This window comes from Candidatus Tisiphia endosymbiont of Melanophora roralis, from assembly GCF_964026575.1.
In the GTDB taxonomy this organism is placed as follows: domain Bacteria; phylum Pseudomonadota; class Alphaproteobacteria; order Rickettsiales; family Rickettsiaceae; genus Tisiphia.
In genome coordinates, this window is sequence record NZ_OZ032161.1 from 1,325,223 (window position 1) to 1,382,893 (window position 57,671).

Here is a 57,671-nt window from a genome sequence, read left to right on the forward strand (position 1 = left end):
ACGTACGTTCGCTCGCTAATAGACGGTTTAAACCTTACAACAATGCTTCGCTAATAGACGGTTTTTTAACTTTCAATAATTGTGGTATAACCACAAAGCTGAACTTAATGATGATGATATACAACACCTAAAAGGTCTTGGTTATTCTCATCAGATTCTGCTGATCTTGAAACATCAGGCACTACTGCAGCATATGGAGGAGGTGCTGAAAGTAGTAGTGAAGGTGGTATTGGAGGGGGTGGGGCAGCAGGTTTACGAATTTTCGGAGGATAGTTCATTGTATTGGATGTAGTTGTAATATTATTTTGAGGTAGTTGCAGGTATGAATGTTGATCAAGTGGTAGTATACTAGGTTGTGTAGAATCTGCTGCTGGATGGTTGTTATTAGTAACATACATATTATTATAGTTACTTGATCCTTCAAGAACAGTTGATAGGGGTAGTGCTGGAGCACTCGGTTCACGCTCACATTCAGCTTGATGTGCATCTAGTATTACTTTATATTCTTCCCGTTTAACTTCTAAATATTTATCCAAATTTTCAAAAAAAGTATTTTCTGTTATCCATATTCTACTTATCCATGGTGCCCCCTTCTTAATTATATAGCTCAACCCAGCAATCTTCAGTGCTTCCTTAAAATCATGTTGGTCAATACATTTAAGTAACTTTCTAGCTTGAATTATTTCGTATATTTGGTCACTGCGTTCTTTAAACTTTTTACAATCAACTGTATTATACTTTGATAAGACAGATTGTTGACTATGCAGACCTTTTAAACTAGTTTTTAATCCCTGACTAGCTACTGATCTATCTTCCGTATTTTCTACAAAATTACAACATTCCTCCAAATTAGCAGCCTGCAATATCTCATGAACAGTACTATCAGTAGCAAACAACTTTATAGCTCGTTCTGTCTTATCAATTTTATTCTCAAGTAATTGTTTTGCGGTAGAAAGCCTTGCTAATAGCGTACGATCTTTTGACATAATAAACACATATTAAGATTATATTAATATGACATAATATAATCTTAATATATATTAATATGCAAGATTTAGTAACAATATAGTTAAAATTAGTTATATAAATTGTCATATTTATATCATGATAACTCACCTTACGCGTAACCCCCATGGCAATTTAAAAGTCATAGAAAGAACAGCCTAGCGCTATTAGCGAGAAGCCACTTTGTGGCGACGAAGCAATCCACAAAAAATATAATAAGTAATTTGGATTGCCGCGTCGCCACAAAGTGGCTCCTCGCAATGACGTTTAACTAAAAGCTGTATACAGCTTACTAATTTTGTGTGCATCACCTAGCACTACGTAGTCTTGCTAATAGACTCTTGTACTTTTCTGCAATTTTTAAATGCTATACGTAAGGTGAATGATAACATACAATATAAATCACATACTCTTTTGTTTCATTTTATTTTTCTTAATGGCATAGCTAATCAGCTCATCAATAACATTGTTTCTTATGGCTACTGCAATATCTACTTCATTTTTTTTCTGAATTTCTTGCCTTTTCGTCTTATCAATTCTTTTTGATTTTACATAAGCAAAATACGCCTTATCTTTTGACTGAAAAACTGGAGTATTGGAATCAATGTTAGCATTAAAAATTGCTGATAGTAATTCTGCTGGTAATTGCTGATTATTGTGAACTTCATACCTAGAAAAAGTTGCAGCTTGGTTGGTAGTAATGTCTAGAGGTTTTTTACTTTTACCAGGTTTATATTCTTTAGCAAGACTCTCTATGTTTCCTAAATTTATCTTTCTAATATATTGCTTATACCATAGTTCATATACTTGATCCTTGACTGCCGAGAATTCTTGTAGCTTACTTGGCTGAATAGATTTAATCTCAACCAATATAAAAGCTCCTTGATCAGTTATCTCCATTGGATATGATAATTCTCCTTCTGCAAGATCAAAAATACTGTCAGCATTTTGACCAAGATCAACATACCATTCGCCTTTCAAATGTTGGCGTTGTGGCACGATGGTACTTCGCGTAGGAACAACGGTTTGACTACGCCCAGTCCGCTCACCACTCGCAGGCTTAGCCAAATCTTGAAATTCATCTTGTATATTATTAGTTAAATCCTTATAGCTTACAGAATCCAAATTTTGTATTGGTAATTCATATTTTCCAGCAATTTCTGTTAAACTTGAACCAGCTGCTACATCATCCTCTAAATTTTTTGCTAACAGTAGCTTCAGCTCTTCTATTTTTTGTTGTTGCAATAATTCATTAACCTGTTTTCGTACCTCGCTAAATTTTTTATTAGCAAATTCTTCTTGGTTATCCTGATAAAACTTCAATAATTCTTCATCGCTATTATGAATTTGCTTACCTAACACTTCACTTGATATTTTTACATAAGACAAGCTACGTTTTTCCGGTATTTCAAATAACTCTTGATTTTGCTTGTATAGTTCTTCTAACTCGACCGAAGTTGCATAAGTCATAAACGCACCTTTAGGCTGAGCTTTTAGGTCAATTTGTACAAGGTCGACCTCTCTTGTTTCAGCCATATAGTCTACGATATTTTTGACCATTATTTTTGGTGTTTGAAATGATTCTATAAAAATACTAATTAGAGTATTCTTTAAGGTATGTTCTTTTACGTCAGATACATAGTCCTCCTCATTAATATAAGAATTTTTTAAAAAACCTTTAAAGAGTGCTATGTCAAATAGACCTTGCTCATTCTTAAAATTAGCAGATTCTTTAATAAACTGAATCACAGTATCATCAGTTATATCTAGATTATAATAGTGTACTAAATAGTTCATAATGCGATTATTGATAAGTTTTTTAATAATAAAATTATCAATATTCAACTGCTTTATATCTTCTTCACTAAGATGTGTTCCAGTTTGTTTTTGAATAACACGAATTTGTTCGGCTTTTGCTTTTAGAAAATCTTCTTCGCTAATAGTTTTTGCATCAGAAAATGTAATCAAATCAAAATTATTGGTAGTCTGTAATACATCTTTAATTCCCCATCCAACAAATGCAAAGGCAATCATTCCAAGTAAAACACGCATTACAAAACTATCAGCAGCGTTTCTAATATTATTTAACATAAATATAAATTTTTCTCTTCAAGTTTTTGTAGTATACTAAAATAGTTCTGTACACTAATATCTGCAAGCGATTTTTATGAAAAAACTTATTATTGCTAACTGGAAAATGCATATAAGTTTAGATGATGCATTTAAATTTTGTGCTAGGCTGACAGAGCAGCAACATAACAACAAATTTATTATAGCTCCTCCTGCTCCCTATCTTGCTTATTTATCTGATAAATTCAAATCTATAGAGTTTTGTGGACAAAATGTCAGTCAATTTGAAGGACAAGGAAGTTATACGGGAGAATATTCAAGCCTGCTACTGAAACTAAGTGGTATTAATTACGCTATTGTTGGTCATAGTGAACGTAGAAGTCTCTTTCAAGAATCCAATGAATTAATCAGACAAAAAGCAGAGAATTGCTTAAACGCCAAGATTAGCCCTATTATTTGTATCGGAGAAGACCTAGCTACACGAAAAAATAATAATTATAAAAATTTTTTATTAAAACAATTAGTGGAATCCCTGCCAAATGATACAATAGGGGAGGGGATAGATGTGATAATAGCGTATGAGCCGATTTGGACTATAGGAACAGGCATTATTCCTAACCAAGAAGAATTAATAGAGATATTTGATGTCCTCAATTATTTTCTTCAGCAAAGCCAAGTTGCAAATAATGTTAGCTTAGTGTATGGTGGATCTGTAAATTTAGGTAATATAGAAAAAATATTAAGTGTACAGAATATTGATGGGGTTATGATTGGCAAATCTTCACTTGATTATCAAATTTTAGTTCAAATATTAAATTATAGGTTTTTTAGAAAATGATGAATATATTACTTTTTGTTCATATTGTAATAGCAATACTGCTAATTATCGTAATTCTGATGCAAAAGACTGGCAATGATGGGTTAAGTGGTATGAGCGGTGGTAGTGGTAATATGGGTGTTGTAACAGGCAGAACTGTAGCTAATTTCTTGACTAAAACCACGGTAGTGCTTGCCACCTTGTTTATAATTAATGCTATTATTCTTGCCAATCTGTCTTCTAAGAAAAACCTTGGGATAATTAAGAAAATTGAGCAAGTTTACGATAAGCAAGAAGAATCTAGCTTGCCAATTGCCAAGTAAAATTTAAGGGCTAAGTTATGCAAAAAATAATTGATTTACATAATATCAAAATTGGTAATACCCTACCATTTGTGTTTATTGCTGGACCTTGTCAAATAGAAAATCTAGATCATGCATTATTTATGGCTGACAAGCTTGTGACCCTTACTGCTAAACTTAACATACCCTTTATCTATAAATCTTCATTCGATAAAGCCAATAGAACTTCAATAAATGGTATCCGGGGTAGCGGTCTTGAGAAAGGGCTGGAAATTTTATCTAAAGTAAAAACAGCCTTTAACTGCCCTATTCTTACTGACGTTCATACAGAGAATCAGTGTGCTAAAGTTGCTGAAATTGTTGATATAATCCAAATCCCTGCCTTCTTATGTAGACAAACAGATTTGCTGCATGCTGCAGCTATGACTAATAAGGTTGTTAATGTTAAAAAAGGTCAGTTTCTTGCCCCTTGGGATATGAAGAATGTGTATGCTAAACTTGAAGCGTTTGGTGCAAAGAATATCATGCTTACCGAACGGGGTGCATGTTTTGGTTACAACACACTAGTATCGGATATGCGTAGTTTGCCAATTATGGCAGAAACTAAGACTCCTGTAATTTTTGATGCCACCCATTCAGTTCAGCAACCAGGTGGCATAGGCAACAGTAGTGGTGGCGAAAGAAAATATGTTGAAATATTAGCAAGGGCAGCTGTTAGCGTTGGAGTAGCAGGCATTTTTATGGAAGTTCACCAAGACCCAGATAATGCCCCAAGTGACGGACCTTGTATGATCAAGCTGGATGATTTAGAACCTATATTGGTTAGGTTAAAGAGCTATGATGAGCTAACTAAAGCAATATTTAAGATATAACATAACCTCAAGTATTTATGTAAGACATCGGTTTAATAGCCTAGGGTGTCCCTGCACCCATAGTATACTCAAATGATTTGAAGAATTGGATTCGAAAATGAATGGTGAGCAAGCGGAGCGTACATATAGTACGTGAGCATGCGAATCCATGATATTTTCAAAAAACAATTTTTCAAAGCAGAAGAGTATACCTACATTTTTCTATAATCGTCATAGCAAGGCTCTTTAGATGCTCTAGGTAAACAGCGAAGCTGTTTTTTTAGAGTAACGCTTCGCGTATCCTGGCACAACTGTTGAAAGTTAAAAAACCGTCATCGCGATGAGCTTTGTAAGCCCTAAACCGTCTATTAGCGAGGAGTCGCTGTAAGCGACGACGTGGCAATCTTGTGAAGAAGAGCTTACTTCATGAGATCGCCACGGCGTCTATCGACGCCTCGCGATGACGATTTTTTAACTTTCAACAGTTGTGCGTATCCTAGATTGCCGCGTCGCCGCTTTTTCGCGACTCCTCGCTAATAGACGCTCGGAAGACCTCTTAACAGCAGCAGCATAAAAAATGGTACTATGCTGTAATTTATACAACAAGATTAGAAGATATTGCATCTTTTTAAAAATAAAAAATAGTAAATGCTTTAAACAGTCGAAATTTTAGTTTAAAATGACTTTAGAATTAAAATATTGTGGTTCTTATGGAAGATATTAACTATTGGGATAATTCAAAATACCAGTATTGTGCATATGCTGAGAGGTTGCTTAGGGAGTTAATTTTGCTAAATAAAAAAGTAAAGCAACCAATAGACATGTATGAAGTCAAAAAAGGCATCTACTATGCTAAAAAATATCATGGTAGTCAAATGAGGCAGTCCGGCGAGCCATATTACTCGCATCCAATAGAGGTGGCTTATATGGTTGCCCAGTACACAGCCCTAGAAATTCCACGATTGTTTAGAACCGACATTATTGTGACTGCGTTACTACACGACACCATTGAAGATACACCACTTACCGAAAAGATGATTGCCTATATTTTTGGCAGTCAAGTGGCTAGTCAAGTGCAAGACTTAACTAGGGTTAAACCTCATGGCAAGATTAGCTCGGCAGAAACACTAGATTTATTAATTCAGCAAAAAAAACATGATGTAGCACTGATTAAACTTTTTGATCGGATTCATAATTTAGAAACTGTTGGTGTAAAATCTCCTGAAAAAATTAAGAAGATTATAGAAGAGACTTTTAAAAGTTTTATAACTGTCAGCATGTATTGTGGAACAACACAACTAGAAAACATATTAACTGCTTTATGTTACAAACATTTATCAATTACTGAATCCCCATTAGATCCTATAAAAATTAGCCGACATAAATACCAGCTTCCTTCTCTAACTTCTGAAAATGACGCAAAGCAAAAGTAGAACCTATAATTATTGGAATCATAATAATTAACAATCCCCAATGACCAAAATATTTTGTTAAAAATAAAATGCCAAAAGAAGTAATAATATACATCAAAGCACGTGATGTAGCATATATCATACTGTTATAAGTATAACGTTTAAAAACTGGAAAATATTTAAAAAATATCGAAACAGCTGGTCCAATATCAGGAGCAACTAGTACAAGTAAAGTTTGAAATAAAAATAAGTAAAATGGCTCAGTTATATTGTTTAAAATACAAGAGGAAAATAGCGTAAAAATAGAAAATATCACTAATTGCACTTTTAGAATCTTCAATGGATATATCCTATAACTTAAATAACTTACAAATAATTTAGCAGCTAATTGTATCATTGAGATAAGAAAATTTTGATGTATTACTTGTTCTGCACTATAGCCGAAAGAATTTTTTAGGAGAGTGCCACAATGCACATAAGTAAAATAAAAACATACTGGCCAAACACAATTTAGTATAAATGAATATAGCACTGATTTTTGATTAACTGTTTCATTAACAATTGGGTCATTAGCAAGTTCTTTTATATCAAAATTAGCTTTTTCATATTTCCTTTTTAGTCTAAGTTTTGCATTAACAAAATCAGCTGTTTCTTTAAGAGTTGTTCTAGCCACCCCGCCAACCAAAGCAATTATTGCCCCAATCCAAAAAGCAATACGCCAATTAAAACCATAAGATGTAACAAGCGAAGCAATACCTAAAGCAGCTGTTGTACCAATAACAGAAGCAACGGCAACGAAAGCTACTACTGGATATTGTACTGGTGGTTTTGTACTTTCTGTTAAGTAAAGTTCTGCTCCTACTAGTTCACCTACTGACGACATGCCCTGTACTACACGGCATACGGTAATTAATATAGAAGCGGTAATGCCAATTTGAGCATAAGTTGGAACATTGGCCATTATGATACATGAAATTGCCATCATAAAAGTGGTAATAATAACCGTTGCTTTACGTCCCGCTCTATCCCCGATATAACCAAAAATCAATGCACCAATTGGCCGAAAAACAAAAGTAGAACAAAAGGCAAAAGCTGTCAGTAAAGATGCAGCAAAAGCTTCATATTTAGGAAAAAACAACTCATTTAGTAATACAGCTAAATGTACATAAAGCATCAAATCAAAATATTCAAGGAATGTTCCTACTGACAGCAATCCTACCGCTTCTTTCTGTTCTCTTGTTAAACTTCTTTGTTCTTGCTGATACTCTAACATTATTTGTATTTGCCTCGCATTTGCGTTCATTGAAATATATTTATGAGGGAGTAAATTATACTACTCATTGGAGTTTTCTCCCCCAAGATTGAAACACCCCACCTGCACTTTGTATAACCGTCTTATCTTGAATAATCTGATCCATTTCTTTTAGCATCTTTTCTATTTCTAAATTATTGATCAACTTATGCTTAATAAAATGTTCTTTTTCTTCTAACAGAGATAATTTTAATAATAATTTTTCTTCAGCCCCATTAAAAACTGGTTGATGAAAATCAAATTTTACATCTGTTAATTGAAGACTACACAAAGTATTAAATAGCTTTATACCATAAGAATAATCTACACTAAGTCTTTTTTCAATTTTATGTAATAATTCTTTATATTGTTCTATTGAACGAGCATATGGATAATTAAATATGGCTTTATAATCATGCTCTTCACATGCAATAGTTCCGCCTAGCTTTAATAAACTTAACATATTATTTAAGGCTTTTTGAGGATGTGTTAGATGTATGAGTACAAACCTACAATATACGAGATCATATTGCTCATTACCCTGATAATCTTGTATATCTGCAACTTGGTATTCAACAATATCGATGTTTTTACTACTTAACTTACTTTTAGTAAGCTCTATCTGTTTCTGGCTTATATCTAGGCATAATAGTTTGCCATCTTGTCCAATTTTCTGATATATTACATCAATAGACTCCCCCGATCCACAACCAATAATCGCTACTTTCATACTAGGACGAAGTTCTAACCTGTCTAATAGAATATTAGTATATTTACCATATATTTTATTCAGAATACTAAGCCTATAATCCGTTTCATTGCCAGTTGCCAAAATATAGCTATTCTTTTTTCCCATTATATTTTATATATCTATTTTTTAGTAAATATATTGCTGATTTGGTTTATTGATAGCAAGAGAAAATAATATAGAAAATTGAAATAATAAATTCTTGGTTGTAACAATATCACTAGTTCTCAATAGAATCTGAAAATTTTATTTCACAAATTAATTACTATTTTTTTTGCTAATATGCTTAGTGATTATTAGTAAATATGCTACAATGCGGTGAATTCAAGTAATTTATTACATTTTATGTTTCAAACATTAACTCAAAATCTAACGAAAATTTTTGATCGTATCAAAAGAAGTGGTACTTTATCGGAGTCCCAAATAAACGATACTATGCGTGATATTAGGATTGCCCTTCTTGAAGCAGATGTTGCACTACCGGTAGTTAAGGATTTTATTGCTGAAGTAACATTAAAAGCTACAGGGCAGGAAGTCATAAAATCAGTAGCCCCAGGGCAGATGATAGTAAAGATTGTCCATAATGAGTTAATCAATATATTATCCTCATCTCTAGATGAAAGTAGTTTACAGCTTAAATCTGAACCGCCGGTAAATATTTTAATGGTTGGTCTACAAGGCAGTGGAAAAACTACAGCAAGTGCCAAATTAGCACTTAGGCTAAAAAATCAAAATAAAAAGGTACTTTTAGTCTCTCTTGATATTTATAGACCAGGTGCTCAAGAACAGTTAACTATCCTTGGTAAATCTATAGGGGTAGATTGTTTAACTATTGTCCCCAACCATACTCCTATAGATATTACGAAAAGAGCTTTACACGAGTCAAAATTATCTGCCTATGATGTCGTTATTTATGATACAGCAGGTAGGTCGCAAATCGATGATGAGATGATGAAAGAAGCATCAAATATAAAAAATTTAATAGATCCAAAAGAGATAATTTTGGTGGTTGATGCAATGACTGGGCAAGATTCGGTACTTATAGCCAGCAATTTTGATCAAAAATTAGGGATTACCGGCGTAATTTTATCCTGCATTGATGGCGATGCCAAAGGTGGGGCGGCTCTAAGCATTAAACATGTTACCAAGAAACCTATTAAGTTCTTAAGCGCTGGCGAGAAATTGACAACTCTAGAATTATTTGACCCAGAACGCATAGCTTCAAGAATATTAGATATGGGAGATATCATCTCCTTCGTTGAAAAAGCAGCAAGCATAATAGACAATCAAGAGGCAGAAAGAGCGGCTGCTAGACTTAAAAAGGGTAAATTTGATTTGGAAGATTATCTAACGCAAATGAGGAGTATAAAGAAACTAGGTGGATTCAGCAGTATGATGAGTATGTTGCCTGGTATTAATAAAATTATCGATAAAGTCGATCAATCGAAATTAAGTGGCAAATTAATAGACCACCAAGAAGCAATAATTTTATCTATGACCCCAAAAGAACGAAAAAACCCAGATTTGCTAAATGCCTCACGTCGAAAACGTATCGCTGAAGGCTCTGGAACATCAGTCCAAAAAGTGAATAGTCTATTGAAGCAATTTAAACAAATAAGTGGTTTCATGAAAAAGGCAAGCAATATGAATCCCAAAAGCCTAATGCGTAGTGGTATAGGCAACTTATTTAAATTATGATAACCTGAATTAGCATAACTGGAGATTAAATGCTTAGCAAGGTATATAACGATCTTATTTTACAGATTAAAGCTAATAAATATGATTTTCTAAGGTTTGATCTGATTAAGCAAGATGCCATAAAGGATCTCGCAGCTCAGCTTGCTTTAAAATATGATATTGTGGTAGTTATAGGTTTTGGTGCGTCTTCTCTAAATGTTAGAGCATTATTAAGTATAAAGGCAGTAGCTACTAAAAGGCTAATATATCTTGATAGTTTAGATCAGTTGGAAATTGATGAGAAACTGGCATTAGTTGATTTAAGTAAAGCCGTCTTTTTCTCATTGAGTAAATCTGGGAACACAAATGAAACCTATTTATTAACTAAGTATGTTTTAGAAGTTTTACACGTTCCCCCTCAAAATATTTATGTAATAGTACCGTTTAGTAATAATTTATTACGTAATTTAGCAGAGTCTTTTGGTACAAATTGTCTAGAACATGATAACATTCGTAGTGGAAGATTTGGCGTAATTTCTAATGCATCTTTGCTCCCAACCGCAGTTGCAGGAGTTGATGTACATAAAGTCGTACTAGCTGCTTCAAAAAAAATATCAGATATTATTCTTGATGGATTTAATATTTGTGAGATAGCGGAGTATTACCTTAATCAATATTCTTTAAATAGACATATGTTAGTTATGTTTAATTATTGTTATCAATTAGATGGTCTATGTAGATGGCAACAACAGATTATAGCTGAATCACTTGGTAAGAATGGTTTTGGTATAACTCCTATAATAGCAAAAGGAACATTTGATCAACACAGTCAATTGCAGCTTTATTTAGAAGGTCCGGATGATAAATTTTATCAAGTTATTACTAACAAAGCAAGCTCAGATATTGAAATAGCTCTAGCTGCTCATGCTAATAATATATATAATGCATTAGGTCAAGTCAAACGACCAGTAATGCTAGAGAATTTTGTACATATCGATGAACAGGTAATTGTAGATCAAATTATTCACGTAATGTTGAGTACTATCCTAATTGCAAATCACCTAAAAATCGATCCATTCAACCAGCCATCTGTGGATGAATATAAGAAGGTATAACAAACCTATTTCGCATCAGGAAGATCTGCAAGTGCTGAATTAAACAATATAGAAAGATTTTTCTTATCCACTTTGTCATTATCAGAAAAACTAGCAATAGTGGTGTCAATCATATCACTAGACAGTCCTACCGAGTGTGTCCATAGTACCCTACCAGTTGGTACATCAAGAATAGCTAATCTAACTCGCGAAAATTCTGATGGGTCTAAATTGACTCTACCAGTTATACATCCCTTCAAAATCTCTGTACAAAAATCCTTAGTTACTGCACCAGATGTTTTACTCTCCGCATAGAAATTCATTACAACTAATAAATCAGCTCCAGCTTTCTCACCAAGATCAACTGCAGAAGAAATTTTTTCATCAATAGAATATGCCGCATCCTCTTTCCAAGCTCCACTAGCATAGAGTATATTTAGAGTTTCATCAAAATTATCCTTAATGTCAACGACGTATTTTGACAGTTTGTTAGTACCAATTTCTGTTCTAGAGAAAAGTTTAATATTATACCCTTTGTCCTGCATTTTGGTTATGAATGTATCTACAATATTTTCTTCAAGGCGATCCTCATAACTATAAACTCTCGTTTTTTTGTTAAAAGCATCAATTTGATTTACTTCAACTATTGGTGGTAAAAGCAAAACAATTTTGGACTTAGTTAGTGATTGCGAATAATCAGGTGCAGATCTAACAAAAGTCGTCTTAGTACAAGCCGATGTAGAAAAAAACAGTAAAATTATAAAGAAAATTCTGACCATTAACTATGTATTTTTATTAATTTTTATATGTAGCTGGAATGAGTCTAGATCTCTTCTCAGAAAGAATAACTAGAACATCTTGCCCCTCATTTATCACAGGATTAGTTTTATCTTCTCTAGCCTGCACAATGGTGATAATACCTGTTGCACGTACAGCTGCTATAGCATTTCTTAGAAGTCTGCTACCTTCGTAATAATCGTCTTTCAAATTCGATCTATTAACCTGTACGATATATTCTGTACCTTTTGATGCCCCCAAAGCAGATTGCATTATTGCACCAGTAACACCTCCAACAATAGCACCACCAACAATTATAGCCGCGTTATTAGTTCCGCTAGCAGCAACCGCCCCACCAGCGACAGCACCAGTTAGACCACCAACTGCATTATCACCAAGTCTTTCATCCTCTGTGATTTTGATATCTCTTTTGGCAAGAAGCTTTCCTTCCAATACAATATTTAATGTTGAATCACTAGTATATGTATTTGCCGCAAGATTCCGACCACAACTAGAAATAGTAGAAGCAATTATAAGAATCAAAAAAGTATATAAAAGTTTTTTAATCATAAAATTATTATTTTTATATTGCTAATAAAATTTAAGAATAGACTTCTTTCGAAACTCGCTTATGCTGAGAGATTTGAAGGAGACGCGGAACGCAGAACCGCAGCGTACTCTAATGTACGTGAGGATTCGAGTACCGCATCGACGTACAAATCACCAGCAGAAGTAGAGTTTCGAAAGAAGTCTAATGAATTAATAAGTAAGATTATACTAAATGTACAAAGATACATGCAATAAATTACTATCTCCAGTTGCCAATTAAACTGAATAATTTTTGAGGAATTTTTAGGAAAAATGTAGCTGAATACCGCAAGCAGTACGCAGATGTATGTGAGAAACGGAAGCAAATTTTGACGACAAAATTACCACAAAGAATCCGTTCACAACACTATCATTACTTTGATGACAAAACTACTTCTAAGTTGTATTTCTAAATTGCACGCAACAATTGCACGCAACAATAGACCTCTTACAAAATTCTCTTCTGCGGAATTTGCAGGAGAGCCTAAACCTCACAACTGTTGAAAGTTAGTAAATACAGCTTCTCTATACGTCTATTAGCGAGGAGACCGTAAGGCCGACGAAGCAATCCAGTAACATCATTTATCTATAGATTGTTTCCTAGATTGCTTCGCTTACGCTCGCTAATAGACGCTGTGGTATAGGTATTTGTAAACTTTCAACAGTTATGGCCGAAACCTTAACCCGCAAGCAGTATAACAAATATACGTGAGGATTTGAGTCTAATCCCAACGCCCAAATTACCAGCAAAAGTAGAATGATCCAAGAGGTTTAATACCATTTCCCAAAATTAAATTGCTACTCGGAGTACGAGTGTCGGCTACCTTCGCGTACAACTAGGTATGTGAGGAGCGGAGATCATGAAGTACGACGACGTGATGATTAATTTTCGGAAATGGTATAATAAGTCTATTGCAGATGAGTCTTTACCTGCACCACTATATCTGCAAAACCTTGTGGGTTGTTAACTGCCAATTCAGCTAGCACCTTGCGATCGATATCTATGGCAGCTTTTTTCAGCCCACCCATAAACTGTGAATATACTAAATCATGCTCGCGTACTGCTGCATTGATTCTTTGTATCCAAAGCCCTCTAAAATCACGCTTACGATTTCTACGATCTCTATAAGCATATTGTAGAGCTTTTTCAACTTTTTCAATTGCTACCCTAAAGCAATTATTCGATCTTCCCCTATAACCTTTAGCAAGTTTGAGAATTTTTTTATGACGATTTTTTGAAACTTTTCCTGATTTTACTCGTGACATATCTCACCTATTTCCTTATTTAAATTATTAAATTCCATATGGAAGAAAGAATTTTTTCAAGTTCTTTGCATCTTGATCGCAGAGAATTGTTGTTCCTCTAAGGTTACGAAGCTGAGATTTTGTACGACGTCGCATAAAGTGCTTTTTTCCAGCTTGAGTGGCACAGACTTTGCCAGTAGCAGTAAGCTTAAAGCGCTTTTTTACCGCTGATTTTGTTTTTAATTTAGGCATTATAATTCCTTTATTTGGTATTTTAAGATCAGTCTAGCAAAAACTAGGCATACCAAAGCCACGTTGCTAATAGACGTAAGTATAATATTTTTAAGCATTATTGCAAGTCAATTTTGCAAATATTTTGGCAGGGCAGTTTAAAAGTCCTAACTAATGATAGAAAAGTTTGTTTTTTAAAAAGATAATTGCTGTTTATTTGGATCGCCACGCCACTTTGTGGCTCGCGATGACAACTAATTATTTCTATAATTTAGTATTTTCTATCATTAGTTGGGATTTTTAAACTGCCCTGCATGAGGTTAGCATATTAACTATATGAAATTATTAAAAAAGCTGTATTACTAAATAAATATACGTAATACGCGAATTCGGGATAAGAATTAACTAATTCTTATCCCGAATTGGGGTGTAATGTCTAGATAATTGTTTGAAAAGATGGATATCACTCCTGAATATGCTAACTAATCATACACGTTCTTATTTTATTTGTTTATTCTTGCTAGGAATAGTTGCAGGGGTAAATTTTTCTTTAGTATCATTTACTATTCATTACCAATTATCACAGGCGGGATATTCAACTGATATTATTGGTGCAATGTTTCTAACATCTATTCCATATTGCTTAAAACCAATATGGGCACCGTTTATTGATAAATATTCTATACCTGTTATATGTCAAAAATTTGGTCAACGTCGTGGATGGACACTAGTTACCCAAGCATGTTTATTAGTCACTATTAGTGGATTTTTAATTATAGATCCCCCTGTTAACATAATTATTACCGCAATTTTAATTTTTATTATTTCCTGTTGTGCAGCAACTCAAGATGTTGTTTTAGATGCATACCGTATAGAACGGACTGTAAAAAAAGAAGAACTCTCAATTGCTACAACTTTTAATTCAACTGGTTTTCGTATAGGAATACTTATTAATAGTACAGGGGCATTATATTTATCTTGCCTCTTTAATTGGTACTTTGTATATCTATGTATCTTTCTTATAACAATGGCTGCACCTATAATAACCTTATATATGCAAGAACCTATTACAAAAAAAACTCAACACATCTCTACTGATTTAATTTCACCTGCACAATATTTTCAAGTCATTGGTGATAGCTTACTATTGTTAAAACGAAATCATCCAAATTGGATGTTCATTGTACTGTTTGTCTTTCTATATAAAGCAAGCGACTCAATTCCTATGGCAATGAGTTCGCCAGTGTTTATTGACTTGTCTTTTACCTCTCAAGAAATTGCTTCTATTTCAAAAGCATATGGATTCATGCTAATGATCTCTGGAGGAGTCATTAGCGGTATTTTAACTGCAAAAATAGGAATATCTCGAAGCATCCTAATATGTGGTAGTCTACAATTACTGTCACCCTTAATGTTTGTGTTCTTATCTATGGTAGGTCATGATATGCTTATATTTACTATAACAATTACTGTACAGAATTTTTGTTGCGGGCTTGGTAATACAGCGATTCTTATTTATTTTTCTAGTTTATGTAGTAGCGAATTGATAGCCACACAATACTCAATTATATCTTCTTTTGGCTCCTTCGTCCGGATTATTTTATCCTTTTTATCTGGTATTTGTGCAAATTATATGGACTGGCCTCAACTTTTTTTATTGACTACGTTATTTAGCATGTTATTTGTACCAGCCTTTTTAAGGATACGTAAGATTTAATAGATTTGATACTTTACTATGCTATACTGTCTATGATTTCAAGAGTTGACAAATTCTTATCCCAAATTCGCGTTACTAGAAGTGATTATGAGCAGTTATTTTGAGTTATTAGATGTAGAACGAAAATATAATATTGACTTAAATATATTGGATCGCCAATATTTTGCTGCACAGTCAAAATATCATCCAGATAGAGCTAAAACTAACAATGCGAGGCAAGAAAATTTGGCTATCTCTATTGATATAAATAAAGCTTATTCAATTCTTAAAGATGATTTAGCACGAGCTGAGTATCTTCTACTTTTAAACAATATAGTCTTGGATGAAATAACGTTTAGGCAAGGTATCTCAAAGGAACAATTAAATGTTGTGTGGAGTGAATTAGAACTTGTTGAAACTACTCAAGAATTAACTAAGTTAGAGCATATGCTAAATAACAAAATCCTTGAAAAAGAAAAACTTATTGAATCTCTAACTATTGCATTTCAAGATCAAAATATGCAAGACGCTCTTGATATTACCATAAAATTTAAATATCTTAAAAATTTAATTAATAATATTCAACTAAAAATCAAGTCATGCAAATAATAGAAATTAGCGAAGCTGGCTCTTCTAACCCACATGATAAGGATATAGCAGTTGGTATTGATTTTGGTACAACCAACTCATTGATTGCTTTATCAAATAAACAAATAATACAAATTATCATAGATGATCATGGCCGAGGACTTATACCATCAGTTATAGCATTTCATGGTAAAGACTTTATTGTTGGCAATGATAATATAATTGACAATTTTCGTTCTATTAAAAGACTTTTTGGTAAAAAACTATCTGATATACGCAACAACCCTGTTCTTTTTACTCTAGTGAAAGACTATATTGATTTAGATAGTGAAATTTTACGAATAAGGTTTGCTGGAAAATTACTGACGATTCCAGAAATTGCCGGACAAATCTTTTTGTACTTAAAGAAACAGGCTACTCAAAAATTGAATTCGGAAGTCAAAAAAGCTGTAATAACCGTGCCAGCACATTTTAACGATGCTGCTAGAGGAGAAGTAATGCTAGCTGCAAAAATTGCAGGGTTTAGGGTATTACGGTTAATTGCAGAACCAACAGCAGCAGCTTATGCATATGGTTTAAATAAAGATAGTAGAGGGTGTTATTTAGTGTATGACCTAGGAGGTGGTACTTTTGATGTATCAATTCTAAATATGCAAACGGGCGTATTTCAGGTCATTGCCACTGGTGGAGATAATATTTTAGGTGGTGATGATATTGACCACTTAGTGATGAGATATTTTTGTGATAAATATAAATTACTAGAATCTAGCGAGTTAATAAAATTAGCAAAAAAAGCTAAAGAAACACTTAGTGGTCAAAATAAATGTGCTATGATATACGAGGAGGCGACGCTATTGGAGTTAGATCTAGAAAATTTTGAGCAGTTAATGTTACCATTGGTAGAACGTACAATATCTATTACTAAAGATACGCTAGAACATGCAGGAAATCCTAATATTTCAGGTATCATCCTTGTTGGTGGTTCAACTCGCATACCCTTAATTAGTAAAAGTTTAGCACAAACGTTTAATACTATTATTTTCTCGGATATTAACCCAGATAAAGCGGTAGTATGGGGAGCAGCCCTGCAGGCAGAGAACCTAACTTCGGCAAATGTTAATTCCTTATTAATCGATGTAGTTCCTTTGTCACTCGGTATCGAATTAAATGGTGGTATTACTGAGAAAATCATTCTTCGTAATAGCCCCATACCGATATCGGTTACTAAGGAGTTCACCACTTATGTAGATAACCAAACTTCTATGAAGCTACATGTGGTACAAGGAGAGAGAGAAATGGTAGAAGATTGTAGGTCACTGGCAAAATTTGAACTAAAATTACCAATGATGAAAGCAGGAGGAGTGAGAGCAGAAGTAACATTTTCTATTGATGCAGATGGCATCTTGTCAGTGTCAGCTCTAGAAAGAAATAGTGATATATCACATGATGTTTCGTTAAAACCAAGTTATGGTTTAAACGAAAGTGAAATTACCGAAATTCTAGAAAATGCTTATCAAAATGCTGCTAGTGATCATAATAAGAAATTATTGCAAGAAACAATTATTCATACAAAATCTTTGATTTATAATATAGAAAATGCTATTAGAGAAACACCAAATATTCTTGCAAAGAATGAAATGAAAAAAATTGATACTGCAATTAACACTCTGAAAGAAGCAATAGATTCAAATGATCGTGATTACATTATAGAATGTAGCAAAACTTTTGAGACTATAACGGAGCATTTCTTTTATGAAAGATTAAATAGTGCTACTTTAGACTTACTGAAAGGTAAGCATATTGATAAAATAAGATGATTGTTTTAAAAAAGAGGAATGATAATTAATGCCTAAAGTAATTTTTATTATAGACAAAGATGGTACGGAAAAAATAGTGGATGCCCCTCTCGGATTGTCTATTTTGGAAATTGCTCATCAAAACAACATCGATCTTGAAGGTGCATGCGAAGGATCACTAGCATGTGCCACTTGCCATGTTATTGTAGATGAGGAATTTTACCACAAATTAAAAAATCCTTCTGAAGCAGAAGAAGATATGCTTGACTTAGCGTTTGGTCTTACCCATACTTCAAGACTTGGTTGTCAGATTATTGTTAGTGAAGAACTTGACGGTATAAGGGTTCGCTTGCCATCTGCTACCCGTAATATTAACTTATAATTGAGTATATAGAGTGATACGTAAAATTTTGTTTTTTATTTGTTTAATTTACACCATAATATGGTTTGGCATTGCTTATACTATCAAAAGCAATATAGTAAATACTATAAAAAATTCAGAGACAGATAATACTAAAATATCTTATAGCCAAATCAAAGTTTCTGGCTTCCCTATTCGCTTTCAAATTCGTTTAGTCGAGCCAAAAATAAAATTTATCGATCATGTTAATTCCAAAGAAATATCTACTGAGGAAATGACATTTTTGTTTGATTTTAGTTTTAAAAAGGCTAGATTGATTTTAGGAGAACAAGGGATAAAACAACAAGAGAATTTTGATGGTAAATTAATAGAGTATAGTGTTCAGTCCAAGGAATATATTACAGCACTAGTTAAATTTAATAAACCTATATATAAATTATCCCATGGAGATAGTTTAAAATCTATCGTAAAGTTTCTGCAAGTTAACAATAAATTATTATCCTTCATTCAGGAAGATAAGGAAATTTTTAATATTGCTGATTTAGTTTTCCTAATCAATAAGGCAAAATCTCAGGACGGTGAAAATATAGCTCTACAATTACGTTTGTTGTACTCTGCGGGGGAAGATTTTTTTAATTTCAAAACAGCACAGCTTGATTTAGCCACACTGATCAATATTGCTACTAACCAAGGTAAAGATACAAATTCTATCAGAAATTTAAATATCGATCGTTTAGTTTTTTCTTGTGATGATAATGCCCAAGTAGATTTGGTAGGGTTCTTACAATTTTCTGATAGTAAGTTACCAAAAGGTAAATTATCTTTTGAATTAACTAATTACCATGATATCATCGATAAATTGATTCCTAACAATTTGTTATTACCTAAAAAAATGGTCAAAACTATCATTGAGAAAGCTGTTGATTCTTCTTTATTTGGAGTAGTTAAGACAGATGATAATGAATTAGCAACTTATGAAAAGGTGAAATTTGATATTGAGTTTTCTGATAATGGTATACATATAGGTTCAATTAATTTGCTTGAGTTTAAACTAGAGGATAGTAAAGTAGATGAAGCTATAGAAGAGAACAACACTGAAAGTTAACAAGAGTTCGATATAACTCGATAATCAAGTTTTTATTGAGTTATATAATTCATGGCAGTTTAAAAATCATGAAAAGAAGTCGAGAAGATGTCATCCCCGCGTAAGCTTTGCCTACGTGAATCACTAGTATGTCATTCTTAGCAATGGTGCATAGGCGTCAACTTAAGAGCGTAATGATTGAACATGTATAAACAAATTAAACACAGTCGTCATAGCAAGGCATCGTTAGATGCCGTGGCGATCCAAATAAACAGCGAAGCTGTTTTTTAGAGTAACGCTTCGCGTATCTTAGATTGCCGCGTCGCCGCTTGCAGCGGCTTCTCGCTAATAGACGTTTAGGTTTGATTTACTTATACATGCTCAATCATTACGCTCTTAAGTTGACACCTATGAGCAATGGCGGGAATCTAAAGAAACAGACAGAAAAGGTGCTTTAGACATTCTAGATTTCGCTACCTGTGCGGGAATGACATAAACTACCATGAATTGTAGCCTTCAGAAAAAAACTTGATTATCGAGTATAACTTGTTATATCGAATTAATGGTAAATTTAAGGGGGTATTACTATGAAAAATGTTAAGGAAGTATTTTCAGATAGAACCTGTTACAAATTTTTGGATAAGCCAGTTGATAGAGCGTTACTTGAAGAAATTTATAATATAGCAAAACTTGGTCCTACTTCAGCTAATTGCTGCCCTTTGAGAATTGTTTTTGTTCAGAGTTCAGCTGAAAAAGATAAATTGTACAGATGCTTAGTTCCAAGTAACGTTGAAAAAGTTAAGTCAGCACCTGTTACAGCCATTTTTGCTTTTGATACTAAGTTTTATGAATTAATGCCCAAGTTATTTCCTCATGATGCAAGTATAAAAGATTATTTTGCTTCTTTTGAGCAGATTGCCCTAGATACCGCAATTCGCAACTCATCATTACAAGCAGCTTACTTGATGATTGTTGCGAGAAGTAAGGGATTAGCTTGTGGTCCTATGTCGGGGTTTAATAAAAACGCTATAAATAGTACTTTCTTTAGCAATTCAACTTATCAAGTAAATTTCATATGTAATATTGGTTACAAAGATGGTGATGCCCCTTTCCCACGGCTACCAAGACTCGATTTCAATGAATGCTGTAAGATTACCTGAGCATCCGTAATGGAAGTCAATAAAAAAATAGTAACTTAACATAAATTTTCATTCCAAGAAGAATTATTTTTGACAATAGAGTACATAAAAGCTAGTAATTTGCGCATAACAGCAACAAGAGCAACTTTTGCTGGTTTATGTTTAGCAATTAAGTGGTCATAAAAATTGCGTAGGTGCTTATTACATCGTAAGGCAGCTACTGCAGCCATATAAAGAACTCTTCGAAGATTACCTCTACCTGCAAAAATACTTCTTCTACCTTTATAACTACCGCTTTCTCTAGCAAAAGGAGCAAGACCTACTAAAGATGTTAACTGCCTAAAAGTAATATTGCCAAGCTCCGGTGCTTCACATATTACAGTGCTAGCAAGAGTAATGCCAACTGCTGGAATAGAAGTAAGCCAATCAATTTTATCCTTTATTTCTTGAGCTTGAGAAATTAATTCTTTAATACTGTCATCAATCTCTTGTAATTGTTCTGTTAAACTAGCAATATGCTGGTTCAAAGATAAAATGACGACCGCATTAAACTCAGTATCCTGCCTAGCAATTTCTTCCTGACTTCCGCAGATTTTTTGATATTAGTTGTTATAAGTGGCATTAGTAAGGAGGTGAAGTGGTACTCTCGTTCTATTGTGCCTAGTAGATATTTTATTATTGACTTTAACTGCGATGTTGTTTATTATTTAATTAATTGAATATAGCCCCATATTTTATAGCCCTAATATGTACATACGTCGTAAAAAAAGTCCTAATAGTCCAAGGCAATCTATCCAAATAGTAGAAGGTTATCGTGATAGTAAAGGTAACGTCAAACAGCGTATAGTACGTCATTTAGGAGTCTTCGTAGATGAAGTAGAAGAAGCTAAATTAGTCGCTTTAGCACAGGATTTGATTGCCAAGATTAAAGCTGAGAGAGAAGCTGCAACTGGGCAGGGGAATTTGTTTACTGATGATACTAACGAGGTTAAAAGAGGTCGTCCAACTAACAAACAGTTAAAAGATATTTTACCTGTTAATGAAGTAAAACTAAATGAGGTTGTAGAAGTCAAGCGAGTTGTGGAAGGGGTGCATCAAATAGGTGGGCATGTTTATGATCAGCTGCATTTTAACCAGTTACTAGCAAGGAAACGTGATGCTGGGATGCTGAAGGATTTAGTATTAGCCCGCATGGTAAGACCAGATAGTAAAAAAGGGATAGTTGAGTATTTAAGCGATCAATTTGACAAGCATCATGATCTAGATGCTACTTATCGGATGATGGACAAATTACATGAGCAAATACCTAAAATTAAAGAATTATGCTTTAAAAACACCCTAACCCTGATTCCTAATAAAGAGATTAGCCTAGTATTTTTTGATGTCACTACACTATACTTTGAATCAGTAGAAATAGATGAGCTAAGAGCCTTTGGCTATAGTAAAGATCATCGCTTTAATACTACGCAATTAGTTCTTGCCCTAGCAACTAATGAGGATGGACTGCCACTGGGGTACGAATTATTTAGTGGCAACACTGCAGAAGTTAGCACCTTAATTAAATCAATTAACAGTTGGCAAGCTTATCTTAAGGTTAAAGATGTCTGTTTTATTGCTGACCGGGCAATGTTTAGTAAAGCTAACTTGCAAGCTCTCGATGAAGGTGGTTATCGTTATATTGTGGCAGCAAAGCTTAAAACACTCACGAAAGAAAAGAAGCAACAAATATTATCAGGGGAAAACTATAAGCCAACTGTTATAGGCAATGATCTTACCTGGATTGCCGATTTAGAACATGAAGGTAAGCGTTTAATTACCAGTTATAAATCTAAAAGGGCTATTAATGATGCACAGGAGCGACAAAAAATTTTAGATAAAATTAACAAAACTATCGGTGAGTTTGGTAATACCAAAAAACTTATATCTAATAGTGGAGTAAAAAAATATACTTCTAGTGAAAATGGCAAGAGCTATATTGACCCAAAGAAAATAACAGAAGATGGATTATGGGATGGCATACATGGGGTAATCACCAATGACCAAACTATAACTCCACATGAAGCAATAGCAAAATATGCTAGATTATGGGTAATTGAAGAGCAATTTAGAATCAATAAACATAATTTACAAATGCGTCCAATTTTTCACTGGACTAAACAAAGGATAGAAGCACACATAGCTGTGTGTTATATGAGTTTTGCAGTGCTTAAAACTATAGAATACAAGGTTGCTCTGACCCAAAAGATCAGTGTAACTAACATCGTTGAATTATTAATATCAGTACAGGCTTCAATCTTAAGACATACAAAGACTGGTGATCTTTATAGACTACCAAGTGCAATAAAAAACGAAGCTAGAAAAATCTATAAAACCTTTAACATCAAACGTTCAGACCATGCTGCAATATATTTAAAATAACAAAATAATGTTGTGCCTAAATTTTAAAAATCCCAGCACTATGAGCCTTCTAAGCTTATGCCTTATTAAAAAATGCGGAAGTCGGGAGATAAAATGACGACCGCATTAAACTCAGTATCCTGCCTAGCAATTTCTTGATTCTTAAATACTAATAATTGTTCTCTTCTTTTTAATAAAGCATGTAACTGTTGTTGGCTATTACTATCATAAGTAACATTCACTGGTAAAGCAAAGCACGTTGCATAATCATGCAACAATTTACTATCGATATTATCAGTTTTAGCAAGCCATCCTTTAGCTTTAGCATAACTACGCACTTTATTAGGGTGTACTGTAGCAAAAGGCAATTTATTTATTTTTAAAAATTCTCTTAAATTATGTTCATATCCACCAGTAGGTTCAAAGACAACAATTAACTCAGATAAGGCAGTATAGTGTTTATTAATGGTGCTAAGCATAGTAGTAAAGCCTTGTTGGTAGCTGGTATATAGATACTTAAAGTTTTTTTACTAACGTCCACACCAATATAAGTTGTTGCCATATAGAGCCTCATGATTTATATTAATAATAGGATACGCTACATACTCATACGCAAGGTTTAAACCTTATGACATCCGTTTGTAGTCTTTATCCAAACAGGATGGGTCTTTGCTCAGGTACGAAGTCTTTAAAATTCAAAGCTTCAATTCGAGATACAGTTTACCCATCCTACCACTATATATAACTGATCACGTTATATTTATCATGGCTTTTCTATTGTATGAATTCGATATAAGAATTAATAATTCTTATATCGAATTCAGGTTAAATAGATAATTTTTTACTTTAATTCTAAGAATTTGGCAAATCAAGGCAATATCCTATAGCACGGATCGTTTTTATAAATACCTCAGATTCTTTATTTTTTAGAGATGTTCTTATTCTATTTATATGTACATCAATAGTACGTAGGTCAATAGCTGTATCTCTGCCCCACACTTTGTCTACAATATCTTGACGGGAAAATATTACTTTAGGTGCTTTGATAAAAAGTTGTAAAATCTTAAATTCTGTTGGTCCTAAACGAATTATCCTGCCTTTATTAGTTACTTTATAGGTAGTAAGATCCATACTTACTTCCTTATATTTTATAACTTTATCTTGTAGAATTAAATTAGATCGTCGGAGTAATGATCTTATTGAAATCATTAGCTGATCTGAAGTGAATGGTTTAGTAAGAGAAACAACAAAGTTATTATCTTCCAAAGTATAATTAGACGGAGATTCTCCGGAATGTAGCAAAAAAATTATTGGTACTTTCTCTAAACCATTAATTTCTCTTAGTTTAGTTGCTATTTCTGTAGCAACTTTATCTTGTACCATTGAATCAACAATAATTATATCAGGGTGATTTGCAATAGAGTAGGCTATAGCTTTTTCTATTGTGTTAGCCTTAACAAGATTAAACCATGCTCTCTCTATGACATTAGATAAAGAAACGTTAATGCTTTTAGTTGATTCTATAATAAGAATTCTAGGTGGTAATTTATCGAACATTTTAAATACTAATTAAATGAAGACTTTAGGCATGACTAAATTCTTCTTTGTATACCCAAATGATTGAGGGATTGGAGCATAAAACAAGGTATAAGCATGCTAAACGTACATGTAAGTAATGTGAAGTACGCGAATCCTCAAAGTTTTTGCTGAGTCAATTTTTAAAGTAAAAAGAGTATAATTCAGTTATGCAAGAGTCTAATGTTACATTATTATGAATTTATTGTAATGATATTAATTTGACTTTTTAAAGTGCAATATTATCGAATTAATTAATAAATTTCTACTAAATTTATTAATATAAGTCTACTAATTTAATTATTTATTTACAATCCGTGTAAAACGGTTATATTTTTGCAATCAAAAGGTATTAGTGATTTATTAATTATGCTCTATAATAAAGATAACACTTGAATTAAATGTTTTTTATTGTTATAAATGGCTTTATTTTGTAGCTGGAGATTCTTATATATGGCTTTTTACGAATCAGTTTTTATCATACGCCAAGATATTTCGTCTGCTGATGTAGATAAAATTACCGATGACTTTACTAAAATTGTTAAAGATAGTAACGGTGAAGTTATTAAAACTGAATATTGGGGTTTAAGAAGTTTAGCCTATAAAATTGGTAATAATAAAAAAGGACATTATGTTTTTATGGGGCTTAAAACTGATTTTTCGGTAATAAATGAACTGGAAAGGAAAATGAAGCTAAGTGAAAATATTATTAGGTTTGTTAATATCAATGTTGATTCAATAAGTGCTGAACCTTCGCCGATTCTAAGAAGTAAAGGTTCAGATCATGAAGAAATAGTTGATGTAACAATTAATAAAGACTAAATAGTAATAAAATTGGAAAAGATTAAAATGTTTGAGAATGATGCTGTTGACTCTCAGTCAATGACTAGAATGGCTGATAGAAATAATAAAAGAGTGTTTTTTAGAAAACGTAAGGGATGTCCTCTTTCTATTCCAAATGCTCCAGTAATTGATTACAAGAACCCTGATTTGTTAATAAAATTTGTATCAGAAGGTGGGAGAATGTTGCCTAGTAGGATTACCAATGTATGTGCCAAAAAGCAAAGAAAACTGAAGAATGCTATAAAAATTGCTAGAATCCTAGCGTTGTTGCCTTTTGTATTTCAAATTTGAGCAGAGGAATAAGATGGAAGTTATTTTGATTAAACCTGTAAGAAAACTTGGAAAGATTGCAGAGATTCTTAAGGTAAAAAAGGGGTTTGCTCGTAATTATCTTATCCCCAAAAAATTAGCAATTAGGGCAACAGAACCTAATAAACAGTTCATAGAAGCCCAAAAACATGATCTTGAAACGAAGGAGCTAAAAATAAAATCTGAGGCAGAAGCTATTAATAATGTTATAAGTGGTAAGGAATTAATATTTATTAAGCAGTCTGCTGATGATGGTCGGTTGTTTGGTTCAGTGAATAATAAAGAAATTGCTGAAAGTTTGTCTAAGGCTTCTTTGCACTTAATATCACATTTAAGTATAATTCTTGAGAAACCGATAAAGTCAACAGGTGTATTCATGGTAGAGGTTAGGTTGCACGCTGAGCTTAGTACAAATATAACGGTAATTGTTGCAAGGTCAGAATCTGAAGCACAAGATTACTCAAGGAACAATAAGCAAGATACTATTGACCCCCTTGAAAAAAGTTCTGATCAACAAGAAACCTCTACTCCTAACGATGTGGAGCAGATATAAGGTTTTGTCGCATTTGTAAATCGTGTTCTAACGAAAATTGTAAAACCTTAGATTTTGGACATTATGATGCCATGAGCATAACAAAATTCTCAAAAGTAGAAAAATTATTATTAGCTCCAGTAATTTGTCTTTTTTGAATCATATGAATATTTTCTATACCAGTAATGGTAATAGCATGGTACACTACATTTTTCTATAATCGTCATAGCAAGGCTCTTTAGAAGTTGTGGCGATCTAGGTAAACAGCGAAGCTGTTTTTTTAGAGAACGCTTCGCGTATCTTGGATTGCCGCGTCGCCACTTTTTCGCGACTCCTCGCTAATAGACAATCAGCAGCCATTTTAATAGTGGTTATATAAAAAATGTAGGGTAATATGTGGTAATAGCAGCAGAGCGAAAACTCTTAAAACCAAGCATTGGCTTAGTTCGTTTCTTGATAAAGCGGTGGTCTTGTTCAGCTATATTACTTACCTTACGTATAACCCCCGTGGCGATTTAAAAATTGCAGAAAAGTACAAGACACGCGAATTTGGGATAAGAATTGACCAATTCTTATTCCAAATTCGGTGAAATTATCGAAACAATCAGATTTGAGACAGCTCTGCATCTGATTGTTAAATTAATATTTTGCTAAAAACATGATTTTAATCTTTTAAAATCATGTTTTTAGCTTTAGAATAGGTTTAAAATGCATTCGTGTTAGCCGCTTTAAAAATGCATTTTTCCTTATATTAAAGCCAATTAGGGGTAAGAATTAACTAATTATTATCCCTAATTGGGGTAACTTCCTACTCCAACTTTTGAAAATGATACAAACCAAAAGTAAATCCTATACTTTCTTAATAATTAAGCTTGCATTAGTTCCTCCAAATCCGAATGAATTAGAAAGCACGTAATTAATTTTTGTATTTCTAGCTTCTAAAGCAACTAAATCTATTTTTGCTTCTGCTATCGGTTTATGCAAATTGAGAGTTGGTGGAGCAACTTGGTCTCGCATAGCAAGAATTGAATATATTAATTCCACGCTGCCAGCTGCTCCAAGCAAATGACCAATAGATGATTTGGTTGACGACATAAGAACATTTGGGTTAGCATCCAAAAATAATTTTTGAACAGCCGTTAACTCTATAGCATCACCAACTTGTGTAGAAGTGCCGTGGGCATTGATATAATCAATAAGACTTGCATCAATTTTTGCATCTTTAAGAGCATCAGACATAGATCTATAAGCACCTCTTCCATCGGGATGAGGTGAGGTCATATGATAAGCATCGCCAGTAGAACCATATCCAATAATTTCAGCATAAATCTTAGCGTTTCTAGCACAAGCATGCTCATATTCTTCAAGTACTACAACACCTGCTCCTTCTCCCATTACAAATCCATCACGATCTTGATCCCATGGTCTTGATGCAATTTCAGGCGTAGAATTATATTTAGTAGATAATGCCCTTGCGGCAACGAATCCAGCCACTCCAACCGGAGTAACCGGTGCTTCAGCCCCACCAGCAACCATAACATCTACATTACCGTATTGAATCATACGCATAGCATCCCCTATAGCATGAGAGCCAGTAGAACAAGCTGTAACGACAGCCTGATTTGGTCCGGTAAATCCGTATTTAATGGAAACATGACCTGAAAGGAGATTAATTAATGAGGATGGGATAAAAAATGGACTAACTTTGCCATTATTTTCTTTATGAAACTTTACGGATGTTTCTTCGATCATCCCAAGTCCACCTATTCCTGAACCAAGTATTAAGCCGGTCCTATCTCCAGATAATGCATCTTTTACTTTCCACCCACTATCCTCGATTGCCTCAGTAGCTGCTCCTATACCATATTGAATGAATAAATCCATCTTATGGACATTGCGAGGATCAATAAATTTTTCCGGGTTAAAGCCATTATCTGTTAAGTGATCCACTGTACCCGCTATTTTACAGGCAAGGTTAGAAGTATCAAATTTTGTGATTGACTTGATGCCACTGCGACCCTTTATAATACCTTCCCAAGAGGTCTTTACACCAATTCCTAGTGGTGTGATAAGCCCAATACCGGTTATAACAACTCTTCTAGTCGACATGATTATTTATTAATTAGTTATTTTTTTATTATGTACTGTACAACATCAGAGACAGTTAAAATTTTACTTGCATCTTCATCTGGTATATCACATTTATACTTTGCTTCTATTGCCATCATTAATTCAACTGTATCTAAACTATCTGATTTAAGATCCTCAACAAATCTAGATTCAGGAGTGATTAAATCCTTCTTTACTTTTAATGTGTTAGCGACGATTTCAATAACCTCCTGTTCGACAATATCTTGCTCAACAACATTTTGTGTAATATTTATATTTTCACTCATAATTAGAACCTCATAACATAAATTAAATTTAGTAAAACACTTAAACTCTAGCCACTTATAATGACTTGTATGGAATAAACATAATCTATACATAAGTAAGCTTTGAATAAGACGATACAATAATTCCAAACTTCTAGCACAAAAAAATATTTTATGCCAGTGTAAAATTTCTTTAGTTCTTAAATTGAAATATTACTAATAGTTTACAGTTTAGTATACACTCCTTTTCCTGATAATAGAAGCAATAATACCAAGCAACAGAAGAGTAATAGTCATAGCCAGTGCAGCGTAAGATGGAATCTCAATAAAATGTTCAGCGAATATTTTTATGCCAATAAATATTAATATTAATGCTAGCGAATATTTTATATAACTAAATTGCTCAACAATATTAGCTAAACATAAGAATAAGGCACGTAAACCTAATATGGCAAAAATATTAGAAGTATAAATTATGTAAGGATCCTTAGTGATAGCAAATATTGCTGGTATACTATCAATGGCAAAGACAATATCCATGATTTCTATAATTATTAATGATGCAAGAAGAGGCGTAATACTTAACCTATTGTTAGTTTTAATAAAAAATTTGTAACCGGAAATTTTAGGAGTAAGATTAAAGTATTTTTGTAGAATTCTATAAATATACGATTCCTCTACTTTAAAACTTTTTTTTGCTATATAAAAAGTTTTGATGCCTGTAACTATAAGAATAGCTGCAAAAATATATAATAACCAAGAGAATTTCGAGATAACAATGACACCTAGATATATAATTATGGCTCTAAAAACAATGACACCTAGAATTCCTAAGAATAATATCCGATGCTGATATATTAAAGGAATAGAGAAAAACTGAAAAACCATCAATATAATAAAAATATTATCCAATGACATAGCTTTCTCTATAAAAAAGCAAGTGTAGTATTCCCGGGCTTTTTCTCCTCCCATATCAAAAAAAATGAAAATACCGAAGAGGCATGCTATAATTAAATAAAAAAGGCTAAAATAAATAGTTTGGCGGAAGCTCATCACTTTATTTTCTTGGTTTGCAAAACCAAGATCGTAGATTAGTAAACCTGCAATCACTGTACAAAAAACAACCCAAGTCAAGATTCCCTCCATAAACTACTATAATAACTTGAAGAATTAATTCTCAAGTTTATGATCTGATGTTAAGCATTAGCCATTCGTGAAGTAAAGTGGGATTCTTTGATACCGAGATTGTGTAAAGCATTGTGCCACTTATTCTCTGGATGATCAGAAAAAATAAATTCTTTATCACACTTTGTTATTATCCACAAATTCTCCTTAATCTCTGTTTCAAGCTGCCCTGCTTTCCAAGCAGTGTATCCAATAATAAATAAACTATTTTTAGGGCCATGACCAGAAGCAATATCATGAGGGATTTTAGGATTAGAGCTAACTGCTAAATGATTCTGAAACTTCAATAGTAGATTTTCGTTATAATCATCAGAATGTAGGAAGAATCCGCGTTCATGCTCAACTGGTCCTCCTAGATATATAGGCATCATAATGTTACTATCTATTTGATCATCAGATATTTTAAAAAACGATTTTATCTCTATATGATTCACTGAATTATTGAAAATTAAACCCATTGCTCCTTCTGCTGTATGAGACAGCATATAAATAAGTGATTTATTAAATATACCCTCAAGCATGTAAGGAGTAGCGATCAGAACCTTACCAGATAAATTATCAAAAATCTTATCGTTTACACTCATAATGTTTATTGTATTTTAAAATTTATTAACATACTAGCTTTTAGATACATATAATGTTAAATTACGGCTATTCAATAGACCTCTTTTGAAATTTCATCTGAGAGGTCTAATAAAAATTTTGAACATGATGGTAAATATACTCAACTCCTGTTCTAAACTTAAAGTAATTTTTGAAAAAGTCTAATGTTTACTTGGTTTGACATAATAATACTGGCAATTATTACTACTTCATCGATGCTCGGAGCATATGGAGGAATAATAAAGCTTACTATTAGCTTACTTGGCTTTATAGTCTCAATTCTTTTTGCCTATTACCTATCTCCATATACTATTTCCATTATTACTCGATATTTTAATAACCACATTGCATTGGTAGTCACCTCTGGGATTATTTCCTATATTATCTCTCTAATCATATGCTCTTTTGTAACCCGTAAATTTCTTTTGATGATCTCTATTATAATTTGATGATCTCTATTATAAGTGGTGGGGTCATTGACAGATCTATAGGCTTAGCCGCAGGCATGTTTAGAGGTATGATTATTTGTTTATGTATCTTCCTAGTCCTAACAATTTTCTTTTCTGACAGTTACTTACAAGCAGAAACCCTAAAAGACGTTATACAAAATACTACTATTGATAAATATCCAAAATGGCTTAAGGAATCTGTGACTACATCGTATCTAGATAATTTAAGTAAAAATCTTATAAGAACTTTACCACAAGATAGTTTGGAATCCATTAAATTACCTAAAAAATCAAAGATTATTGATACTACAAATGTGTTAGAAAAATCACAATCTCAAGAATCTCCCAATAAAGTAAAACAACTCCCTGAAGATCTTATGCAAGAACTTGATGAAGTATTATCAAAAAAAATAGAGAATCATGACTAGGCTATTGAATAACTATAATAAAAAGAGTTATATTATTGGTAGATATATTCAAGATATAGCTAATCATGAGTTTATTCAAGAGCAAAAATTTGTTATTGAATATAAGGTAATTTAACCTAAGTTCGATGTAACAAGTTATCAGTATTATCTCTATTAGGGGTGACATCGAGGCTATTAAACCGATGTCTTACATCAGACTCAGGTTACATTAATGCTATCTAGACTAAGTTATTTTACAAAAAAGTTCTTAAATATTAAAGTATTGTTATTATTTGCTTGACATTAGTTAACAAATATTATTCTAATACTATCCTATAGTAAATAAATTTTTAATAATCTGTAATATAACTGGAGAGAAAAAATATGGGACGTATTAATAATGGAGATTGGGTTAATCAGCATCGGAAGAGTCAAGGGGAGTTTCTAAAAACACAAGATTTTGAAGTACAATTATTAAGTAAAAAGCTGAGTAATGGGAACAACATACAAGGAAATAATAGACTAAACACAGATGACTTACCTAATATTCCTGCCATATTGGATTATGAACCTAATCTTTCAAGGCAGAATATTATAGAGCCTATTGATGGAGGTAAAGCACATACTCCTACTGCACAAGCTTTTTTGACTGCTCTTACCGCCCTTTCTGCCATTTCTCCTAATATTACCGTTTCGTCCAAGAAAGCTATCTCGACAGATAATCAAAATAGCTTATCAAGTACGGTAAAAAGTTCTACAGAGATGAGTAAGCCACCTGTTCTTTTTGATACTACTCCTGCAACTACTTCAACTAGCCAAAACCATAACAAATCAAAAGGCTCTACAAAACATAATGATGACCAATCTCTTATTAGGGGAAAACGTGCAGTAGGTGATGGTCTTATACTACATAATGCTGATGGTAATATTATACTACATGGTAATGGTAGTAAGTTAACTTTCAGCTATGATCTAAATACAGAAATGCTCAAACAACAACTCGAAAATAGTAATATTACTGAATTATATCTATGGGATGTTGGGGTTGATCCCCAAAAAGCACAAGAGATTGGAAAAATTCTTAAAGGGAGTAAGGTTAAAGTATTAAGTCTAGTGCATAATAAGATAGGAACTACAGGAGCAATAGACTTTGGAACAATGCTTACAGGTACTGAAGTTACTACATTAAATCTAGCACATAATAAAATAGGTGATGAAAGAGCAATAGATCTTATAAAATCACTTAAAAAAGGCAATACTAAGGTTAAAGCAGTAAATCTAGCAAGTAACAAGATAAGTGATAAAGGGGTAAATGATCTTATACCAGAACTTACAGATACTAAGATTATTGAAGTAGGCCTAATGAAAAACATAGGTATAAAAGGTAAGACATCCAAAAAAATCTTAAAGGTACTAGAACGCAATAAACACATTAATAAAGAGTCCCACACCTCTACAATGGAGTCTAGTACTACTGAGGAGGAGTCTTCCAAAGATATATCCCATACTGGCAAGCGAGAGAAGCGTGATATTCGTACTACTAATAAGCCTCTTCCTAAGGAAAAGTCTATTGCTTCTACTACAGAGAAGTCTACTGTTCCTACTACGGACGAGTTTAGTACTACTGAGCAAGACACTACTACTATTGAGGAAGAGCTTACTGCTGCTACTCCTGAGGAGTCTACTACTACGACAGAGTCTGCTGTTACTACCGTGAAGTCTACTGCTTCTACTACGGATGAGTCTATTGCTTCCTCCACTGAAGATATTACTGAGCAAGAGACTACTACTATTGAGGAAGAGCTTACTACTGCTACTCCTGAGGAGTCTACTACTACGACAGAGTCTGCTGTTACTACCGTGAAGTCTACTGTTCCTGCTACGAAGGAGTTTAGTACTACTAAGCAAGACACTACTACTATTGAGGAAGAGCTTACTACTGCTATTCCTGAGGGGTCTACTACTACGACAGAGTCTGCTGTTACTACCGTGAAGTCTACTGCTTCTACTACGGATGAGTCTATTGCTTCCTCCACTGAAGATATTACTGAGCAAGAGACTACTACTCCTATTATGGAGAAGTCTAGTACTACTACAAAGAGGGTTACTACTTCCTCTACTGAAGGTTCGACTACTACTGAGCAAGAGACTACTGTTCCTACTACGGATGGGTCTAGTACTACTACGACAAAGTCTACTGCTTCCTCTGCTGGAAATCCTACTACTGATTCTGCTACAGTATGGTCTAATCCTCAAAAAACTACTACTCTTAAGGAAGAACTTACTACTCCTAAGAAAAATCTTACTGAGAAATCAGAACCAATTGCTGCTGGTGTAGTTGCTGATTCTACTACAGAAAAGCATACTCCTAAGGAATCAAATCCTAATAATCCTGCTAGTAGCACAATGTCAATAGGAGAAATCTTAGGTCTGATATCTTTTGCTGTAACTACTATAGGTGCTGTTGGAGGTACTGTTGGATGGGTTATCAAGAAGTTTTTTGGTGGAGTAAGCCATTTGGGCCATGAAGCATTAGCATTAGCTGAATTAGCATTAGTAGAACTAGACATAAACAATCATGAAGATGCATCTTTAATAGGTGTGACAGTTAACGGTGACGTAGATGCCTAAAACTGGGGTAATTTAACCTCAATTCGATGTGACTCATCGCTTTAATAGCCCGGTGTCACCCCATAACTGTTGAAAGTTAAAAAACCGTCATTGCGAGGAGTCGCTGTAAGCGACGATGTGGCAATCTTGTGAAGAAGAGCTTACTTCATGAGATCGCCACGGCGTATCGACGCCTCGCGACGACGATTTTTAACTTTCAACAGTTGTGGATGTTACCCCTGCGTAGGTAGGGGTGAGATCGTTTTTGGTTCTGTAAGTACCATATTAACGTTGGTGTTTTTGATCCACGCAATAAAGCCTTCCCACCTACGTAGGAATAACATCGATAGTGGCTAAATGTATGTTATATCAATTATTAGCTACGATTTTTAAATTGCCCTGATCCTAAAATACGAAAAGAGGTAATTTTGTAAGTAGAATTACCTCCAAACAATAAGAACACTATATAATCTTAACCTGAATTCAGATATAAGAGTTAATAATTCTTATATCGAATTCATACAATAAAAAAGCCATGATAAATATAACGTGATCAGTTATATATAGTGGTAGGATGGGTAAACTGTATCTCGAATTGAAGCTTTGAATTTTAAAGACTTCGTACCTCAGCAAAGACCCATCCTGTTTGGAGAAAGACTACGAACGGATGTCATAAGGTTTAAACCTTGCGTATGAGTATGTAGCGTATCCTATTATTAATATAAATCATGAGGCTCTATATGACAACAACTTATATTGGTGTGGACGTTAGTAAAAAAACTTTAAGTATCTATATGCCAGCTACCAACAAGGCTTTTGAAGTTACCAATGATCAACATGGCTTTACTACTATACTTAGCACTATTAATAAATACTATCCTGTCTTATCTGAGTTAATTGTTGTCTTTGAACCTACTGGTGGATATGAACATAATTTAAGAGAATTTTTAAAAATAAATTGCCTTTTGCTACAGTACACCCTAATAAAGTGCGTAGTTATGCTAAAGCTAAAGGATGGCTTGCTAAAACTGATAATATCGATAGTAAATTGTTGCATGATTATGCAACGTGCTTTGCTTTACCAGTGAATGTTACTTATGATAGTAATAGTCAACAACAGTTACATGCTTTATTAAAAAGAAGAGAACAATTATTAGTATTTAAGAATCAAGAAATTGCTAGGCAGGATACTGAGTTTAATGCGGTCGTCATTTTATCTTTGAACCAGCATATTGCTAGTTTAACAGAACAATTACAAGAGATTGATGACAGTATTAAAGAATTAATTTCTCAAGCTCAAGAAATAAAGGATAAAATTGATCGTCTTACTTCTATTCCAGCAGTTGGCATTACTCTTGCTAGCACTGTAATACGTGAAGCCTTGGAGCTTAGCAATATTACTTTTAGGCAGTTAACATCTTTAGTAGGTCTTGCTCCTTTTGCTAGAGAAAGCGGTAGTTATAAAGGTAGAAGAAGTATTTTTGCAGGTAGAGGTAATCTAATATGGCTGCAGTAGCTGCCTTACGATGTAATAAGTGCTTACGCAATTTTTATGACCACTTAATTGCTAAACATAAACCAGCAAAAGTTGCTCTTGTTGCTGTTATGCGTAAATTACTAGCTTTTATGCACTCTATTGTAAAAAATAATTCTTCTTGGAATGAAAATTTATGTTAAGTTACTATTTTTTTATTGACTTCTATTACGGATGCTCAGGTTATTTAAGAGGTATATTTTTAAAACCTAAAGAAGTAAGCATATGCATGGTTTCCAGTAGTGGTAATCCCATAATATTTGAGTAAGATCCATATATGCTAGGAACAAAGGCTTCGGCATATCCATGAATTCCGCAGCCGCCTGCTTTATTGATTCCTTCATCTAGGCTGCAGTAAAATTCTATCTCTTGCTGGCTCAATCTTTTAAACTTGACTATGGTTTGCACTAATTTTTGTCGCAGTAGCACTTGTTCGAGAGTCTTTTTTATTATACAGATACCTGTATAAACCCTATGACGCTTTCCAGATAAAATATTAAGGCAATATCTAACATCTTCACTTGTTAAAGCCTTGGGTAGTATTTTTCTACCGTGAACCACAACAGTATCAGCTGCTATAATTATAGCTTCACCACTTATTTTTTTGGCAACAACCTCGGCTTTTTCCTGTGCTAATCTTGTTACCAATTGGTTTGGTAACTCTCGTAAGTACTCTGTTTCATTTATATTAGCAGGAATAATTTGTGCAGGAAATACCTTTATTCTTTTTAGTAATTCAAGTCTTGCAGGTGATTGTGAGGCTAGAACTATAGGTATATTCTGCTGTTCTAAAAAAGTGGATTCTATATTTGACATAAAATATGAAAGACTCTAATGACGGTGGATAACACGACCTTTTGTTAGATCATAAGGCGTCATTTCCACTGTGATTTTATCTCCGACAAGTATCCTAATACGATTCTTACGCATCCTACCAGAAGTATGGGCGATAATAAAATGACCATTTTCCAACTTCACTCTAAAAGTTGCGTTAGGCAAAAGCTCAAGGACAACGCCTTCAAAATTAATTAGCTCTTCTTTGCTCATTACAACTTAACTAAATTATAATTTTTAATTTCTAAAATGGCTTGCCGTAGTGGACAATTTCAGAACCACGCTTGACATAAAATTATAGTTATTCAAACGCTTATACACCAATATTAAAGAATCTACATTAATATAAAAAATTTGCAAGTAATATCAGGATCACCTCATGAAAAAAGATGTAGAAAATAAAGATTTATAAAAAACTACAATTTTTATTGAAAATATGATAAAGATTTAATCTTAAGAATTTTTCACATTTTAATAGTAAACTAAAGAGATTTTAAATGGCTTATATTATTGGTAATACAGGTAAATGGGAATATGTTATAGGTGTGGAGATACATGCTCAAATTTCTTCAAAATCCAAGCTTTTCTCTGCTAGTTCTGCCGAATTTGCTGCTCCTCCCAATTCACAAGTATCGTTGATTGATGCAGCAATGCCTGGAATGTTACCAGTATTAAATGAATATTGTGTCCATCAAGCAATTAAGACCGGTCTCGGACTTAAGGCAAAAATTAATCTTAATTCAAGATTTGATCGTAAGAATTACTTTTACCCTGACCTACCTCAAGGGTATCAAATCTCGCAATTCTATAATCCAATTGTCCAAGATGGTTATTTAGACATAGTAACTCAGCAGGGAGCAACCAAGAAAATTAGAATTAATCGTTTGCATTTAGAACAAGATGCGGGCAAATCTATCCATGATCAATCTCCGTATTATAGCTTCATTGATTTAAACCGGGCTGGTGTAGGATTAATGGAAATTGTTACTGAACCAGACCTTAGCTCACCGGAGGAAACGGCTGAATTTATTCGTAAACTCAGGACTTTGTTGAGATATATAGGAAGTTGTGATGGTGACATGGAAAAGGGCTCGTTACGTTGCGATGCTAATGTTTCAGTAAGGCTTCTTGGGAATCCACTCGGAACAAGGTGTGAGATCAAAAACATAAATTCGATTCGTAATATTATGCGAGCAATAGAGTTTGAAGCAAATAGGCAAGTGAATTTAATCGAAAATGGTCAGACAATAATACAGGAGACTAGATTATTTGATGCTGATATTGGTGAAACTAGGACAATGCGTTTAAAAGAAGAATCTCATGACTATAGATATTTTCCTGATCCAGATCTATTACCAATAGTCTTATCTGAGGAGCTGATAGAGCAATTAGCTCGGGAGCTACCGGAACTTCCGGATGCAAAAATTAAAAGATATATTGCAGAATATAGTTTAAACACATATGACGCTGAGGTTCTTGCGGCTGATGAACAGGTAGCATATTATTTCGAAGCAGCAGTGACCTTATGCAGTCCTAAGATACTTGCTAATTGGATTATTAGTGAGTTATTTGGTCAGCTTAATAAAAATTCCATTAGCTTAAATGAGTGTAAAATTACCCCGAAAATGCTTGCCCAAATGGTCAAGCTAATAGAAGATGGGGTGATTTCGGGAAAAATTGCCAAAGTAGTTTTCGAAACTATGTTTGAAACTGGTGAGCAACCGGAAAAAATTATTAAAGAAAAGGGCTTAGTGCAAATGTCAGATAGTGGTATACTATCTGCTATAATTGACGAAATATTGTCGGAGAATCCTGATTCTGTTGCTGCTTATAAAAGCGGTAAGGATAAGTTATTTGGCTTTTTCGTAGGACAAGTAATGAAAAAAACTGAAGGCAAGGCCAATCCTAGCCTAGTGAATGATTTATTAAAGGAGAGATTACAATAATTAAAATATTGGGTATTGAGTCAAGTTGTGATGATACTGGCGTGGCAATAGTCACCTCAGATAAAGAAATTTTGTCAAATATTGTTATTTCCCAACATCAAGAGCATAAGCTATTCCAAGGGGTAGTACCGGAAATTGCCGCTAGATCACATTTGCAGAATTTAGAAAAAGCAGTTAGATATGTTTTAGATGAAAGCCATCTTGAGTTATCTGATATAGATGGAATCGCAGCCACTTCCGGTCCTGGCTTGATAGGAGGAGTAATAGTTGGATCAATGTTTGCTAGGTCCATTGCTAGTGTCTTAAAGAAGCCTTTTATTGCAGTTAACCACTTAGAAGGACATTTACTTACTGCTAGATTAACCAATAAGGCTGAATATCCTTACTTACTTCTATTAGTTTCCGGTGGACATTGTCAATTTGTTGCCACTTCCTCCCTTGGCAAATATAAAATTTTAGGACAAACTATAGATGATTCGGTTGGAGAGTGTTTTGATAAAGTAGCTAAAATGTTGGGTTTGCCTTTCCCTGGAGGCGTAGAAATTGAGAGAAGAGCAAAATTTGGCGATTCGTCTAAATATATTTTACCAAAACCCATTATTCATCAAACTGGCTGTAATATGTCGTTTTCAGGTTTGAAGACTGCAGTACGCATATTAATATCCAAATTAGAACCTATAGGTGATCAAGAAATTAATGATATAGCAGCCAGCTTTCAATATGTGGTTGGAGAAATCTTGTCAGTAAAAATGCTTAATAGCTTCAGAATGTATGAAGAATTTATAGGTAAGTCGCTATTGCCACAAAAAACTTGCGTGCTTGCCGGTGGGGTTGCTGCTAATGATTATTTGAGGTCTATACTTAAGTATCAAGCTGCAACCCAAGGATATGCACTTTTACTACCCCCAGCACATTTATGCACTGATAATGCTGCTATGATCGCTTATGCTGGGTTAGAACGTCTACAAAACAATCTTACTAACCGACTCGATTTCTGTCCTAGAGCTAAATGGAGCTTAGAGGATTTATAAAAATGGGTAATCTATTAATTATTCTTCGCCATTTGCTGCTTATTAATAACAATATGAAACACTAACATCATACTAATTGAAGTGATCAGCATGAATAATGGTAATTGTGTCAATGATCCGTTATGCATATATCCCATTAATGCTGTAAAACTTGTGGCAATTACATAATATATAAAACCAAAAAGCGAAGCTGCTGTGCCAGCAAATTTGCCATAATTTTCCAAAGCTTGACTTAAGCAATTTGTAGCTATCATAGTGATACCAGTAATAATCATACCTAGCCATATTAAAGTTTGTACTAAAGACCCTGTCACATTATCTGTATTAATTAGATTAAAATAGCTAGATAAAAAGAATAGTAGAGATCCTGAACACATAACCTTAATAGCTGCAAAAATAATATTATCAGAGGTTCTTTGCAGTTTATGCATCTTTTTGGATATAAGCCCACCTAAAGCTAAGGGAATACATATAAAAAATGATATCATACCAAATGATGAAGTTAAAATATTTAGTCCTGAGATAAAATAAAAAGGTGCTTCAGTAAAATAGCCAAATAAAATACCATTCACTGCTCCAATTAAAAATGCTAAACCAAGCAATCTTGGATCTTTGATCATTTTACCAAAACATTCTTTATAAAGTGGAATAACCAAACGTTCAGTTCTAAGATTTAGGTTAGTTTCTGGAAGTTTAACTGATATTAACAGCATGATAAATATTGCAATCATTATCAGAACAAGAAATACCGCCGACCAATGATAAAATTTTATAACAAAACCACCGATAACTGGTCCTATAGCAGGAGAAAACGCCATGGCAATAGATATCGTTGAGAACATTTTACCACGCTCTTCTGGTTTTACTGCATCTCTAGCTATGGCTTGCCCTAATACCGATCCAACACTAACTCCAAAAGCTTGCATAAATCTTGCAGCCAGTAATATATTAATATTATCTGTGAAATAACAAATGAAGCACGATAAAGCATAAATCAAAAATCCTGTAAGTAAGCAAGGTTTACGCCCATAACAATCAGATAAATTACCCCATATTAAAATACCAACAGCCAAGCCAAGCAAAAAAATAGTCAGAGTGTATTCTGCTAAATTAGCACTAATTGCTAAATCTTTGGCTAAGTCAGGAAGGGAAGGAGCATAAATAGTCTCACTTAATTGGGGTATTGCAATAATTAATATAATAATATATAGTGGTGCGACTATGATATTCTCAATTTTATCTAGTTTCATTAATAACTCCCATTAGTTGCAGATATTGTCCTTTATACATTAAAATTTTGGAACATTACACAAAATTTTTGGATGCTAAATGACCTCAAATATTGATGTAAGATATTGGTTTAATAGCCTAGGGTGTCCCTGCACCTTCGGATGTCACCCCACAACTGTTGAAAGTTTACAAATACCTATACCACAGCGTCTATTAGCGAGCGTAAGCGAAGCAATCTAGGAAACAATCTATAGATAAATGATGTTACTGGATTGCTTCGTCGACCTACGGTCTCCTCGCCAATAGACGTATAGGGAAGCTGTATTTACTAACTTTCAACAGTTATGGTACTATATGTACACTCCGCTTGCTCACCATTCATTTTCAAATCCAATCCTCCAAATCATTTAAGTATACCCTATCTATTCCAGTGATCTGACTTTTTTAAAAAATTCCTTCATTAAATTCTCAGAAATTTTTGCTGAAAAACCACTATATATTTCAGGATGGTAAAAACAAGATTTACTATTAAAGAAACGCCCACCATTCTCAACTCCTCCCTGTTTTGGGTCATTTGCTGCATAAAATAATCTGCCTATTCTAGCGAAAGATATTGCAGCAGCACACATTGTACATGGTTCTAAAGTAACATACATATCACAGTCTGATAGATTCTTACTAGATAGAATTTGACAAGATTGATTTATTGCGATAATTTCAGCATGGAGTAGCGGATTCTTTGTTTGTTCAACAATATTATGAGCCTTTGAAATAACTTTGTTACTTATTCTATTAACTATAATAGCACCTACCGGAATTTCATTTTCATTAAAAGCAAGTTGTGCCTGCTTTAAAGCCTCCTCCATGAAGAAATTGTTAAATTTGGTTGATGTTTTCACGGTAATTCACTTTTTCCTCATAACCATATGGATCTAGGTGAATAATTATTTCTGCACCTGGAAACTCTAATAACAATGCAATATAAATTTTATCACTAATATAATGAGAACTATACAATGACATATCTCCGTCCATTTCTATGTGACATTGTATAAACGGCTTACTTGCAGCATATCTAGTCTTCATTTCGTGTATACCTTTTACTTCTTTAAATCTAGTAATTATTGAGAGAATTTTTTTTCTATCTTCTTCAGGCATTTCTTCATCAATAAGATTTTTAAAAGCTTTTCTGAATAAAGCATAAGAGGCATATATTATATATATTGCAATACCAATGCCAAATAATGAATCTATAAACCAAAAATGAGTACTTAATTTTATAGAAACAATTACGCCAACATTTGTTAGTAAATCTGTAAAATAATGTAATTTATCTACTTTGATTATTTCAGAACTAGTTTTTTTTATCACATAAGTTTGATAAGCCACCAAAATAACAGTTAGGATAATGCACAAATATAGTATATTAATGCCAGATTCTATATTGCTTGGAACTGATCCATCAATAAGAGACCTTAAAGAAGAAAAACCCATAAATAAACCCGAAACAACAAAGAATACTGCTTGTGAAAAAATTGCTAAATCTTGGATTTTTTCATGACCAAATCTATGGTGATAATCAGGTGGCTGCAGTGAAAAACGAATAGCAATCAAATTAATAAGAGATGATGAAATATCAAGCATAGTATCAATTAAAGACGCTAGAATAGATTGAGAATCAGTTACCAGCCATGCATAAGATTTAATAAATAAAATGAATACAGCTATACTAAAAGACAAATAAGATGAGGACTTGATTAAAATTTGATGTTCTGAATTAGTCATATAAAATTTTCGATTTTATAGTATAAAATGTATTAGTGTTAGTATATATTAGTGTATAGTATATACTAACACTAGGGTGTGTCAAATAACGTAACTCTTAAACATATGGTTTTTATGAATTTAACATGCAAAATTATAGCAATTATTTTAGCAGCAACAATGTTACACGGCTGTTCTGGTATGAATAAACAAGGTGGTGGAACGCTAATTGGCGGTGTAGCTGGCGGACTGTTAGGATCACAATTTGGTAAAGGGACTGGTCGTCTTGCCGCAACTGGTATAGGTGTTTTAGCTGGTGCACTTATTGGTGGTCAAATTGGTCAAACTATGGATGAACATGATAGGAAATTGGCAGAGCTAAGTTCTCAGAAAGCATTAGAGGCTACTCCTAGTGGTCAGAGTGTAGAGTGGCGTAACCCAGATAGTGGTAATTACGGGTATGTAACACCAAGCAAAGCTTTCAAAGACGATAGTGGTCAGTATTGCCGTGAATATACTCAGGTAGCTGTTGTGGGTGGTAAGCAAGAAAAAGTTTATGGGAAAGCTTGTCGTAGACCAGATGGTCAATGGGAAATTGTGCGTTAAGCTCTATCAAAATTTATCATCGGTTGATCTTTATACCCCGTTTAGAATATAATAATCAGGCTAGCACTAAGCCTGATTGTTTCTATTGTAAGCCCCCCAACTTTTAAATTCCCCTTATTAATGGGATAACGTAACAAAATTAGAGAGTAAGAATGAAGCAATATAGTGATTTTTCGAAGATTATTCATCGTGAAGGCTACATATTTATCGTAAGCTTTGCAGTTGTGACTTTTTTACTTTCTACTGTTCATAATAGTTTTGGATATGTAGGATTAGTTATAACGATTTGGTGTATATATTTTTTTAGGAATCCGGATCGATTTACCCCTATTAGTGACGATCTAGTAGTCAGTCCAGCAGACGGAACAGTGCAAAAAATAACTGAAGCAATTCCTCCGCTAGAACTTGGTCTTGGTAATCAGGAAATGATTAGAGTTAGCATTTTTTTGAATATTTTTAATGTTCATGTAAATCGTATTCCAGCTAATGGAAAGATTTTATCCCTACATTATAATCCAGGAAAATTTTTCAATGCTTCTCTTGATAAGGCAAGTATATATAACGAACGTCAGTCTGTTTTAATGGAAACAAATAGTGGTCATAAAATTGCGTTTGTTCAAATAGCAGGATTAATAGCAAGAAGAATATTATGTGATTTAGAAGAAGATACTGAGGTTAGGGTTGGCGATAGGTATGGTATCATCCGCTTTGGTAGTAGAGCTGATGTCTATCTGCCGCTTAAAACTGCACTTTGTGTCACTGAGGGTCAGACTTCAGTTGGTGGAGAAACTATTATTGCTGATTTTAGGATCAAGAAAACATCTGAACTTAAGTTTGAAAAAAGGTAATATTCTTACTGCTTTAATATAAGTATACAGGTATAAATTGCTTAAAATACACAAAGTTAAAATAACAAAACCAATCCCGTTTATAAAATTGCTTCCTAATTTTATCACTTTATTGGGTCTTGTGGTTGGTGTTAGTGCTATTAAATTTGGATTAGATGGTAGATGGGAAAAGGCTGTATATTGTACTTTAGTTGCAGCTATAATAGATGGAATTGATGGTAGGATAGCAAGAATGCTAAATGCTACCAGTCCTTTTGGTGCTGAACTGGATTCATTATGTGATTTTGCTAATTTTGGAGTAGTCCCAGCTTATCTTGTATATTTATGGTCTTTCCAACAATATGAATATAAAGTATTTTCATGGGGTTCTATATTATTGTTTATGGTATGCATGGCCTTAAGGCTTGCAAGGTTTAATACTGCTATTTTTCAGGAGATACATAATAAGAAAATAGAATATTTTTTTACAGGCGTGCCTGCACCTTGTGGAGCTTTACTTGCTCTAATGCCAATGATTTTGGATTTTGAAGTAAGTAGCGTTTTAGGTATCAATATCCGTAAACATACTATTATGATAAATTTATATATTGTTGTAATTGCTTTTTTACTTGCCAGCAGCCTACCAACATTTTCAACAAAAAATATTAATATAAAACACGAATATTTATCATTAGCGATGATGGTATTTGCTGTTATCATTATAAGTCTTATTATATATCCATGGTATTTGTTACCATCCATTGCCTTTATATATATGTTATCTATACCAGTGTGCTATTTTATTAGCAGGAAATTCTATTAGATTTGTTGCATAATAACTAGGGACAAGTAAGTTAGTCAAGGAAAAGGACTTACTTTTTACAGTCTATGAGTATAAATATAGTATACTAGAATGCTCTAGAGAATTGGTCTATCGAATTATAATAGGAATTAAGTTAGGGACTTATAAGGTCATTTGTAATGGATGCTAAGATTAAGTTGCGTTTGAGTTGGATTAAGTTATATAAACAGTTAGAGCATGCAGGAAAGGTATGCGAACATTATGGTATTTCACGCTTTACATTACGCAAGTGGTACAAACGCTATGAAGTATTAGGTAAAAATGGTTTGTGTGATATTAGTAGTAAGCCCAAAAACTTTCCTTTTTAAAAAAGAAGTGAAGTTGATGAAAAAAAATGCTTAAAAAACATAATGTAGCTCCGTTGAATTTAAAACGTCATTATCGTAAACAGATTAAACGTTATAGTTCTAAGATTCCAAGAGAAAGGTTTAAAATGCATTCGCAAAAGCACTTTAAGAATGCATTTTCCCTTATATTAAAGCTAATTCGTGATAAGAATTAACTAACTCTTATCCTGATGGGGTATGACCCCAAAACTTTAATACTATCTGATAGGACAAACTTCTCTAGGACGGCTATTGTTCCTAATAGCAGGAGGAGATGTAGTAGGACGAGATGGATAGGTATTTATTGATTTTCTAATGGTATTAACTTTTTGCTTGACTTCCTCAAGGTCCATTGTTTTTGCATGAGCTTGGCGTAATGTTGTTCCTATGTTTTTAGATTCTTCAGTGGTAAGAATTGCCTCACCTTTTGCCATTTTAATTAAATTATCCACAACGAAAGCTCCACAATCTTTACCATTTTGTTGTTGCTTAGTGTGTAAATCTACTATTTTAGCACTAGGACAAACTTCTTTAATCATATTTACTAAATCCACTCTTGGATCTATATTTGTTCCCATAGGATCATTATAGGTAAACACTATACCCCCCTCCTTGTCTTTAGTGATTGCTAAACTAACCCAATGTTCGTGTCCAGTATTAAGGGGTATAATAACCGCTTCCTTGTTATTTGCTATTAAATCACTATATACAGCTTGATCAAGAGTTTCCTTTAATAAACTTTTTTCTTCTATAGAAGCATGAGTAATAATAGAAACCTTTGTTTGATCTACAGACGCTTTTAATACATTGCTAATATCATCTTCGTCATATAAATAATCTAGTTTAGTTAATTTGCTACCCTCAGGCAATAAATGTTCTACCTCATTTTGTCTAGTTGATACCCCCCTTTCATCTGCTACTTGCTGAAGGGTATTAGTAATTCTTTTAGCATTTTCTTGTTTATACTCATTTAAATTCTCTTGCATATCCTTAATAGTTAAGTTGTTGATTCCAGGAACAGTTTCCCTTTGTTTAACTTCAGCAACAATATCAGCCCTTTTCCCATGACCTTGAGCTAATGGGATACAACCATTAGTCAAATTTTCGACCGAGCCTCCTTGAGTTATAGTATATTTAGCCTGTTTGGCAATATTCTGAAGTCTCAATGGATCAGATAGATCAAAATATATATCAATAGGGTTTATTTCTGCTGTATTAAGATCTTTCTTGAATTGTTGAGATAATTGTGACACGTAATGCTCTAGTTTTTTAGCCCCACCAATTTTATCTTTTAAAATTTCCTCAACTTCCAGCTTAATACCTAATTGTTGGTTTGGGTCGTTGATACCAAATTTGGTCGCAATAATATTAGCCACATCATCTACAGATGAAGGATTGCTGGCTACTATAACTCTAGTATTTTTGCCTAGTTCTTTTGTAGCAAGCATAACCTCAGTCAATCTTTCTTTATTAGGCAATTTCCCTGACACTAATATGTTAGGAGGTCTTTTTAGAATTTCCGACTCTATTAAATTTGTAACTGGGATATAGGGAATGTAAGAAGTTCTTTTTTGCTCTACATGTCTGTGAGTTACCGCATTAGCTCGGTCGTTAGCATTTGCAAAAAACACGTGATTGACCTGTGCAAGAAGAGGTGACCAGTAGTTATAATATGGCAAAGTTTGATTATGTGCATTATAATTACCAAAGGTAAAACAAGTTTGAATACCTGATTTTTTTAATGCTGCTAAATCATCTGTAACAACTATAGGTTTTTCCATGTTTGAATTATATTGAATATTAAGTATAGGCGTTTCTCCTTGTTTAACTTCATACAATATTTCACTTATTATATTATCCTTATTTAGTTTGCCATTTTGAATGTTATATTTAAGTTCCCTAGTTGGTATGTTTAAGTCAGAATTAGCCACTATAATATTTTGCTGAGTATCTTGACCTACATGACCATTAATATTAAATAACCTTACCTTATTTTCTTTTTTACCTGTTTTTGCCATACATACTCCAAAGTCATCATATCTAATGACTATCATCTTAAACGAAAAAACAAGTCTATACAAATCAATTATATATCTAATTTACAGATATAGTTGCATAATAATCTCACCCCCTTTAATAATATACTATATATAAGCCTGCACTAATATATTATTTAATTGGTAGAGGGATAGTTAGATGGTAATAGTAATTGCCTATGGAAATAATTAGGTAAAAATAATGCATTGGCATGATGTTGACGAAATTGCTATAAGTTTAGAAAAAAATTATTCCGATGAGGATATATCTGAATTAACACTAAAAGATCTTGAGGACTTAATAAAATCATTGAGTGATTTTGATGACCACGAAATTGAAACAAATAAAGAAGTGTTAAAAGAAATTCTCGAGGCTTGGAAAGAGATTAAAGATAGTAATTTTGAAGATTAATATATACTCTTCTGCTTTGAAGAAGAGCTATCACAAATACTTGCGAAGAATGTACGTACTTGTACCTCATGTAGTTCATCTATAGCTAACCTAAAGTAAGGTCTATCTAAGATACTCTAATAGATAGACCTTACTTTAGGTTAGCTATAGAATCTAAATAATTTACAGAAATAACTTGATTTTTTTGGGGAGATAGGGCATTATCTGCGTTAAATTGAAAGAAGGGGCGGTTAGCTCAGTTGGTAGAGCATCCCGTTTACACCGGGACGGTCGGCAGTTCGAGTCTGTCATCGCCCACCATATATCTCTCGGATTTCAGGGTTCTTATCATTAGACTTCTTTCGAAACTCTACTTCTGCTGGTGATTTGTACGCGACGTCTGTACTCGAATCCTCACGTACATTAGAGTACGCTGCGGGTCGAGGTTTCGCGTCTCCTTCACACCCTTGCGCATAAGCGAGTTTCGAAAGAAGTCTATTGCAATAAAAAGTCTGTATTCCCGTCACATGCCGTTTTTTCACTAAAGTTGCCGGAATACGAGTATAAAAAATTTCTCTCTTTAACGAGTGTTTTGAGGGAGGAAATATTACAAAAATGTTAAAATAGTCCCCTTACCCCTTAGTTTGTTACCCCCGTCGTGTTAGATATTTATTATATAGTTTTTATTTTTAACGTTTTTGATATATACCTAGTAATATTGGTTCTTGGAAGATAATAATTTTATGATAAGAAAAGTAATTATATTTACTGTCATTACTATTTCGTTGTTAGTATGTACTATAGTAGTTGCGGTGAACTTTGTTGATTATAGTTCCGCTAGTAATAGTCTTGTTAATGAATTAAAAATTTCTCCTCAGAATCTAAAAAAAATTAAAATAATTAAATTTCCCATACCTTATTTGATTATTGATCACATAAAAGAGGAAGGGAAGTTAGAATTAGAAAATATAGAAATTCACTTTGTCCCATGGTCACTATTAATTTTCAGACCAAGAATTAGTGCTGTAACCGTATATAGTGCCACAATATATTCAGATGAACAAGATTTTGACATTATAAACCATGATAGGCTAGTTAGTTCATTTATAACAAATGATATAATGGATATAAATTTTAATGTTAAAAATCTGAGTATTCTAAATAAAAATAACCAACCTATTCTTACTTTAAATAATTGCTCTTTATTTAAAAATAACTCTATTGCTAATAGCACTTCATTCAAAGGGGATGGAGGATATGTAGGAAATTTATCTGGGTTTTTTGAAAAAAAGACCAACCAAATAAATTTCGATCTTACTATCTCTAATGATGATTATAATTTTCACTTGCTAGAAACCTATATAGACTCTAAACTAATAAATGGCAAAGCAGAATATTTAATACAAAATTTAGCTGATATATTACATATTCTAGTGCCAGATTTAGATTCTTTATTTAGAAGATTTAATCAGAATGAAAAGGTAAATATAAAATTTGATATCTTACCTACTGGGCAACTGCTCAAGCTAGAAAATGTAACCATAGACTCTAATTCGCTTGTAGGTAATGGAGGGGTATATTTGAGCAGAAGTGACAATGTTACTAGTATAATAAAATTATATTTTCCTAAAATAGACGTAAAATCACTTATCACTTCATCAAACAATATTAACCAATTTAGTGATTCAGTTTTTGGATTAAGACTTATCTTTGATAATAAATCAATCATGACGAATGTTTTAGTTGACCAAATAATATTATGTAACGATGAGATATTAAATAATACTAAACTTTCATTTAATTTAGATAAAGGGGTATTAGTGGTCAATGATTTTTCTGGTACAATAAAATCCGGAGGAAATTTTCAATTGATAGGTAATGTAACCCAAAACTCAGTACGAAGTATATTTGATGGCACAATTCACTTGCAACATAATGACCTTAATTCTGTGTTAAATACTTTAGGTTACAAACAAGCAGCTAGTAAAAAACCTACAGCTTTTATTTTATCTTCAGATTTAAAACTAACTTTAATAGATGTTTATTTACAAAACCTTATGTTAAAAACTGACAACACTAAAGTTACAGGTAATATTACTGCTAGATTTATTGGTTCTATGCCGCATTTTATAGCGACCCTTGACTTTTCCTCGATTGATTTAAATAGAGACGATTACCCGATAATCTCACCAATGATCAAATTTGCTAAAAGTTTGTCAGAGAATATGAAAGATGACTCATACTTAACTAAATATATTCCAATTAGGACAGCTGATTATTTAGGTAATTTTGATATTACTATAAATGATCTGCTTATAGGAAATAATTCATTTGGCAAAGCATATATTTTAGCAAATGTCTCACCAAGTAATATTGGAATTAGTAATCTTGATATAAGAAGCAATAGTGATTACATCAATCTTAGTGCTAGTTTGTTAGCAAGTAACATTAAACCGCAATTAACAGTTACAATAAATGATGGCTCTCTTAATGTTAACTTTTTAACCCCTAAATCTTTACTTAATCTGCGAAATAACTTATTGAATGAATTTGACGTAGAAAAAATAGAGTTAAAATTAAATTGTGCATTATCAAAAATAATTCAGAATGATCTAGTATTACAAAATGTTAAACTTGCTTTAGCAAATAATAATGCTTTATTTAAGATCGATAACCTTGAAGCAAATCTACTTTCTGGTAAATTAAAAGCAGAAGGTAATATTTTATTAAATCCATATACTCTGAACTTTGTTTATGCACTTAATTCTATTGATTTAGCTCAATTATCTAATGTTTTGCCAAGAGGATTACTAGACAATTACGGTGGAGTGAGCATAAATGGAACAGTTGCTACTCATGGCAATAGTTTAAAAGAATTATTGTATGAGCTTAACACTCAATCAGAATTTGTAGTAAAAAATGCCAAGATTAGTAACTTCTCTGTTGATTCATTGATAGAAAAAATTAATAATAAAGACTATAGTCTAAAGTATTTAAAAGATGATTTAGCAAAATCTATGTATCAGGGGCAAACTGAATTGAATAGTTTGCGTGGTAATCTTCAGTTAAAAAATGGAATAGTTACAATGAAAGACTTAGTATTTAATACAAAATATGCTAGCGGAGTTGCATCATTAGCTATAAATATATATAATTTGGATATGGTATTATCTTCAATATTATCTTTCTATATAGTAGACTTAAATCCTAATATAAATAATTCTAGTAATCAAAATACTCCTATAAATTTTACAATAAAAACCTCAGGCACTATATTAGATCCCATAAAAACGTCAGATGAGACTGAACTAAGAAAGGCTTTAGAGAACAGAAGGAAATCCAATTAAAGGAGAATAAATGTTATTATTAAGAATTCTAAAAGATTATAGGCTATTCGAAATATTGGTTCTTGGGGCAATTAGTGGCATGCCACTAGCTATATTATTCACTAGCTTAGTTGCTTGGCTTAAAGATTCTAATATTGATATTGCAATTATTACCACTTTTGCCGTTGCAAGACTATCCTATTCGCTAAAAGTTTTTTGGTCTCCTTTGGTAGATTATTTTAATATACCATTATTAAAGAAATTTGGTCATAGAAAAAGTTGGCTGATACTTTGTACTATACTAATATCTTTAGTACTATTCACTATGAGTACAATTTTACCTAATGAATCATTAACTTTACTATATTTTCTTACTATTTGCCTTGGTTTCTTGTCAGCAACATTTGATATTAGTGTTGATGCACTTAGAATAGATAAATTTGATCAGGAAACCCAAGCTATAGCAAGTGCTACAGCAGTATTAGGCTATAGACTTGGCATGCTGATTACTGGAGCTGGGGCTTTGTATTTTGCTGAAGCCACAAGTGATTGGTCAGCTACATTTGTGGCTATGAGTATAATTTTTGTTGTAGCAACAATTTTTATAATTACTGTCAATGAACCTACATTATTACGAGAAAGTGTTGATATTTTATCTTTATTGTCACTAACAAAAATAGTAATTAACCCTTTTAAGGACTTCCTTGTTAGGAAATATGCCGTTACTATTTTACTAGCAGTAATATTCTTTAAATTAGGCGATGCTATGCTTGGTGTAGTATGTATGCCATTTTATATGGAACTTGGTTATACAAAGGGACAGATAGCACTGATTACTAAATTTTATGGGGTACTAGCTACACTTGCTGGGTCTTTTGCTGGTGGAATAGTTGTATACCAACTTGGAAATTTTAGAGGACTGATTATAACGGGAATTATACAAAGTATCACGCATTTCGCATTTATTTGGTTAAATCATCAACCAGTAAGTTCTGAAGCTCTCTTCATTGCTATTACTATAGAAAATTTTGCTGGAGCTATGGGGGCTACTGCTCTTGTTGGGTATGTTAGCATATTGTGTAACAAACAATATTCTGCATCGCAATATGCTTTGCTCAGCAGTAGTGCTAGTTTATTTAATAACACAGTCACCGTTTATGGTGGTAGCCTAGTAAAAATGTTGGGTTGGGATAATTTTTTTATCTTAACAATAATTCTAGCTTTGCCAGGACTTATAATATTGTTCTATCTTAATAACAAGATTTCTAAAACGTAAAATTATGTTAATACGATTATTGCTATTTTTTACTTGCGTAATAACATTCAGTACAAACCTACGTCCTGTTTATGCTGCAAAAAAACTTGTGTCTTCGCCAACTCAAACAAGTCTTGTCGTAGATTACAATACTGGTAGAATACTGCACGATAAAAATTCTACTACTAGAATATATCCGGCTTCATTGACAAAATTAATGACCTTGTATTTGTTATTTGAAGCGGTAGAATCTGGCAGGTTATCAATGAATCAAAGATTATATGTTTCAAAAAACGCAGAGAAAATGTTGCCCTGCAAATTAGGGCTTAAAGAAAAAGAAACTATTACTGTAAGAGAAGCTATTTTAGGTCTAATTATTAGATCAGCAAACGATGCAGCTATGGTAGTAGCTGAAAATATTAAAGGTACTGAAGAAAATTTTGCTCGTTTGATGAATATTCGTGCTAGACAACTTGGTATGAAAGATACTTATTTTAAAAACGCTTCTGGATGGCATCATCCTTGTCAGAAAACTACGGCTAGAGATCTTGCTAAACTATCTATAGCTATTAAGCGAGATTTCCCTAAATATTATGCTTTCTTCTCTAGAAACAACTTTGTTTTTAGAGGCAATATTGTACGAGGACATAATAAAGTAAATGAAACTTATGAAGGAGTTGAAGGGTTGAAAACTGGTTATACCATTCCAGCCGGCTATAACTTGATTACTGCAGCAACTAGACAAAATAAATCTTTGGTTGCTATTGTTACTGGTGGTAAATCTGCTGAGTCTAGAAATATGCAAATGGTAAAACTATTAGATACCCATTTTGACCAGCCTAGAAATAATAAGACTATGGTTGATAAATTGATAGTCAAGACAACAGTACCATCAAGAACATATGGTAAGAAAACAAAATCAACTAAAGTTGCTACAAATCTTAAAGTAAGAAACAGAAAAAAACTATAGAAATATTATGAAAAATGTTGCTGTAATTATTTCAGGTTGTGGATATTTAGATGGGGCTGAAATCTTTGAAACAGTTTTTACATTATTGGAACTTGATAAGCATAATGTAAATGTAAAAATTTTTGCTCCTAATAAAAATCAATATTATGTGATTAACCATCTAACTCAAGAAAAAATGTTAGAGGAACGTAATATATTGGTTGAATCAGCACGCATTGCTCGTGGTAAAATCCAACCATTAAATCAAATACGTGCTGAAGATTTTGATGCTTTAATATTACCGGGTGGGTTTGGTGCTGCACTAAATTTGTCTAATATAGGACTTAAAAATGAAAATGCTACAGTAGCAAAAGACTTACAGGAAATAATAGTAGGCTTTTATAATTTATCAAAACCAATTGGAGCTATATGTATTGCTCCTGCTTTACTTGCTATAGTCTTAAGAAATCATACAAAAATTAAGGTTACCCTTGGAGAATCAAATGATCTGATAAATAAGCTAGGAGCAACAGAAGAAACTTGTAATGCTCAAGATATAGTCGTGGACGAAGATAATAGATTGGTTACTACTCCTGCTTTTATGTTAAATGCTCCTTTAGCACAAATACATAAAGGTATTAAGGGTTTAGTAATTAAAGTGCTGCAAATGTGTACTAATATCTGAAATGTAAGCTATTTTATAAAAGACAATTGGTATTAAATAAGGAAGATATAAGCCAATATGAATAGATTAATACAAGCAGATGAGGTGTCTCAAACTCGTCTAACTAGAGAACAAAAAGAGGCTGTCGGATTACTTTCAATCGGTACATTTCTAGAGTATTTTGATTTGATGCTCTATATACATATGGCGGTAATTCTTAATGAGCTTTTTTTCCCGGAATATGATCCCTATGCAGCACAATTACTTTCAGCCTTTGCTCTTTGTACCACATATTTATTAAGACCTATTGGGGCGTTAATTTTTGGATGGATTGGTGATACTATAGGGCGTAAAGTAACTGTTATTATTACTACTTTTATGATGGCATTTTCTTGTATTATTATTGCTAGTTTGCCAACTTATGCTGAAATAGGTATTACTGCTGCTGTGATTGTGTCAATATGTCGTATTATACAAGGCATGACTTCCATGGGAGAAATAATAGGGGCAGAATTATATTTGACTGAAACTATAAAACGTCCACAACAATATATGTCTGTAGCATTAATAAGTTTTTTTGCTGTGTTAGGGGCAACCTTTGCTTTGGGCGTTGCATTTATTTCTACCTCTTACAACTTCAATTGGCGTTATGCTTTTTGGTTTGGTGCATTGGTTGCGTTAGTCGGTTCAGTAGCTAGAACAACTCTACGAGAAACACCAGAATTTGCTGACGCAAAACGACGAATGAAAATGATTTTTACAGATATTAATGAGAATACTAGTATATTGGAAAAGAATCCTATTTGGACAGAAAAAGTTAATAAAGTAACAGCTTTATCTTTGTTTTTAATACACTGTGCTTGGCCAGTATGTTTTTATTTAACATTTATTCATTGCGGAGAGATTCTTAGAAATAATTTTGGTTATACGGCTGAACAAGTTATTTATCAAAATTTCTTTGTTTCAATAGTAGAAATGTTAGGGAATTTATCATTGATATATTTAGGTTATTACGTATACCCCCTAATGATTTTAAAAATTAGAATGGTAATTTTTTGGGTTCTTATTCTAGTTTGCCTATACTTATTGAGTCATGCTAGAACACCTTTTGATATTTTTCTGTTCCAAGCATTTATTATATTGATTATACCTGGTTTAACACCAGCCCATTCAATTTTATTTATATATTTCCCTGTTTTTAAACGCTTCACATATGTTAGTTTTTTATATGCTATATCTAATACTATTATGTATATTATCACATCTTTTGGGCTTATTTATTTAACAAAATATTTAGGTAATTATGGATTGCTGATTATTATAATTCCAGTCATGATAGGATATAGCTTTGGCATATTGCATTTTGAAAAATTAGAGAAAGCAGCTGGAAACTATCCGAAAAAGAAAAAATGGTTTCTCTTAATGAATTAGGTGGTGTCTATTAAAAAAGATTTAATTTTTGTTGGTGTAGTATCATCAGTACACGGAGTGCAGGGTAATGTTTATGTCAAATCTTTTACTATGCCAAATACTAATATCATTAAAATGAATTTGGTGGATGAATTAGGAAAAAAAATTATCCTTAAACTCATTAGTCAAAATTCTAAAGGTGATATAATATGTAGATTTAACAAAATTAATAATAGGACATTAGCTGAAGGATTAAAGGGATGTAAGCTTTTTTGTCATAGGCACGATTTCCCTTCATTAAGTGAAGATGAATTTTATATTGAAGACTTAAGAGGCTTACTGGTACTAGATACCAATTTGGTGGCTATAGGAAAAATTACAAATGTTTTTAATTTTAAAGCAGGTGATATCATTGAAATCGAGTTTGTCAGCAATAAAAAAGTAGAATTATTTCCTTTTAACAAGCAATTTTTCCCAGTAGTGACGAAAGAGCATGCTATTTTAGCAAAGATTTAACTATAGCAATTAGTCCTCATTACGTCGTTCTGATCTCTTTCGGTCATTAGGGTTTAATACTGCCTTACGAAGCCGGATTGATTTAGGAGTAACTTCTACTCTTTCATCATTTTGGATATAGCTGATAGATTGTTCTAACGTCATAATGACTGGTGGGATAAGACGCATAGCTTCATCTTTGCCAGAAGCTCTGACATTTGATAATTGTTTGGCTTTCAGAGGATTTACCTCTAGGTCATTATCCCGATTATGTTCGCCTATAATCATTCCCTGGTATACTAGTTCATTAGGGTTTATAAACATTTTTCCACGCTCTTCAAGATTCCATAGAGCATAGGCAACAGATTCACCATCCCCATTAGAAATTAATACTCCATTACGTCTTCCTTCAATAACCCCTTTATATGAGCCATAACTATGAAAAACACGGTTCATAACACCTGTACCTCGAGTTTCGGTTAGAAACTGACCGTGGTAACCAATAAGACCGCGTGATGGTCCTAAAAATGTGACTCTAGTTTTACCGCCACCAGATGGACGCATATCAGTCATTTCTGCTTTACGTATTGCTAAGGATTTAACAACAACTCCAACAAAATCATCATCAACATCAACTTGGATTTCTTCAATTGGTTCTAATCTTTTTCCCTGTTCATCCTCTTTGAATAATACACGTGGTCTGCTGATTGATAGTTCAAAACCTTCACGTCGCATAGTTTCAATTAATATTCCTAATTGTAACTCACCACGACCTGCAACTTGAAAAGCATCTTTTTCTTCCGTTTGACTGACATGTATTGCCACATTACTTTCGATCTCTCTCATCAATCTATCACCTAAAACTCGTGATGTAAGCTTTGATCCTTCCCGTCCAGCAAGAGGAGAGTCATTTACTCCAAAGGTCATAGATAATGTTGGTGGATCTATAGGTAAGGAAGGGAGTGCTAGCATTATTTCAGGGTCACAGATAGTATCAGCTACCGTAGCGTTTTGGATTCCAGCAATAGCAATGATATCCCCTGCATATGCTACATCGACAGCTACGCGTTCCAATCCTCGGAATGACAGTATTTTACTTATTCTAGCATTTTCAATTACCATATTATCGCGATTAAGTATTTTAACATTTTGGTTGATCTTAACCGTACCGCTCTGCACTAGACCGGTAAATACACGACCAAAATATGAGTTATATTCTCTAGTAGTAACAAGCATAGAAAAAGGCAGGTTGCTATCAGCAACAGGAGCAGGTACATGAGATACTATCAAATCAAAAAGAGGAGAAAGATCTTTTTGCTGATCTTCTAGATGGAGCGATGCCCAACCGCTACGTCCCGAAGCATAGATAATTGGGAAATCTAGTTGTTCATTAGTTGCCTCTAATGCCATAAATAATTCAAATACTTCATCAACTACTTCACTTACTCTTCTATCAGGACGGTCGATTTTATTGATAACAACAATTGGTTTCAAACCAAGTTTTAGAGCTTTTGACAGCACAAATTTTGTCTGAGGCATTGTACCTTCAGAAGAATCAACTAGTAATACAACTCCATCTACCATAGTAAGAATGCGTTCTACCTCACCACCAAAATCAGCGTGACCAGGAGTATCAACTATATTGATACGGATATTTTCCCACATAAGGGAGGTACATTTGGCTAAAATAGTTATACCACGTTCGCGTTCAAGGTCATTTGAATCCATAGCACGTTCTGCTACTGCTTGGTTTTCTCGGAAAGTCCCACTTTGTTTAAGCATATTATCAACTAGAGTAGTTTTACCATGATCAACGTGGGCGATAATAGCAATATTGCGAATAGCAAACATCAAAAACCTTTAATATATTTTTAGATGTGCATTATAGAGCAAAATATATCAAATTGGAATAGAGTTCTTGTGTTATAGTGAATTCAGTTGAATTAGCAACAACGTTGCTCATCGTTAGAAACTCTAGGAACTAAATCACCTGAAAAAATTAAAAAAATAGTAGAAGAAACTGTAATACATTTTTTAACTTTAGCTATGCATTTAAAAATACCAACAGTAACAAAACAAATTATTACATTATGTTGTCAACATTTATCTATACCTCTACACGCAGGGC

The 57,671-nt window shown here is 33.2% G+C and carries 61 protein-coding genes, 1 tRNA gene and 1 pseudogene; 38 read left to right on the forward strand and 25 right to left on the reverse strand.

Annotated features, from left to right (window positions below; translation table 11 throughout):
• Positions 1-104: 104 nt before the first annotated feature.
• Together AAGD53_RS06405 and AAGD53_RS06410 are read right to left on the reverse strand one after the other, a co-directional pair.
• Positions 105-986 (reverse strand): hypothetical protein, encoded by an 882-nt coding sequence (locus tag AAGD53_RS06405; protein ID WP_341762620.1) that lies wholly within the window; start codon positions 984-986, stop codon positions 105-107.
• 421 nt (positions 987-1,407) lie between these two features.
• Positions 1,408-3,096: a peptidylprolyl isomerase gene (locus AAGD53_RS06410; RefSeq protein ID WP_341762621.1), complete on the reverse strand. Its 1,689-nt coding sequence runs from the start codon at positions 3,094-3,096 to the stop codon at positions 1,408-1,410.
• 76 nt (positions 3,097-3,172) lie between these two features.
• Between AAGD53_RS06410 and AAGD53_RS06415 the strand changes: the two genes are divergently transcribed.
• From AAGD53_RS06415 to AAGD53_RS06430, 4 genes are all read left to right on the forward strand, one after another.
• The gene (locus AAGD53_RS06415) at positions 3,173-3,913 is read left to right on the forward strand and encodes a triose-phosphate isomerase family protein (protein ID WP_341762622.1); all 741 of its coding nucleotides are present in this window, start codon (positions 3,173-3,175) and stop codon (positions 3,911-3,913) included.
• A complete protein-coding gene (secG, locus tag AAGD53_RS06420) occupies positions 3,910-4,215 on the forward strand; it encodes a preprotein translocase subunit SecG (protein WP_341762623.1) in 306 nt (101 codons plus the stop codon). Before AAGD53_RS06415 ends, secG begins: the two co-directional genes overlap by 4 nt.
• A gap of 17 nt (positions 4,216-4,232) precedes the next feature.
• A complete protein-coding gene (gene kdsA / locus AAGD53_RS06425; protein WP_341762624.1) occupies positions 4,233-5,066 on the forward strand; it encodes a 3-deoxy-8-phosphooctulonate synthase in 834 nt (277 codons plus the stop codon).
• Positions 5,067-5,755: 689 nt separating this feature from the next.
• Positions 5,756-6,478, forward strand: coding sequence for an HD domain-containing protein (locus AAGD53_RS06430; RefSeq protein WP_341762625.1), 723 nt, complete (start codon positions 5,756-5,758; stop codon positions 6,476-6,478).
• Here AAGD53_RS06430 and AAGD53_RS06435 read toward each other — a convergent pair.
• Both AAGD53_RS06435 and AAGD53_RS06440 read right to left on the reverse strand, forming a co-directional pair.
• The gene (locus AAGD53_RS06435; protein WP_341763440.1) at positions 6,417-7,730 is read right to left on the reverse strand and encodes an MFS transporter; all 1,314 of its coding nucleotides are present in this window, start codon (positions 7,728-7,730) and stop codon (positions 6,417-6,419) included. The genes AAGD53_RS06430 and AAGD53_RS06435 overlap by 62 nt on opposite strands.
• A 64-nt stretch (positions 7,731-7,794) precedes the next feature.
• Positions 7,795-8,604 carry a class I SAM-dependent methyltransferase gene (locus tag AAGD53_RS06440; protein ID WP_341762626.1) on the reverse strand — a complete coding sequence of 270 codons (810 nt, stop codon included), beginning with the start codon at positions 8,602-8,604 and terminating at the stop codon, positions 7,795-7,797.
• Between the two features lie 237 nt (positions 8,605-8,841).
• Here AAGD53_RS06440 and ffh point away from each other — a divergent pair, with 237 nt between their 5' ends.
• The gene (gene ffh / locus AAGD53_RS06445; RefSeq protein WP_341762627.1) at positions 8,842-10,194 is read left to right on the forward strand and encodes a signal recognition particle protein; all 1,353 of its coding nucleotides are present in this window, start codon (positions 8,842-8,844) and stop codon (positions 10,192-10,194) included.
• Positions 10,195-10,223: 29 nt separating this feature from the next.
• A complete protein-coding gene (locus tag AAGD53_RS06450) occupies positions 10,224-11,288 on the forward strand; it encodes a hypothetical protein (protein ID WP_341762628.1) in 1,065 nt (354 codons plus the stop codon).
• Between the two features lie 5 nt (positions 11,289-11,293).
• Here AAGD53_RS06450 and AAGD53_RS06455 read toward each other — a convergent pair whose 3' ends face one another.
• Both AAGD53_RS06455 and AAGD53_RS06460 read right to left on the reverse strand, forming a co-directional pair.
• A complete protein-coding gene (locus AAGD53_RS06455) occupies positions 11,294-12,046 on the reverse strand; it encodes a hypothetical protein (protein WP_341762629.1) in 753 nt (250 codons plus the stop codon).
• Between the two features lie 16 nt (positions 12,047-12,062).
• Positions 12,063-12,614 (reverse strand): hypothetical protein, encoded by a 552-nt coding sequence (locus tag AAGD53_RS06460; protein WP_341761670.1) that lies wholly within the window; start codon positions 12,612-12,614, stop codon positions 12,063-12,065.
• Positions 12,615-12,632: 18 nt separating this feature from the next.
• On the opposite strand from AAGD53_RS06460, the gene AAGD53_RS06465 reads away from it, so the two are divergent.
• Positions 12,633-12,848, forward strand: coding sequence for a palindromic element RPE1 domain-containing protein (locus tag AAGD53_RS06465; protein ID WP_341762630.1), 216 nt, complete (start codon positions 12,633-12,635; stop codon positions 12,846-12,848).
• A 693-nt stretch (positions 12,849-13,541) separates the two neighbouring features.
• Here AAGD53_RS06465 and rplT read toward each other — a convergent pair.
• Both rplT and rpmI read right to left on the reverse strand, forming a co-directional pair.
• Positions 13,542-13,898 (reverse strand): 50S ribosomal protein L20, encoded by a 357-nt coding sequence (gene rplT, locus AAGD53_RS06470; protein ID WP_341747957.1) that lies wholly within the window; start codon positions 13,896-13,898, stop codon positions 13,542-13,544.
• Between the two features lie 27 nt (positions 13,899-13,925).
• Entirely contained in the window at positions 13,926-14,129 is a 204-nt protein-coding gene (gene rpmI, locus AAGD53_RS06475; protein ID WP_341747956.1) for a 50S ribosomal protein L35, read from the reverse strand.
• A gap of 454 nt (positions 14,130-14,583) precedes the next feature.
• Here rpmI and AAGD53_RS06480 point away from each other — a divergent pair, with 454 nt between their 5' ends.
• The 6 genes from AAGD53_RS06480 to AAGD53_RS06505 all read left to right on the forward strand — a co-directional run bounded on the left by AAGD53_RS06480 (position 14,584) and on the right by AAGD53_RS06505 (position 20,793).
• A complete protein-coding gene (locus tag AAGD53_RS06480; RefSeq protein ID WP_341762631.1) occupies positions 14,584-15,825 on the forward strand; it encodes an MFS transporter in 1,242 nt (413 codons plus the stop codon).
• Between the two features lie 87 nt (positions 15,826-15,912).
• Positions 15,913-16,413, forward strand: coding sequence for a Fe-S protein assembly co-chaperone HscB (gene hscB / locus AAGD53_RS06485; protein ID WP_341762632.1), 501 nt, complete (start codon positions 15,913-15,915; stop codon positions 16,411-16,413).
• Complete coding sequence (gene hscA, locus AAGD53_RS06490) at positions 16,404-18,209, forward strand: Fe-S protein assembly chaperone HscA (protein WP_341762633.1); 1,806 nt, start codon at positions 16,404-16,406, stop codon at positions 18,207-18,209. The genes hscB and hscA overlap by 10 nt, the downstream gene beginning before the upstream one ends.
• Before the next feature lie 28 nt (positions 18,210-18,237).
• The gene (locus AAGD53_RS06495) at positions 18,238-18,570 is read left to right on the forward strand and encodes a ferredoxin family 2Fe-2S iron-sulfur cluster binding protein (RefSeq protein WP_341762634.1); all 333 of its coding nucleotides are present in this window, start codon (positions 18,238-18,240) and stop codon (positions 18,568-18,570) included.
• Positions 18,571-18,583: 13 nt separating this feature from the next.
• Positions 18,584-19,654, forward strand: a complete 1,071-nt coding sequence (locus tag AAGD53_RS06500; protein WP_341762635.1) for a hypothetical protein — start codon at positions 18,584-18,586, stop codon at positions 19,652-19,654.
• Positions 19,655-20,220: 566 nt separating this feature from the next.
• Entirely contained in the window at positions 20,221-20,793 is a 573-nt protein-coding gene (locus AAGD53_RS06505) for a malonic semialdehyde reductase (RefSeq protein WP_341762636.1), read from the forward strand.
• 35 nt (positions 20,794-20,828) lie between these two features.
• Here AAGD53_RS06505 and AAGD53_RS06510 read toward each other — a convergent pair whose 3' ends face one another.
• Positions 20,829-21,299, reverse strand: a complete 471-nt coding sequence (locus AAGD53_RS06510) for a transposase (RefSeq protein ID WP_341762637.1) — start codon at positions 21,297-21,299, stop codon at positions 20,829-20,831.
• A gap of 220 nt (positions 21,300-21,519) precedes the next feature.
• Here AAGD53_RS06510 and AAGD53_RS06515 point away from each other — a divergent pair, with 220 nt between their 5' ends.
• Complete coding sequence (locus AAGD53_RS06515) at positions 21,520-23,190, forward strand: IS1634 family transposase (RefSeq protein ID WP_341762638.1); 1,671 nt, start codon at positions 21,520-21,522, stop codon at positions 23,188-23,190.
• 65 nt (positions 23,191-23,255) lie between these two features.
• On the opposite strand, the gene AAGD53_RS06520 is transcribed toward AAGD53_RS06515, so the two are convergent.
• Both AAGD53_RS06520 and AAGD53_RS06525 read right to left on the reverse strand, forming a co-directional pair.
• On the reverse strand, positions 23,256-23,648 hold the full coding sequence (locus AAGD53_RS06520) for an IS110 family transposase (protein ID WP_341762639.1): 393 nt from the start codon (positions 23,646-23,648) through the stop codon (positions 23,256-23,258).
• A 373-nt stretch (positions 23,649-24,021) separates the two neighbouring features.
• On the reverse strand, positions 24,022-24,726 hold the full coding sequence (locus tag AAGD53_RS06525) for a winged helix-turn-helix domain-containing protein (RefSeq protein WP_341761878.1): 705 nt from the start codon (positions 24,724-24,726) through the stop codon (positions 24,022-24,024).
• Between the two features lie 471 nt (positions 24,727-25,197).
• Between AAGD53_RS06525 and rpsF the strand changes: the two genes are divergently transcribed.
• From rpsF to rplI, 3 genes are read left to right on the forward strand one after another with little or no spacing between them, the layout of a single operon-like run.
• Positions 25,198-25,566: a 30S ribosomal protein S6 gene (gene rpsF / locus AAGD53_RS06530; RefSeq protein ID WP_341748149.1), complete on the forward strand. Its 369-nt coding sequence runs from the start codon at positions 25,198-25,200 to the stop codon at positions 25,564-25,566.
• 27 nt (positions 25,567-25,593) lie between these two features.
• On the forward strand, positions 25,594-25,878 hold the full coding sequence (rpsR, locus tag AAGD53_RS06535; protein WP_341762193.1) for a 30S ribosomal protein S18: 285 nt from the start codon (positions 25,594-25,596) through the stop codon (positions 25,876-25,878).
• A gap of 13 nt (positions 25,879-25,891) precedes the next feature.
• A complete protein-coding gene (rplI, locus tag AAGD53_RS06540; RefSeq protein WP_341762640.1) occupies positions 25,892-26,449 on the forward strand; it encodes a 50S ribosomal protein L9 in 558 nt (185 codons plus the stop codon).
• Between the two features lie 61 nt (positions 26,450-26,510).
• Here the strand turns inward: rplI and AAGD53_RS06545 are convergent, their stop codons facing one another.
• The 6 genes and pseudogenes from AAGD53_RS06545 to AAGD53_RS06570 all read right to left on the reverse strand — a co-directional run bounded on the left by AAGD53_RS06545 (position 26,511) and on the right by AAGD53_RS06570 (position 30,572).
• On the reverse strand, positions 26,511-26,633 hold the full coding sequence (locus tag AAGD53_RS06545) for a hypothetical protein (RefSeq protein WP_341762641.1): 123 nt from the start codon (positions 26,631-26,633) through the stop codon (positions 26,511-26,513).
• 193 nt (positions 26,634-26,826) lie between these two features.
• Positions 26,827-26,913 (reverse strand): annotated as a pseudogene (locus AAGD53_RS06550) (IS6 family transposase); the annotation flags it as partial.
• 364 nt (positions 26,914-27,277) lie between these two features.
• Positions 27,278-28,537, reverse strand: a complete 1,260-nt coding sequence (fabF, locus tag AAGD53_RS06555) for a beta-ketoacyl-ACP synthase II (RefSeq protein WP_341762642.1) — start codon at positions 28,535-28,537, stop codon at positions 27,278-27,280.
• Positions 28,538-28,554: 17 nt separating this feature from the next.
• Complete coding sequence (gene acpP / locus AAGD53_RS06560; protein ID WP_341761657.1) at positions 28,555-28,824, reverse strand: acyl carrier protein; 270 nt, start codon at positions 28,822-28,824, stop codon at positions 28,555-28,557.
• A gap of 210 nt (positions 28,825-29,034) precedes the next feature.
• Positions 29,035-29,937, reverse strand: a complete 903-nt coding sequence (locus tag AAGD53_RS06565; protein WP_341761658.1) for a TerC/Alx family metal homeostasis membrane protein — start codon at positions 29,935-29,937, stop codon at positions 29,035-29,037.
• Between the two features lie 62 nt (positions 29,938-29,999).
• Positions 30,000-30,572, reverse strand: a complete 573-nt coding sequence (locus AAGD53_RS06570; protein WP_341762643.1) for a YqgE/AlgH family protein — start codon at positions 30,570-30,572, stop codon at positions 30,000-30,002.
• A gap of 234 nt (positions 30,573-30,806) precedes the next feature.
• On the opposite strand from AAGD53_RS06570, the gene AAGD53_RS07805 reads away from it, so the two are divergent.
• From AAGD53_RS07805 to AAGD53_RS06595, 6 genes are all read left to right on the forward strand, one after another.
• Complete coding sequence (locus tag AAGD53_RS07805; protein ID WP_410521131.1) at positions 30,807-31,040, forward strand: hypothetical protein; 234 nt, start codon at positions 30,807-30,809, stop codon at positions 31,038-31,040.
• Positions 31,040-31,468: a CvpA family protein gene (locus AAGD53_RS06575; RefSeq protein WP_341762644.1), complete on the forward strand. Its 429-nt coding sequence runs from the start codon at positions 31,040-31,042 to the stop codon at positions 31,466-31,468. Before AAGD53_RS07805 ends, AAGD53_RS06575 begins: the two co-directional genes overlap by 1 nt.
• Positions 31,461-31,583, forward strand: coding sequence for a hypothetical protein (locus AAGD53_RS06580; RefSeq protein ID WP_341762645.1), 123 nt, complete (start codon positions 31,461-31,463; stop codon positions 31,581-31,583). The genes AAGD53_RS06575 and AAGD53_RS06580 overlap by 8 nt, the downstream gene beginning before the upstream one ends.
• A 248-nt stretch (positions 31,584-31,831) precedes the next feature.
• Positions 31,832-34,078 (forward strand): hypothetical protein, encoded by a 2,247-nt coding sequence (locus AAGD53_RS06585; RefSeq protein WP_341762646.1) that lies wholly within the window; start codon positions 31,832-31,834, stop codon positions 34,076-34,078.
• Positions 34,079-35,015: 937 nt separating this feature from the next.
• On the forward strand, positions 35,016-35,573 hold the full coding sequence (locus AAGD53_RS06590; protein WP_341762647.1) for a transposase: 558 nt from the start codon (positions 35,016-35,018) through the stop codon (positions 35,571-35,573).
• Positions 35,561-35,734: a hypothetical protein gene (locus AAGD53_RS06595; protein ID WP_341762648.1), complete on the forward strand. Its 174-nt coding sequence runs from the start codon at positions 35,561-35,563 to the stop codon at positions 35,732-35,734. The genes AAGD53_RS06590 and AAGD53_RS06595 overlap by 13 nt, the downstream gene beginning before the upstream one ends.
• A gap of 40 nt (positions 35,735-35,774) precedes the next feature.
• Here the strand turns inward: AAGD53_RS06595 and AAGD53_RS06600 are convergent, their stop codons facing one another.
• Complete coding sequence (locus AAGD53_RS06600) at positions 35,775-36,407, reverse strand: Maf family protein (protein ID WP_341761612.1); 633 nt, start codon at positions 36,405-36,407, stop codon at positions 35,775-35,777.
• A gap of 15 nt (positions 36,408-36,422) precedes the next feature.
• Entirely contained in the window at positions 36,423-36,638 is a 216-nt protein-coding gene (gene infA, locus AAGD53_RS06605) for a translation initiation factor IF-1 (RefSeq protein ID WP_341748261.1), read from the reverse strand.
• Positions 36,639-36,922: 284 nt separating this feature from the next.
• On the opposite strand from infA, the gene gatB reads away from it, so the two are divergent.
• Both gatB and tsaD read left to right on the forward strand, forming a co-directional pair.
• Positions 36,923-38,371: an Asp-tRNA(Asn)/Glu-tRNA(Gln) amidotransferase subunit GatB gene (gatB, locus tag AAGD53_RS06610; protein ID WP_341762649.1), complete on the forward strand. Its 1,449-nt coding sequence runs from the start codon at positions 36,923-36,925 to the stop codon at positions 38,369-38,371.
• Entirely contained in the window at positions 38,368-39,402 is a 1,035-nt protein-coding gene (gene tsaD / locus AAGD53_RS06615) for a tRNA (adenosine(37)-N6)-threonylcarbamoyltransferase complex transferase subunit TsaD (RefSeq protein WP_341763441.1), read from the forward strand. The genes gatB and tsaD overlap by 4 nt, the downstream gene beginning before the upstream one ends.
• A gap of 14 nt (positions 39,403-39,416) precedes the next feature.
• Here tsaD and AAGD53_RS06620 read toward each other — a convergent pair whose 3' ends face one another.
• From AAGD53_RS06620 to AAGD53_RS06630, 3 genes are all read right to left on the reverse strand, one after another.
• On the reverse strand, positions 39,417-40,652 hold the full coding sequence (locus AAGD53_RS06620) for a multidrug effflux MFS transporter (protein ID WP_341762650.1): 1,236 nt from the start codon (positions 40,650-40,652) through the stop codon (positions 39,417-39,419).
• Positions 40,653-41,054: 402 nt separating this feature from the next.
• Positions 41,055-41,498, reverse strand: coding sequence for a nucleoside deaminase (locus AAGD53_RS06625; RefSeq protein WP_341763442.1), 444 nt, complete (start codon positions 41,496-41,498; stop codon positions 41,055-41,057).
• 10 nt (positions 41,499-41,508) lie between these two features.
• Positions 41,509-42,417, reverse strand: a complete 909-nt coding sequence (locus AAGD53_RS06630; protein WP_341761615.1) for a cation diffusion facilitator family transporter — start codon at positions 42,415-42,417, stop codon at positions 41,509-41,511.
• Between the two features lie 114 nt (positions 42,418-42,531).
• Here AAGD53_RS06630 and AAGD53_RS06635 point away from each other — a divergent pair, with 114 nt between their 5' ends.
• The 5 genes from AAGD53_RS06635 (at position 42,532) to AAGD53_RS06655 (ending at position 45,193) form a co-directional block, all read left to right on the forward strand.
• A complete protein-coding gene (locus tag AAGD53_RS06635) occupies positions 42,532-43,002 on the forward strand; it encodes an RT0821/Lpp0805 family surface protein (protein ID WP_341762651.1) in 471 nt (156 codons plus the stop codon).
• A 152-nt stretch (positions 43,003-43,154) separates the two neighbouring features.
• Positions 43,155-43,850, forward strand: a complete 696-nt coding sequence (locus AAGD53_RS06640; RefSeq protein WP_341751576.1) for a phosphatidylserine decarboxylase — start codon at positions 43,155-43,157, stop codon at positions 43,848-43,850.
• A 37-nt stretch (positions 43,851-43,887) separates the two neighbouring features.
• Positions 43,888-44,652 (forward strand): CDP-alcohol phosphatidyltransferase family protein, encoded by a 765-nt coding sequence (locus tag AAGD53_RS06645; RefSeq protein ID WP_341761617.1) that lies wholly within the window; start codon positions 43,888-43,890, stop codon positions 44,650-44,652.
• A 158-nt stretch (positions 44,653-44,810) separates the two neighbouring features.
• Positions 44,811-44,999 carry a helix-turn-helix domain-containing protein gene (locus AAGD53_RS06650; protein WP_341762652.1) on the forward strand — a complete coding sequence of 63 codons (189 nt, stop codon included), beginning with the start codon at positions 44,811-44,813 and terminating at the stop codon, positions 44,997-44,999.
• Positions 45,000-45,025: 26 nt separating this feature from the next.
• Positions 45,026-45,193 (forward strand): hypothetical protein, encoded by a 168-nt coding sequence (locus tag AAGD53_RS06655; protein ID WP_341762653.1) that lies wholly within the window; start codon positions 45,026-45,028, stop codon positions 45,191-45,193.
• Between the two features lie 42 nt (positions 45,194-45,235).
• Here AAGD53_RS06655 and AAGD53_RS06660 read toward each other — a convergent pair whose 3' ends face one another.
• On the reverse strand, positions 45,236-47,035 hold the full coding sequence (locus AAGD53_RS06660) for a Ulp1 family isopeptidase (protein ID WP_341762654.1): 1,800 nt from the start codon (positions 47,033-47,035) through the stop codon (positions 45,236-45,238).
• A 220-nt stretch (positions 47,036-47,255) separates the two neighbouring features.
• On the opposite strand from AAGD53_RS06660, the gene iscX reads away from it, so the two are divergent.
• A complete protein-coding gene (iscX, locus tag AAGD53_RS06665) occupies positions 47,256-47,465 on the forward strand; it encodes a Fe-S cluster assembly protein IscX (RefSeq protein ID WP_341747867.1) in 210 nt (69 codons plus the stop codon).
• A gap of 224 nt (positions 47,466-47,689) precedes the next feature.
• Positions 47,690-47,765 (forward strand) — tRNA-Val (locus AAGD53_RS06670).
• Here AAGD53_RS06670 and AAGD53_RS06675 read toward each other — a convergent pair.
• Positions 47,753-47,986 carry a palindromic element RPE1 domain-containing protein gene (locus tag AAGD53_RS06675; RefSeq protein ID WP_341762655.1) on the reverse strand — a complete coding sequence of 78 codons (234 nt, stop codon included), beginning with the start codon at positions 47,984-47,986 and terminating at the stop codon, positions 47,753-47,755. The two genes, AAGD53_RS06670 and AAGD53_RS06675, sit on opposite strands and share 13 nt — an antisense overlap.
• A 201-nt stretch (positions 47,987-48,187) precedes the next feature.
• On the opposite strand from AAGD53_RS06675, the gene AAGD53_RS06680 reads away from it, so the two are divergent.
• From AAGD53_RS06680 to rimM, 6 genes are read left to right on the forward strand one after another with little or no spacing between them, the layout of a single operon-like run.
• The gene (locus AAGD53_RS06680; protein ID WP_341762656.1) at positions 48,188-50,791 is read left to right on the forward strand and encodes an AsmA-like C-terminal region-containing protein; all 2,604 of its coding nucleotides are present in this window, start codon (positions 48,188-48,190) and stop codon (positions 50,789-50,791) included.
• A 10-nt stretch (positions 50,792-50,801) separates the two neighbouring features.
• Complete coding sequence (locus AAGD53_RS06685; RefSeq protein WP_341762657.1) at positions 50,802-52,046, forward strand: AmpG family muropeptide MFS transporter; 1,245 nt, start codon at positions 50,802-50,804, stop codon at positions 52,044-52,046.
• 4 nt (positions 52,047-52,050) lie between these two features.
• Positions 52,051-52,995, forward strand: coding sequence for a D-alanyl-D-alanine carboxypeptidase family protein (locus AAGD53_RS06690; RefSeq protein WP_341762658.1), 945 nt, complete (start codon positions 52,051-52,053; stop codon positions 52,993-52,995).
• A 7-nt stretch (positions 52,996-53,002) separates the two neighbouring features.
• Positions 53,003-53,659: an isoprenoid biosynthesis glyoxalase ElbB gene (gene elbB, locus AAGD53_RS06695; protein WP_341762659.1), complete on the forward strand. Its 657-nt coding sequence runs from the start codon at positions 53,003-53,005 to the stop codon at positions 53,657-53,659.
• Between the two features lie 57 nt (positions 53,660-53,716).
• Positions 53,717-55,069, forward strand: a complete 1,353-nt coding sequence (locus AAGD53_RS06700; RefSeq protein ID WP_341762660.1) for an MFS transporter — start codon at positions 53,717-53,719, stop codon at positions 55,067-55,069.
• A 3-nt stretch (positions 55,070-55,072) separates the two neighbouring features.
• Positions 55,073-55,564 carry a ribosome maturation factor RimM gene (rimM, locus tag AAGD53_RS06705; RefSeq protein ID WP_341761628.1) on the forward strand — a complete coding sequence of 164 codons (492 nt, stop codon included), beginning with the start codon at positions 55,073-55,075 and terminating at the stop codon, positions 55,562-55,564.
• Positions 55,565-55,573: 9 nt separating this feature from the next.
• Here the strand turns inward: rimM and typA are convergent, their stop codons facing one another.
• Complete coding sequence (typA, locus tag AAGD53_RS06710) at positions 55,574-57,394, reverse strand: translational GTPase TypA (protein WP_341762661.1); 1,821 nt, start codon at positions 57,392-57,394, stop codon at positions 55,574-55,576.
• Between the last annotated feature and the right edge of the window lie 277 nt (positions 57,395-57,671).

What these genes read in the sequence shown, in the direction of transcription:
- AAGD53_RS06405 (WP_341762620.1), bottom strand. Translation starts at nt 986, where the DNA reads ATGTCAAAAGATCGTACGCTATTAGCAAGGCTTTCTACCGCAAAACAA.
- AAGD53_RS06410 (WP_341762621.1), bottom strand. Translation starts at nt 3,096, where the DNA reads ATGTTAAATAATATTAGAAACGCTGCTGATAGTTTTGTAATGCGTGTT.
- AAGD53_RS06415 (WP_341762622.1), top strand. Translation starts at nt 3,173, where the DNA reads ATGAAAAAACTTATTATTGCTAACTGGAAAATGCATATAAGTTTAGAT.
- secG (WP_341762623.1), top strand. Translation starts at nt 3,910, where the DNA reads ATGATGAATATATTACTTTTTGTTCATATTGTAATAGCAATACTGCTA.
- kdsA (WP_341762624.1), top strand. Translation starts at nt 4,233, where the DNA reads ATGCAAAAAATAATTGATTTACATAATATCAAAATTGGTAATACCCTA.
- AAGD53_RS06430 (WP_341762625.1), top strand. Translation starts at nt 5,756, where the DNA reads ATGGAAGATATTAACTATTGGGATAATTCAAAATACCAGTATTGTGCA.
- AAGD53_RS06435 (WP_341763440.1), bottom strand. Translation starts at nt 7,730, where the DNA reads ATGTTAGAGTATCAGCAAGAACAAAGAAGTTTAACAAGAGAACAGAAA.
- AAGD53_RS06440 (WP_341762626.1), bottom strand. Translation starts at nt 8,604, where the DNA reads ATGGGAAAAAAGAATAGCTATATTTTGGCAACTGGCAATGAAACGGAT.
- ffh (WP_341762627.1), top strand. Translation starts at nt 8,842, where the DNA reads ATGTTTCAAACATTAACTCAAAATCTAACGAAAATTTTTGATCGTATC.
- AAGD53_RS06450 (WP_341762628.1), top strand. Translation starts at nt 10,224, where the DNA reads ATGCTTAGCAAGGTATATAACGATCTTATTTTACAGATTAAAGCTAAT.
- AAGD53_RS06455 (WP_341762629.1), bottom strand. Translation starts at nt 12,046, where the DNA reads ATGGTCAGAATTTTCTTTATAATTTTACTGTTTTTTTCTACATCGGCT.
- AAGD53_RS06460 (WP_341761670.1), bottom strand. Translation starts at nt 12,614, where the DNA reads ATGATTAAAAAACTTTTATATACTTTTTTGATTCTTATAATTGCTTCT.
- rplT (WP_341747957.1), bottom strand. Translation starts at nt 13,898, where the DNA reads ATGTCACGAGTAAAATCAGGAAAAGTTTCAAAAAATCGTCATAAAAAA.
- rpmI (WP_341747956.1), bottom strand. Translation starts at nt 14,129, where the DNA reads ATGCCTAAATTAAAAACAAAATCAGCGGTAAAAAAGCGCTTTAAGCTT.
- AAGD53_RS06480 (WP_341762631.1), top strand. Translation starts at nt 14,584, where the DNA reads ATGCTAACTAATCATACACGTTCTTATTTTATTTGTTTATTCTTGCTA.
- hscB (WP_341762632.1), top strand. Translation starts at nt 15,913, where the DNA reads ATGAGCAGTTATTTTGAGTTATTAGATGTAGAACGAAAATATAATATT.
- hscA (WP_341762633.1), top strand. Translation starts at nt 16,404, where the DNA reads ATGCAAATAATAGAAATTAGCGAAGCTGGCTCTTCTAACCCACATGAT.
- AAGD53_RS06495 (WP_341762634.1), top strand. Translation starts at nt 18,238, where the DNA reads ATGCCTAAAGTAATTTTTATTATAGACAAAGATGGTACGGAAAAAATA.
- AAGD53_RS06505 (WP_341762636.1), top strand. Translation starts at nt 20,221, where the DNA reads ATGAAAAATGTTAAGGAAGTATTTTCAGATAGAACCTGTTACAAATTT.
- AAGD53_RS06515 (WP_341762638.1), top strand. Translation starts at nt 21,520, where the DNA reads ATGTACATACGTCGTAAAAAAAGTCCTAATAGTCCAAGGCAATCTATC.
- AAGD53_RS06520 (WP_341762639.1), bottom strand. Translation starts at nt 23,648, where the DNA reads ATGCTTAGCACCATTAATAAACACTATACTGCCTTATCTGAGTTAATT.
- AAGD53_RS06525 (WP_341761878.1), bottom strand. Translation starts at nt 24,726, where the DNA reads ATGTTCGATAAATTACCACCTAGAATTCTTATTATAGAATCAACTAAA.
- rpsF (WP_341748149.1), top strand. Translation starts at nt 25,198, where the DNA reads ATGGCTTTTTACGAATCAGTTTTTATCATACGCCAAGATATTTCGTCT.
- rpsR (WP_341762193.1), top strand. Translation starts at nt 25,594, where the DNA reads ATGTTTGAGAATGATGCTGTTGACTCTCAGTCAATGACTAGAATGGCT.
- rplI (WP_341762640.1), top strand. Translation starts at nt 25,892, where the DNA reads ATGGAAGTTATTTTGATTAAACCTGTAAGAAAACTTGGAAAGATTGCA.
- fabF (WP_341762642.1), bottom strand. Translation starts at nt 28,537, where the DNA reads ATGTCGACTAGAAGAGTTGTTATAACCGGTATTGGGCTTATCACACCA.
- acpP (WP_341761657.1), bottom strand. Translation starts at nt 28,824, where the DNA reads ATGAGTGAAAATATAAATATTACACAAAATGTTGTTGAGCAAGATATT.
- AAGD53_RS06570 (WP_341762643.1), bottom strand. Translation starts at nt 30,572, where the DNA reads ATGAGTGTAAACGATAAGATTTTTGATAATTTATCTGGTAAGGTTCTG.
- AAGD53_RS07805 (WP_410521131.1), top strand. Translation starts at nt 30,807, where the DNA reads ATGCTCGGAGCATATGGAGGAATAATAAAGCTTACTATTAGCTTACTT.
- AAGD53_RS06575 (WP_341762644.1), top strand. Translation starts at nt 31,040, where the DNA reads ATGATCTCTATTATAAGTGGTGGGGTCATTGACAGATCTATAGGCTTA.
- AAGD53_RS06580 (WP_341762645.1), top strand. Translation starts at nt 31,461, where the DNA reads ATGACTAGGCTATTGAATAACTATAATAAAAAGAGTTATATTATTGGT.
- AAGD53_RS06585 (WP_341762646.1), top strand. Translation starts at nt 31,832, where the DNA reads ATGGGACGTATTAATAATGGAGATTGGGTTAATCAGCATCGGAAGAGT.
- AAGD53_RS06595 (WP_341762648.1), top strand. Translation starts at nt 35,561, where the DNA reads ATGGCTGCAGTAGCTGCCTTACGATGTAATAAGTGCTTACGCAATTTT.
- AAGD53_RS06600 (WP_341761612.1), bottom strand. Translation starts at nt 36,407, where the DNA reads ATGTCAAATATAGAATCCACTTTTTTAGAACAGCAGAATATACCTATA.
- infA (WP_341748261.1), bottom strand. Translation starts at nt 36,638, where the DNA reads ATGAGCAAAGAAGAGCTAATTAATTTTGAAGGCGTTGTCCTTGAGCTT.
- gatB (WP_341762649.1), top strand. Translation starts at nt 36,923, where the DNA reads ATGGCTTATATTATTGGTAATACAGGTAAATGGGAATATGTTATAGGT.
- AAGD53_RS06620 (WP_341762650.1), bottom strand. Translation starts at nt 40,652, where the DNA reads ATGAAACTAGATAAAATTGAGAATATCATAGTCGCACCACTATATATT.
- AAGD53_RS06625 (WP_341763442.1), bottom strand. Translation starts at nt 41,498, where the DNA reads ATGGAGGAGGCTTTAAAGCAGGCACAACTTGCTTTTAATGAAAATGAA.
- AAGD53_RS06630 (WP_341761615.1), bottom strand. Translation starts at nt 42,417, where the DNA reads ATGACTAATTCAGAACATCAAATTTTAATCAAGTCCTCATCTTATTTG.
- AAGD53_RS06635 (WP_341762651.1), top strand. Translation starts at nt 42,532, where the DNA reads ATGAATTTAACATGCAAAATTATAGCAATTATTTTAGCAGCAACAATG.
- AAGD53_RS06640 (WP_341751576.1), top strand. Translation starts at nt 43,155, where the DNA reads ATGAAGCAATATAGTGATTTTTCGAAGATTATTCATCGTGAAGGCTAC.
- AAGD53_RS06650 (WP_341762652.1), top strand. Translation starts at nt 44,811, where the DNA reads ATGGATGCTAAGATTAAGTTGCGTTTGAGTTGGATTAAGTTATATAAA.
- AAGD53_RS06655 (WP_341762653.1), top strand. Translation starts at nt 45,026, where the DNA reads ATGCTTAAAAAACATAATGTAGCTCCGTTGAATTTAAAACGTCATTAT.
- AAGD53_RS06660 (WP_341762654.1), bottom strand. Translation starts at nt 47,035, where the DNA reads ATGGCAAAAACAGGTAAAAAAGAAAATAAGGTAAGGTTATTTAATATT.
- iscX (WP_341747867.1), top strand. Translation starts at nt 47,256, where the DNA reads ATGCATTGGCATGATGTTGACGAAATTGCTATAAGTTTAGAAAAAAAT.
- AAGD53_RS06680 (WP_341762656.1), top strand. Translation starts at nt 48,188, where the DNA reads ATGATAAGAAAAGTAATTATATTTACTGTCATTACTATTTCGTTGTTA.
- AAGD53_RS06685 (WP_341762657.1), top strand. Translation starts at nt 50,802, where the DNA reads ATGTTATTATTAAGAATTCTAAAAGATTATAGGCTATTCGAAATATTG.
- AAGD53_RS06690 (WP_341762658.1), top strand. Translation starts at nt 52,051, where the DNA reads ATGTTAATACGATTATTGCTATTTTTTACTTGCGTAATAACATTCAGT.
- elbB (WP_341762659.1), top strand. Translation starts at nt 53,003, where the DNA reads ATGAAAAATGTTGCTGTAATTATTTCAGGTTGTGGATATTTAGATGGG.
- AAGD53_RS06700 (WP_341762660.1), top strand. Translation starts at nt 53,717, where the DNA reads ATGAATAGATTAATACAAGCAGATGAGGTGTCTCAAACTCGTCTAACT.
- typA (WP_341762661.1), bottom strand. Translation starts at nt 57,394, where the DNA reads ATGTTTGCTATTCGCAATATTGCTATTATCGCCCACGTTGATCATGGT.